A 56,271-nucleotide genomic window follows, 5' to 3' on the forward strand; every position below is an offset into this window, starting at 1 on the left:
CGGTCACCTCGGGCCCTGATCGCTCCCCGCAGCTGCGCACGGCGCTCGTTCGCCACCTCGGACGGTCGGCGACGGCGATCAGGGAGTCCTCGCTGGACAGCAGTATCCGCGGCCACCTGGCCTCCGTGGTGACCGAGGTCGAGGAGCTCCTCACCTGACGCCGGGGTCCGTCCCCCGAGACGGCCGGGCGCCCCGGGCGCGGGCGGTAGGACACAATGGTGGGATGGCCGATACAGCACAGGGCACAGACACGCCCTCATCCCACCCCGTCTCCGTCCCCGACAAGCCCGCCCTGGAGGGTCTGGAGGACAGGCTGTCCCGGCAGTGGCGCGAGGACGGCACCTACACCTTCGACCGCAATACCAAGCGCGAGGCGGTGTACTCGATCGACACGCCGCCACCCACGGCGTCCGGGTCTCTCCACGTGGGCCACATGTTCTCCTATACCCAGACCGACGTCATGGCGCGGTTCAAGCGGATGAACGGCGCCAACGTCTTCTACCCCATGGGGTGGGACGACAACGGCCTTCCGACGGAGCGGCGCGTCCAGAACTACTACGGCGTACGCTGCGACCCCTCGGTCCCCTACGACCCGGACTACCGACCGCCGGCGGAACCCGCGAAGAACCAGCGCGACTTCGACGCCGTCTCCCGCCGCACCTTCATCGCCCTCTGTGAGGAACTCGCCATCGAGGACGAACTGGTCTTCGAGAATCTCTTCAGCACGCTCGGGCTCTCCGTGGACTGGCAGCTGACCTACCGGACCATCGACGACACCTCCCGCGCCGTGTCCCAGCGCGCCTTCCTGCAGAACCTGGTCGACGGCGATGCCTATCTCGCCGAGGCACCCACCCTGTGGGACGTGAGCTTCCGCACCGCCGTGGCCCAGGCCGAACTCGAGGACCGCGAGCAGCCCGGCGCCTACCACCGCATCGGCTTCCACGCGGCGGACGGGACGCGCATCCGCATCGAGACCACGCGGCCGGAGCTGCTGCCCGCGTGCGTGGCCCTGGTGGCCCACCCGGACGACGAGCGTTACAAGCCCCTCTTCGGGACCACCGTGACCTCCCCGCTGTTCGGAGTGGAGGTGGAGATCAAGGCCCATCCCCTCGCCAAGCCGGACAAGGGCAGCGGGATCGCCATGGTCTGCACCTTCGGAGACCTGACGGATGTCACCTGGTGGCGTGAACTGCAGCTGCCCACCCGCGCCGTCGTCGGACGGGACGGGCGCCTGCGCTCCGAGACCCCGGAGTGGATCACCACGGCGGAGGGCGCCGCGCACTACGCCCAGCTCGCCGGCAAGACCATCTTCAGCGCCAAGGAGGCTGTGGTCGCCCTGCTGCGCGACAGCGGCGACCTCGAGGGTGAACCGACGAAGGTGGTGCACCCCGTCAACTTCTACGAGAAGGGCGACAAGCCCCTCGAGATCGTCACCAGCCGCCAGTGGTACATCCGCAACGGAGGACGCGACGCCGCCAGGCGGGACGCCCTGATCGAACGCGGCCGTGAGGTCGAGTTCCACCCCGCCTTCATGCGCTCGCGCTACGAGAACTGGATCGACGGCCTGAACGGCGACTGGTTGGTCTCCCGCCAGCGGTTCTTCGGCGTACCCGTGCCGGTCTGGTACCGGCTCGGCGCCGACGGCGAACCGGACTACGAGGATCCGATCCGTCCGGCACTCGAGGCCCTGCCCGTCGACCCGGTGGCCGAGCCGGCGCCAGGCTACGAGGAGTCGGCCCGGAACCAGCCGCATGGCTTCATCGGCGACAACGACGTCCTCGACACGTGGGCCACCTCGTCCCTCACCCCGCAGATCGTGGGCGGGTGGTCGCGCGACGAGGAGCTGTTCGCCACGGTGTTCCCCTTCGATCTGCGCCCGCAGGGCCACGACATCATCCGGACCTGGCTCTTCTCCACGGCCGTCCGGGCCGACGCGCTGCAGGACTCCATCCCCTGGAAGCATGCTGCGCTGTCCGGCTGGATCCTCGACCCGGACCGGAAGAAGATGTCGAAGTCCAAGGGGAACGTGGTGGTCCCCACCGACGTCCTCGAGCAGTTCGGGGCGGACGCCGTGCGCTACTGGGCGGCGTCGGCGAAGCTCGGTGCGGACACGGCGTACGAGGTGAACCAGATGAAGATCGGACGCCGCCTCGCCATCAAGCTGCTCAACGCCTCCAAGTTCGTGCTGAACCTGGGGGTCACCGATGCCTCGATCGGTGCTGGTTCGCTCGACCGGGTGACGAACGCCCTGGACCTGTCGCTCCTGGCCCAGCTGCGCTCGGTGACGGAGGAGGCCACGGCCGCCTTCGCGAAATACGATTACGCGCGGGCGCTGCAACTTACCGAATCGTTCTTCTGGACGTTCACGGACGACTACGTGGAGCTGGTCAAGGACCGCGCGTACGGTGCCACCGACGATCCCGGGACGCAGTCGGTGCAGACCGCCCTGGCGACCACGCTCGATGCCCTGCTGCGCCTCTTCGCACCGTTCCTGCCGTTCGCCACCGAGGAGGTCTGGAGCTGGTGGCGTGCAGGCTCGATCCACCGCGCGCCCTGGCCGGAGGCAGCCGGGCTCGCCGGGCTGCCGGACAGCGCCGACGCCGGTGTCCTGACGTCGGTCGCGCTGGCGCTCGGCGGCATCCGCAAGGCCAAGTCGGAGGCGAAGGTGAAGCAGCGGACGCAGGTGGACACCGCCGTCGTGACCGCCCCCGCCGGCCAGGTGGCCCAGCTGCGGCTCGGGCTGCCGGATCTGCTCGCCGCCGGCAACGCGAAGGACCTCAGGATCGAGGAGGGCGGTCCGCTCACCGTCAGCGACGTCGAGCTCGCAGCGGAGTCCGTGGACCAGCGCTCCTGACGCGAAAGGGGGAGGGACCCACGGGTCCCTCCCCCTCCTCCTCCGTCCGGCGGTCAGTCGAAGGTGGGGCTCTCGGTCCGTGAGCGCTTGAGCTCGAAGAACTCGGGGAACTCAGAGAGCAGGATCGCTCCGTCGAAGATCCGCCCCGCCTCTTCGCCGCGCGGGATCCTCGTCAGGACGGGCCCGAAGAAGGCAGTGCCGTTGAAGGCGACCACGGGCGTACCCACCTCGTTGCCGACGCGGTCGATGGCTCCCTGGTGGGAGGCCTCGAGGCGCTCGTCGTAGTCCGCGGTGTGGGCGAAGCGTGCCAGGTCCGCCGGGAGGCCCACCTCGTCGAGGGACTCGCGGATCACCGCGTCGAGGTCGTCGTTCCGGCGCTCATGGATACGGGTGCCCATCGCGTCGTACAGGCGCTTGATGTACTCGTCGCCATGGAGATCGGCCGCCGCAACGATCACGCGGACCGGTCCACGACCGCGTTGCATGTTCGCCTGGTGCTCCTCCGAGGAGTCCCGGCCCTCGTTGAGGATGGACAGGCTCATCACGTGCCAGTCGACGGAGATGTCACGGACCTGTTCCACCTCCCCGATCCAGCGCGAGGTCACCCAGGCGAAGGGGCACCGTGGGTCGAACCAGAAATCGGCCTGCTGGACGGGCGTGGACTCACTCATGCGGTACTCCTTCGATGACGGGCAGGCCCATGGCCTTTTCCGGTCCAACCGGTGCGCGCGGTCCTGTATTCCGCTCCGACCCCCCACGTCGGTTTGTGCGGCGCCCGGTGAGGCGGTGTAATGAAGGGATACGACCAATCGACGATGTTTGGCGCTACCCCTGCGTTGTCATCCGGTTGGGTGAGTCGGCACCGGCCTGACCGGTGCAGTGAGGGACCCAGTTGACGCAGCATGACCGCACCGAGAACCACGACACCTGGCTCGAACGCGAGGAACTCGCTGAGGCCATGATCCCGCTCATCGGGCACCTGTACCGGACCAACAACGTGGTGACGAGCATCCACGGGCGCAGCCTCATCAACAAGTCCACGATGAGCATCCTCAAGGCGCACCGCTTCGCCCGCCGCATCACCACGGAAGAGCTCCGGCTCGAGGACACCGCTCCCCTGCTGCGCATCCTCACCGACCTGGATCTCGGCGCCGCCGCGATCGACATCGGTCGGCTGCGCATGGCCTTCGACCGCTCCGGGGACGGCCGTAGCCTCGAGGACTTCCTGCGCACCGAACTCGCGGACATCGTCGGGCAGGGCGGCCGCGACGAGCGGACCAGCACCGACGTCGTGCTCTACGGCTTCGGGCGGATCGGCCGCCTCGTCGCGCGACTGCTCATCGAGAAGACCGGTGGTGGCCACGGCCTGCGCCTCCGAGCCGTCGTGGTGCGCCGCGGCTCCGACAACGACCTCGCGAAGAGGGCCAGCCTGCTCCGCCGGGACTCCGTGCACGGCTCCTTCGAGGGGACCATCCAGGTGGACGAGGCCTCGAACACCATCACCGCCAATGGGGTCAGGATCCAGGTCATCTACTCGGACGACCCCGCGTCGATCGACTACACCGCGTACGGCATCCAGGACGCCGTGGTGGTCGACAACACGGGTCGCTGGCGCGACGAGGAGGGCCTGTCCCAGCACCTGAAGAGCACCGGCGTGGCCAAGGTCCTCCTCACGGCTCCCGGCAAGGGATCGCTGAAGAACATCGTGCACGGCATCAACCACGGGTCCATCGACCCCGAGGACCGCATCATCACGGCTGCCTCCTGCACCACGAATGCGATCACCCCCGTGCTGAAGGCGGTCAACGACCGCTTCGGTGTGGTGCACGGGCACGTCGAGACGGTGCACTCGTTCACCAACGACCAGAATCTGATCGACAACTTCCACCGTGGGGACCGCCGCGGGCGCTCGGCCGCCCTCAACATGGTCCTGACGGAGACCGGCGCGGCCACGGCGGTCGCCAAGGCGCTGCCCGAGTTCGCCGGCAAGCTCACGGGCAGTTCCATCCGGGTGCCCACCCCTGATGTCTCCATCGCCATCCTGAATCTCACGCTCGAGGAGGGCACCACCAAGGAGGAGGTGAACACCCATCTGCGTGAGATCTCGCTCCACTCCACCATGCGCAAGCAGGTGGACTACATCGACAGTCCGGAGGTGGTCTCCACGGACTTCGTGGGGTCGAGGCGTGCCGGGATCGTGGACGGTCTGGCAACCATCGCCGACGACCGCTTCCTGGTGCTCTACGTCTGGTACGACAACGAGTTCGGCTACAGCTGCCAGGTGGTCCGCGTGCTCGAGGAGATGGCGGCGGTCCACCCACCGTCCTATCCGCTGACCGCGACGGACGCCGCGGTCTCGCCGGTGCGCTGACGGCCGGTTAACCGACAGCCGGTCAGGACGCCCCGCCCCGAGCACCCCGGCCGAGGCTCGCCGACGGCGTGGAACTCGGGTGCACAGGGCAGCACTGCAGAAGGGCCCGGCCTGTCGGCCGGGCCCTTCGGTCAGTTCGAAGATGTGTAGGCGGGAACGCTCCCCGGTTCCCGGTGCCCGATCAGGCGGACTTGGTGCGGCGCTTGGCCACCACTTCATGGGAGATGAGGGTGGGCTCGGCGCGCTTGCCCACGACATCGTCCGTGATCAGGACCGTGGCGACATCCTCCCGGCTCGGCAGGTCGAACATGACCGGCAGGAGCACCTCCTCCATGATGGCCCGGAGCCCGCGGGCCCCTGTGCCGCGCTCGAGTGCCAGATCCGCGATCGCCTCGAGTGCCTTGTGCTCGAAGGAGAGTTCCACGCCGTCGAGCAGGAACATCTTCTGGTACTGCTTGATGAGGGCGTTCTTCGGCTCGGTGAGGATCTGCATGAGCGCCGGCCGGTCGAGCTGCGTGACCGTGGTGATCACCGGCAGGCGCCCGATGAACTCGGGGATCAGACCGAACTTCAGCAGGTCCTCCGGCATGACGTCGCCGTAGCTCACCTCCTCGTTGGTGAGGGAGCTCAGCGGCGCCCCGAAACCGATGCCCTTGCGGCCCGCTCGCGATCCGATGATCTCCTCCAGGCCTGCGAAGGCCCCGGCCACGATGAAGAGCACGTTCGTGGTGTCGATCTGGATGAATTCCTGGTGGGGGTGCTTGCGCCCACCCTGCGGCGGCACAGAAGCGACCGTCCCCTCGAGGATCTTCAGCAGGGCCTGCTGGACGCCCTCACCGGAGACGTCACGCGTGATGGAGGGATTCTCGCTCTTGCGGGAGATCTTGTCGATCTCGTCGATGTAGATGATGCCCTGCTCGGCCTTCTTCACGTCGTAGTCGGCGGCCTGGATCAGCTTCAGGAGGATGTTCTCCACGTCCTCGCCCACATATCCCGCCTCGGTGAGGGCCGTGGCGTCGGCGACGGCGAAGGGGACGTTGAGCCGACGGGCCAGGGTCTGCGCGAGATAGGTCTTGCCACAGCCCGTGGGTCCGATGAGCAGGATGTTGGACTTGGCGATCTCCACGTCCTCGGTGTCGAGGGCGTCAGCGAGCGTCCCTGCGACGCGGGGACCACTGCCGGACTGGATGCGCTTGTAGTGGTTGTACACCGCCACCGCGAGGGAGCGCTTCGCGGGCTCCTGGCCCACCACGTACTCCTGCAGGAAATCGAAGATCTCCCTGGGCTTGGGCAACTCGAAGGTGCCGAGATCGGCCACCTCGGAGAGCTCCTCCTCGATGATCTCGTTGCACAGGTCGATGCACTCGTCGCAGATGTACACGCCTGGGCCGGCGATCAGCTTCCGGACCTGCTTCTGGCTCTTTCCGCAGAAAGAGCACTTGAGCAGATCTGTGCTCTCACCGATGCGAGCCATGTTGGATCCCCTTAGGTATGACGCGTTTGCTGGTTCCACTCTAGGCCACGGCAGCGCGGTAGCCGGTAACGAAATGCCCGTGGTGCCTTGCGGCACCACGGGCATTTGCGGACGGTCGGGCGTAGGCCCGACGGGGGCGGGTGAACCACCGGGCCCCCTTGCCGCTAGGGGGTGTTGATCTTCGGCGGCGTGATCTTGCGCGAGTTCAGAACCTCGTCGACCAGACCGTACTCCACGGCGTCGGCCGCAGTGAGGATCTTGTCACGCTCGATGTCGATGTTCACCTGCTCGGAGGTGCGGCCCGAGTGCAGGGCCAGCGTGTCCTCCAGCCAGGTCCTCATGCGCATGACCTCGTTGGCCTGGATCTCCAGGTCGGAGGCCTGTCCACCCTGTCCTCCGGAGAGAGCGGGCTGGTGGATCAGGACGCGGGCGTTGGGCAGGGCGAGTCGTTTGCCCGGAGCTCCGGCGGCGAGCAGCACCGCTGCGGCGCTCGCTGCCTGGCCGAGGCAGACGGTCTGCACCTCGGGCCGGATGAACTGCATGGTGTCGTAGATGGCCGTCATCGCCGTGAAGGATCCGCCGGGCGAGTTGATGTAGAGCGTGATGTCCCGCTCGGGGTCCGTGGATTCGAGCACCAGCAGCTGGGCCATGACGTCGTCCGCGGACGCGTCGTCGACCTGCGTGCCGAGGAAGATGATGCGGTCCTCGAACAGCTTGGTGTAGGGATCCTGGCGCTTGAAGCCGTAGGGCGTGCGCTCTTCGAACTGGGGAAGGATGTAGCGGCTGGTCGGAAGGTTCTGCGCCTTCGATCCCGCTGCTGCCTGGAACTGGTGGTTCATGGTGTCTCCTGTTGGCCGACTGGTCGTGGGGCTGTGGCTGACTACGCCGTCTGGTCGGTTCCGCCGCCGCCCGAGACCGAGCCCGAATGTGCCGAGATGTGGTCGAAGAAGCCGTAGTCGAGCGCCTCCTGGGCTGTGAACCACTTGTCGCGGTCGTTGTCCTTCAGGATCTTCTCCACCGTCTGACCCGTCTGCTCCGCCGTCAGTTCGGCCATGACCCGCTTCATGTGCAGAATCAGTTCGGCCTGGATCCGGATATCGGTGGCCGTGCCGCCGATGCCGCCCGAGGGCTGGTGCATGAGGATGCGTGCGTGGGGGGTCGCGTAGCGCTTGCCCTTCGTGCCCGACGAGAGCAGGAACTGTCCCATCGAGGCTGCCAGTCCGGTGGCTACGGTGACGACGTCGTTCGGGATGAACTGCATGGTGTCGTAGATCGCCATGCCGGCCGTGACCGAGCCACCCGGGGAGTTGATGTAGAGGAAGATGTCGCGCTCAGGGTCCTCGGCGGACAGCAGGAGCAGTTGCGAGCAAATGGCGTTCGCGTTGTCGTCGCGGACCTCGGAACCGAGCCAGATGATGCGCTCCTTGAGGAGCCTGTTGTAGATGTAATCGTCACGTCCGGCCATTTCGGGGCCGGCCATGCTCGGGGTGCTTGGTTCGGTTGCCATGGGCGTTGACCTTTCATTCTGGCGGATCACACCATCTCGGCGGAGCCGTCCGTTTGTCTCTCCTTGGACACTAACCCGCCACGCCGCGGAAGTACTCCCGCGTCACGGGCTGTTCGCTGACGGCGCACGGTCCATGGACCACCCCGCCGCAGCCACTGGCACGGTACTCGTTCAGCTCCCTGCCGTGCCCAGAGGGGGCCTTAACGAGACGGCGGCGCCGCTGCCCGAAGGCTGCGGCGCCGCCATCATGATGAAGCGGACGGAGGCTACTCCGCGGCCTTCTTCTTGGCGGGCTTCTTCTTGGGCTTCTCGGCGGCAGGCTTCTCGGCGGCCTCTTCCGTCTGCTCCGTGGCGGCGGGCTCCTGGGCAGCTGCCGCGGACTCCTCCGTGGCCTCCTCGGTCTGCTCCGTGGACTCCGCGGTGTCGGCAGCGGTTGCGTCAGCAGTAGCCGTGTCGCCGGCATCCGTGGCGCTTGCTTCCATGTCGTCGGCCTCGTCCGACGCGTCGGCGGCGTCCACGATGCTCGTCGCGTCCTCGTCGTCCTCGCCGCGGACGAACTCGCTGAGGTCGACGGCGGCACCGGTGGTGTCCGTGACGGTTGCGTACTCCAGGACCTTGGCGAGTGCCTTCCGGCGACGCACCTCGCCGACGATCATCTGCACCTGCCCGCTCTGGTCGAGCATCTGCGCGAACTGGTTGGGCTCCATCCCGTACTGGCCGGCCGTGGAGACGATGTAGTCGATCAGCTCGCTCTGGCTGACACCGACCTCTTCCTTCTCCGCGACGGAGTCGAGAATGACCTCGTTCTGGAAGGCACGCTCCGTGTTGGTGCGGATCTCCGCGCGGTGCTCCTCGGTGTCGTGGTCCTCGCCGGCGCTGTGGGCGTTCTCGCCGTTGAAGTGCTGCTCGAGCTGCTCCTCCACCACGCTCTGGGGCACCGGCACCTGGATGAGCTCGACCAGCTTGTCGAGCACCAGGTCGCGGGCCTCGACGCCCTGATCCATGAGCTTCGACTCGGAGGCCTGCTTGGCCAGATCGGCACGCAGCTCGTCCGCCGTGTCGAACTCGGAGGCCAGCTGGGCGAACTCGTCGTCGACCTCGGGGAGCTCGCGCTCCTTCACGGCCTTCACCAGGATCTTCACCTGGGCATCGACGCCGGCGTACTCGCCGCCGGCGAGCTTCGTCTCGAAGACGGCGCTCTCGTCGTCGGAGAGACCGGTGACGGCCTCGTCCATGCCTTCGAGCATCGTGCCGGAGCCGATCTGATAGGACAGGTCCTGGGCAGAGTCGACCTCCTCGCCCTCCACGGACGCGGTCAGGTCGATCGTGAGGAAATCGCCGTCCTTGGCCGGGCGGTCCACGGGGCTGAGCGTGCCGAAGCGGCCACGCAGCTCGTCCATGGCCTTCTCGATGTCCTCGTCGGACGCCTCCACGGGCTGAACAGTGACCTCGATGCCCCTGTACTCCGGGAGATCGATCTCGGGGCGGATGTCGAGCTCGACGGTGAACGCGAGCTGCCCTTCCTTCTTCGCCGGGTCCGGGACCTCGGTGATCTCCACCTCGGGGCGGCTCAACGGGCGGATGCCCATCTCCTGCACCGCGGCCTGGTAGAAACCGTTCAGGCCGTCGTTGACGGCCGTCTCGATGACGTAACCGCGCCCGACGCGCTGGTCGATGAGCTGCTGCGGAACCTTGCCCTTGCGGAATCCTGGAACCTGGACCTGGGTCGCGATGGTCTTGTAGGCCTCGTCGATGTTCGGCTTCAGTTCCTCGAGGGGAACCTCGACGGCCAGCTTCACCCGGGTGGGGGAAAGGGTTTCAACAGCGCTCTTCACAGCGTAGGACTCCTGAAATGATTGGGAATGGTTCTGCAGCGCACGGCATGATCCTCGTCGCGCGGCAGAGTCGGGGTGACAGGAGTTGAACCTGCGACTTCCTGCTCCCAAAGCAGGCGCTCTACCAAGCTGAGCTACACCCCGTCAGTGCGAGTGTTAGTCTACGCATCTTTGCAGGCGCCACGCACATTTGGCGTTAGCAGAACAGCTGTGGTGTAGTTATAGGCGTTCCTGGGCCCCGTGTTCTGCCCACTCGGGGATGTAGCTTAGTGGTAAAGCCTCAGTCTTCCAAACTGATGATGCGGGTTCGATTCCCGTCATCCCCTCTCGACACTCCCCCGCACCCGGTCAGTCCGGCTGGCACTGCGGGCACCAGAACACCGTGCGGGCCGCCATCTCCGAGACGAGGATGGGTGTGCCGCACCTCCGGCACGGCGCGCCCGTTCGTTTGTACACCCAGGTCGGCGCTGCGCGCTTGGGACGCCCGTTGCGGGCTTCCGCCGTCGTGGTCACGATCCGCCCCTCCCGCACGCCGTCCCGCATGAGCCGGACGGTGTCCGCCCAGATGCCGGCAGCCTCGTCCTCTCGAATCTGCTTCCCCGGCCTCCAGGGATTGATGCCCTGGAGGAAGAGGACCTCGGCGCGGTAGATGTTGCCGATCCCGGCAATGACCGCCTGGTTCATCAGCTGGATCCCCACGGGCGTGATGCTCGACATGAGTTTCCGCCCGAAGACCGTTCCGTCCGAGTCAGCCTGCAACGGGTCAGGACCGAGCCTGGAACGGGCTGCCCGCTCCTCGTCCGGGGTGATCACCTCGCAGGCGGTGGGGCCACGGAGATCGGCCCAGCCGTGCTCCGAGACGAGCCGGACCCGCACGGCACCGACGGGCTCAGGCGGACCCGCGTACGTATTGTGCCGGGCGGTCGCCGCGTCGTCGCGGAGCTCCGACTCCCCCACCCTGCGCGGCGCCCCGATGCTGGAGGCCCCCCGGAACGTCGTATCGCCGCCGAAGCTCCACGCCCCGTAGAGGCCGAGGTGCACCCGGAGTACCAGGTCGTTGTCGAACCGGAGGAACATCTGCTTGCCGTGGGCGAGCGCGGAGAGCATGGTGGCGCCGTCGATGCGCGCGGCACCGTCGCTGAAGCGACCCTGCGGGCTGGAGGCGCGGAGGCGTGCGCCTCCGAAGACGGAGGAGAACTGCCGTGCGAGCCGGTGGACCGAATGACCCTCAGGCAACGCTTCCCGTTTCCTCGAAGCGCTTGATCTGGGCGATGCGGCGGCTGTGGCGCTCGGCGCCGCTGAATGCCTCGGCGAGGAAGACCTCGATGATCCTCGTGGCCTCCTCCACCGAGTGCTGACGTCCGCCGACTGCTACGACATTGGCGTCGTTGTGCTGGCGTGCCAGTCGCGCCGTGTCCAGGTTCCACGCCAGTGCCGCCCGCACACCGTGTACCTTGTTCGCCGCGATCTGCTCCCCGTTCCCCGATCCGCCCAGCACGATACCCAGGGCCTCGACACCCGTGTCCTGGTCGGCGACGACCGCCTGCGCGGCGCGGATGCAGAACGAGGGATAGTCGTCCTCCGGATCGTAGGACGCCGGACCGTGGTCGACGACGTCGTACCCGGCCCGGCTGAGATGCGACACCAGGTGGGCGCTCAGTTCCATGCCGGCGTGGTCGGTGGCGAGGTGGACGCGCATTGGGTGACTTCCTTCGGGTCTCGCCGGCATCGCCCGCGGTGGCTGATCGGTGGGTCGGCCGGTGGGACCGGACATTCCCAGCGTAGGCGTCGGGAGTTCGAGGTGCGACCGCAGCATGCACGGTGGCAGAATACGAGACGCCGCGTAAGCCCCATCACACGCGCGGCCCACCCTGCCGACCCTGGAGGCGCTCCTTGCCCGGTTTGAACCTGACGCGCGACGAAGCTCGCACGCGCGCCGCTCTCCTCACTGTCCAGTCCTACGACATCTCGCTCGATCTGACACGCGGCGACCGCGTGTTCGGTTCGCGCACCGTGGTCACCTTCGACGCGGAGCAGGGCGCCTCGACGTTCATCGACGCCGTCACGGACAAGGTGCACCGGGTCGAACTGAACGGGGTACCGCTCGAGCCCCGCGAGGTCAGTGACGGCGTCAGGATCCAGCTGCCGGTGCTGGCCGCGACCAACACCCTCGTTGTGGATGCGGACATGCCGTACATGAATACGGGCGAGGGTCTGCACCGGTTCGTCGACCCCGTGGACGGGGAGGTGTACCTCTACACGCAGTTCGAGGTTCCCGATTCCCGCCGGGTCTTCGCGGTCTTCGAACAGCCCGACCTCAAGGCCACGTTCCGCTTCCTCGTGACCGCCCCCGCCTCGTGGGACGTGATCTCCAACAGCCCCACACCCGAACCGGTCCCGGCCGGTGAGGGCGCCGACGGCGTGGCCGGTGCCACGTGGTCCTTCGAGCCGACGCCGGTTCTCTCCTCCTACGTCACGGCGCTCATCGCCGGGCCGTACCAGAGCGTCCGCAGCGAACTGACGAGTTCGTCGGGCCGCACCATCCCGCTCGGCGTCTTCGCCCGCAAGTCCCTCATGCAGTACCTGGACGCCGAGAACATCTTCGACCTCACCCGCCAGGGCTTCGCGTTCTACGAGGAACAGTTCGGCACGCCGTACCCCTTCGAGAAGTACGACCAGCTGTTCGTCCCCGAGTTCAACGCAGGCGCCATGGAGAATGCCGGTGCGGTCACCTTCGTGGAGACCTACGTCTTCCGCTCGCGGGTCCCGGACGCGACCGTGGAACGCCGTGCCATCACAGTCCTCCACGAGCTGGCCCACATGTGGTTCGGTGATCTCGTCACCATGCGCTGGTGGAACGATCTGTGGCTGAACGAGTCCTTCGCGGAGTACATGTCGACCCTCGCCGCAGCAGAGGCGACCGAGTTCCGGCAGGCGTGGACCACCTTCGCCATCCTCGAGAAGGGGTGGGCCTACCGGCAGGACCAGCTCCCGTCCACCCACCCCATCGTGGCGCGCATCGACGACCTCGATGACGTCCAGGTCAATTTCGACGGCATCACCTACGCCAAGGGCGCGTCGGTGCTGAAGCAGCTGGTCGCCTGGGTGGGCCAGGGGGAGTTCATGGCGGGTGTCCGCGAGTACTTCGTGAAGCACGCCGGGAAGAACACCGAGCTCGTCGATCTGCTGACCGAGCTGGAGGCAGCCAGTGGGCGCGACCTCAGGGCATGGTCGGCGCTCTGGCTCGAGACGGCCGGGGTCAACACGCTGCGCCCCGAGTTCGCGATCGACGAGGACGGAGTGATCACCTCGTTCACGATCCTGCAGAGTGCCATCGACGCCTTCCCGACCCTGCGCCCGCACCGCCTCGCCGTCGGGTTCTACGACCTCGACGACGACGGCGCGCTGGTCCGGGTGCACCGCGTGGAGCTCGACGTCGACGGCGAGCGCACCGAGGTGCCGCAGCTGATCGGCCGACCACGGCCGGCCCTGGTGCTCCTCAACGACGACGACCTCGCCTACGCCAAGATCCGGCTCGACCCCGCCAGTCTGCGCACCTCCGTGCAGCACGTGAAGGACTTCCGGGACTCGCTCCCCCGCACGCTCGTCCTCGCCTCCGCCTGGGATGCGACCCGCGACGGCGAGTCACCGGCGCGGGAGTACCTGGAGCTGGTCCTGCAGAACGTCGGCGCGGAATCCGACTCCTCGGTGGTGCTCGTGCTGCTGCGCCAGCTCGCCTCGACCCTGGCGTTCTACGTGGCCCCGCAGGACCGGGACAGGCTCGGCGACGAGGCGGCGGACCGGCTCCTGGAACTGGCCCTCGCCGCACCCGCGGGCTCCGACGCTCAGCTCCAGCTGATGAAGGCCTTCGCGGGCCATGCGCGCACCCCCGCGCAACTCGGGACGCTCGAGGCGATACTCAGCGGGCAGGATGTTCCTCCGGGGCTGGAGGTGGACCAGGATCTGCGCTGGGAGCTGCTCACCGGCCTCGTCGTCGGTGGTCGCTGCGGCGAGAACGAGATCGCCGCCGAACTGGAGCGGGACGCCACCGCGACGGGACAGCTCGCGGCGGCCGAGGCCCGGGCCGCCGTGCCCACGGCCGCGGCGAAGGAGGCTGCCTGGACAGCCCTCGTCGACTCGGCGGAGCTCCCGAACGCCGTCCAGCGGTCCATGATCTCCGGCTTCACCCGGGTGCACGACCGCTCCCTGCTCGAGCCGTTCGTTGAGCGGTACTTCTCGTCCATCGAGGACGTGTGGTCGTCACGGACCTACGAGATCGCCCAGCAGATCGTCGTCGGCCTCTATCCGTCCCTGCTGACCACGCAGGCGACGCTGGATCGCACGGACTCCTTCATCGCCGGCCTCGGGGAGGACTCCCCGTCGCTGCGCCGCCTCGTCCTGGAGAGCCGCGACGGGGTGGAACGGGCCATGCGGGCGCAGGCCGCCGACCGGTAGGAAGGGTGCGGGAGGACAACCCGGTCCTCCCTCCAGGGCCCCTACTCCCCCGCCGCGCGTACTAGGGTCGCATCATGAGACTCTCGGAACACCACTACGCGGCGCAGCTCAGGTGGACGGGGAATCTGGGGTCCGGGACGTCCGGGTACCGGACCTACAGCCGGGACCACGAGGTGGAGGTGGAGGGCGCCGGAATGCTCCGGGGTACCGCCGATCCGAGCTTCCACGGCTCGCGGGACCGGTGGAATCCGGAACAGCTGCTGCTGGCCGCCCTCGCGCAGTGCCACTTGCTGTCCTACCTGCACGTCGCCGTGACGGCGGGTCTGGTGGTCACGGGCTACCGGGACACGGCCACCGGTACCCTGCGCCTGAACAGGGACGGCAGTGGCGAGTTCACCGGTGTGGTGCTGCGCCCGCAGGTGGAGCTCGCGGATCCGGCACAGGCCCCACTGGCGAACTCCCTGCACGCGGAGGCCAACGCCCTGTGCTTCATCGCGCGATCGGTGAACTTCCCCGTGGACCACGAGCCGGCCGCGACCGGGATCCGCTGACCCGGCCGGGAGCCGGCCCCGCTGTAGCCTTGGGGGACACCCCCGCACCTCCGGCCCGGTCGACGGTGCGCGGAGCCACCCGAGTATCCGGCCGAAAGTGACGCTGATGACCTTCCTCCCCTCTCTCGGCTACGGCGGACGGATCATCGGCGCGCTGATCATCCTGGTCTGCGCCGTGCTGCTGTGGCTGATCGTCCGCGCGCTGATTGCGCGCTCGGTCAAGCGCGTCCGCGACGGGCACAGCGTGTTCAAGAAACCGCGCCTCGCCTGGGCCCAGTCGGCCCTCCGACCGTTCGACAGCGCCCCGCGCGTGCAGCGGGCACAGACGATCGGCGGACTGCTCTCGAGCATCGCTGCCGGGACCATCGCGATCGTGGCCGTCCTCATGGCCCTCGAGACCCTGGGCTTCTCGATCGGGCCAATCCTGGCGAGCGTGGGCATCGTGGGCATCGCGATCGGATTCGGCGCCCGGGAGGTCATCCGCGACGCCTTCCTCGGCTTCTTCATCACCATCGAGGACCAGTACGGCATCGGCGACACCATCGAGGTCGGCGACACCGTCGGCGTCGTCGAATCGCTCGGCCTGCGCATCACGCGGCTGGTGGATGCCGACGGAGCCATCTGGTACGTCCGCAACGGCGACATCACTAAGGTGGGGAACCGATCGCAGGGTACCTATCTGGCACCCTCGCCCGACCTCACCGACCCATCCACGGCCACCACGGAGGACCACGCATGACCACCCAGGATCCGGCAGGAGCCCAGCCGCCCGCGGCCAGGACCGCGCTGCCCGTCGAAGGCCTCACGGCGGCCGGTCGGGACTTCGTCCAGCCCCAGTACACCGACAACTTCTACGCCGCGGTCGGCGGGCACGAGGTCTTCGTGGCGCTCGTGGATGCCTTCTACGACGGCGTGGCCCAGGACGAGGTACTCCGGCCCATGTACCCGGAGGAAGACCTGGGCCCGGCGAAGGAACGCCTGCTGCTGTTCCTCGAGCAGTACTGGGGTGGTCCCAGGACCTACGGCGAGCAGCGCGGCCATCCGAGGCTGCGCATGCGGCACATGCCGTTCCGCGTGGGCCCGACGGCGAGGGACCGCTGGCTGCAGCACATGCGCGCCGCCGTCGACGGCCTCCACCTCGCTCCGCTGCACGAGACGACACTGTGGGACTACCTGGAACGTGCCGCGCACTCGATGGTGAACACCGCAGACTGACACCCGCAGCTCGGCCCCTCCGACTGCAGCTCAGCCCGCGGGCGTCAGAACACCGCGGCGGAGCGGACCAGGACATGCCCGCGGACAGTACTGACCCGTGACCAGCGGCCGTTGCTGTGGACGGTCGCCTCCGTCCCGGCTTCCAGGAAGCCGAGGGTGAAGCCCCCGAACGCAGCCCCGGCGGGAACCCGGCCCGGAACGCCCGATAGCTCGCGCCCCCACACGGCAGTCCTAGCACTGCTCACCAGCGGGGCACCGGCGCGATCGGGCAGCAACCCGGCCACCTCCGCGATGCCGGCCCTGGCCGCGTCCACCAGCGCAGCGCAGGAGACCGCGCCCTCGCGCAGCCAGCCGGAACGTGGTGGCAGCACTCCGGCCCACGGCTCCGTCACGGTGACAGTGGGCACCGGGAAGACCACGTCGTCCTCCGGCATGCGCGCGAGCCTGTCGAGGACCGAGCCGAGCGAGGCCGTGACGTCGACACGCGCATCGTCCTGGAGCGCCATCGTCCGCAGACCGAGCACTGTGGGCACCGCCTCGCCGAGCATGGTGGGGCCGAGAGCGCGGACATAGGCGGCGAGGATCTGCCCTCCGGCCACCAGTCGCATGCCGCCGGCATCGTCGCCCGCGCGAGCACGCGCGGTCAGGGTACGAAAATCACTGACCGTCTCCACATCGGCGAAACGGATCTCGGCGGCACTCACGCATCCTGCCTGGCACGGGCCCGACGGAAGGGCACGGCGGGTCCCAGCCAGGACTCGAGGACTGCACGCTGATCCGCGGAGATCCTCACCGGGCGGCCCGAACTGCGGCTGACCAGCACCAGACTGGTACTCGCGATCGCGCTGGTGACGCTGCCTTCCCCGGCGATCCGGTCCCGCACCGTGTAACCCATCTCGAAGCTGGACGCCCCGACGCCGGTCACCCATACGTCGACGGCGGCCGGGACAACGCTGAAGTTCAGTGGCGCGAGATACTCGATCTCCTGCCGCGCCACGAGGGTGTAATGGTCTGCATGGACGAGCCCCATGAAGGAACCGCTCTCGAGCGGCTCACTCATCAGCAGTACGCGGGCGTCCTCGAGGAACTGCAGGAAGCGCACGTTGTTGACGTGGCCGTAGGAATCCTCGTCGCCGAAACGCAGGGGCATGGGAATGGTGCGTACGAAAGACATGGTCCCATCCTCTCAAACAGCCCTGCCGGCCGACACAGAAGCGCGGCGCACCATCCCGGCCCGCCGTTCCACCCTTCCGTGTTGAGCGTCGCCGGGGGTACGTCTAGTGTCGGTGGAGGCCACGGAGCATCGGTTCCGTCCAACCGTTCCCGAGGAGACCCCGCCCATGGCAGACCACGCGCCGGCAGCAGACCACGACGCTGCCGGAAGGCCACGGAAGGACCCCACCGCCGATCTCCTCGCCCTCCTCGACCTGACCAGCGCCGACGGGGCACAGACCGACGAGGAGATCTTCGTCGGATCATCCTCCCGCCAGCCCGGCCGCCGCGTCTTCGGCGGCCAGGTCCTCGCGCAGTCCCTCGTCGCCGCCATGCGCACGGTCGAGCCCTCCCGTGACGTCCACTCCATGCACGGATACTTCCTGCGCGCGGGCGATGCCGAGAAGCCGATCACCTTCGGGGTGCAGCGGCTCCGCGACGGGCGCTCCTTCTCCGCGCGGCGCACGCACGCCTATCAGAACGGGGTGCCCATCCTGTCGATGATCGCCTCCTTCCAGGAGCCGGACGACGGCATCACCCACCAGGACGCGATGCCGCAGGGTGTCCCCGATCCCGAGAGCCTCCCGACGACGGCGGAACTCCTCGGCGCCTTCGACCACCCGGTGGCACGAGCCTGGGCCTTCGAGCGACCGTTCGACATCCGGCACGTGGACAGTCCGCTCTACACCTCGAACACCGGTTCTCGTGAGCCGCGGAATGCCGTGTGGATGCGCAGCATCGGACCCATGCCGGACGATCCCCGGCTGCACCGCGCAGCCCTCGCCTACGCGAGTGACTACACGCTGCTCGAATCGATCCTGCGCCCCCACGGGTTGAGCTGGATCCAGCCGGGCATGAGCGTCGCGAGCCTCGACCACGCCATGTGGTGGCACCGTCCGGTCCGCGTGGACCAGTGGCTCCTCTACGTCCAGAGCTCACCCAGCGCCTCCGGGGCCCGGGGCCTGGCCGCGGGCCGTATCTACACCCGGGACGGGGAGCTCGTGGCCAGCGTGGCGCAGGAGGGCATGGTCAGGGTTCCGCGGTCCTGAGTGTGCGCTCCCACGGATGGGCCGGAACGTCCCGGAAACCCGGCCAACAGCAGAGGACACGGACCCAGGGCCGTGTCCTCTGCTGTTGGTCGCTGCGCCGACCGGAGTTGTGCTTCTGTCCTAGTCGCGCGTGAGGCGGCGGTGCGTCACACGATGCGGCTTGGCCGCATCGGCGCCGAGCCGCTCCACCTTGTTCTGCTCATAGGCGTCGAAGTTCCCCTCGAACCAGTACCAGTTCGCCGGATTCTCGTCGGTGCCCTCCCAGGACAGGATGTGCGTCGCAACACGGTCCAGGAACCAGCGGTCGTGCGAGACGACGACGGCGCAGCCGGGGAACTCGAGCAGTGCGTTCTCGAGGCTGGACAGCGTCTCCACGTCGAGGTCGTTGGTCGGTTCGTCGAGCAGCAGCAGATTTCCGCCCTGCTTGAGGGTCATGGCCAGATTGAGCCGATTGCGCTCGCCACCGGAGAGCACGCCCGCCTTCTTCTGCTGGTCCGGTCCCTTGAAGCCGAAGGCCGAGACGTAGGCCCTGGAGGGCATCTCGACCTGGCCCACCTGGATGTAATCGTGACCTTCGGACACGACCTCCCACAGCGACTTGTCGGGGTCGATGCCGCCACGGGACTGGTCCACGTAGGAGATCTTCACGGAATCGCCGATGCGCAGCTCCCCGCCGTCGAGGGGTTCGAGCCCCACGATGGTCTTGAACAGCGTGGTCTTGCCCACGCCGTTCGGTCCGATGACGCCCACGATGCCGTTGCGCGGGAGGGAGAAGGACAGCCCGTCGATGAGGACGCGGTCGTCGTAGCCCTTCTGCAGGTTGCGCGCCTCGATGACCTGGCTCCCGAGACGGGGTCCCGGCGGGATCTGGATTTCCTCGAAGTCGAGCTTGCGGGTGCGATCGGCCTCCGCCGCCATCTCCTCGTAGCGGTTCAGGCGCGCCTTCGACTTGGTCTGGCGTCCCTTGGCGTTGGAGCGCACCCACTCGAGTTCCTCGGTGAGGCGGCGTGAGAGCTTCTGGTCCTTCTTGCCCTGGACCTCGAGGCGTGCGCGCTTCTTCTCCAGGTAGGTGGAGTAGTTGCCCTCGTAGGGATACAGGTGGCCGCGGTCCACCTCCGCGATCCACTCGGCCACGTGGTCGAGGAAGTACCGGTCGTGGGTGACGGCGAGGACGGCGCCCGCGTAGGACTTCAGATGCTGCTCCAGCCACAGCACGCTCTCGGCGTCGAGGTGGTTGGTGGGCTCGTCGAGGAGGAGCAGATCGGGCTTCTGCAGCAGCAGCTTGCACAGCGCCACGCGGCGCCGCTCACCACCGGAGAGGATGCTCACATCGGCGTCCGGCGGCGGGCAGCGGAGCGCGTCCATGGCCTGTTCGAGCTGGGAGTCGATGTCCCAGGCGTCGGCGGCGTCGATGGCTTCCTGGAGCTTGCCCATCTCGTCGAGCAGCGTGTCGTAGTCCGCGTCGGGGTTGGCCATCTCCTCGGAGATCTCGTTGAAGCGCTGGATCTTGCCGTAGATCTCGCCGACGCCCTCCTGCACATTGCCGAGGACGGTCTTGTCCTCGTTGAGCGGAGGTTCCTGCAGCAGGATCCCCACCGTGTAACCGGGGCTCAGCCGGGCTTCTCCGTTGGACGGGGTGTCGATGCCCGCCATGATCTTCAGGATGGTGGACTTGCCTGCGCCGTTCGGGCCGACCACGCCGATCTTCGCACCGGGATAGAACGACATGCTGACGTCGTCGAGGATGACTTTGTCGCCAACGGCCTTGCGGGCCTTGGTCATTGTGTAGATAAATTCCGCCATGCACTCAAGGCTAGTGGCTCAGGGCCCTGTTCTCCCATTCACCGCGGGCCCGGACCCGGGCCCGCCAGGGGATCAGAAGGGGACGGACTCCGGTTGCGCGGCGACGGCGCGGTCCTCGCCCCCGCGCTGCCTTTCGTCGGCCTCACGATCACTCGTGCCCTCGTGGTCGGGATCGTGGCGGTCGGGACCGTCCTCGGGCGTGCTGTCCGGATCGAAGACCCCCTCGAAGAGTTCCCCGGTCGCCGGGTCGACGCCATCCGGCACGGCACCGTGCTCCGGGCTGCCGGTCGCGGTGGCATCCGCAGGACCGGCCTGCGGCTCCGACCGGTCGGACGAATTCCTCCTGAAGTTCGCGGTCCCCCACATGAGGTCGTGGCCCGCGGTGTCGGCGTCGATCTCCACAGAGGTCCCGGTGCGGCCGTCGGGGCTGCTCCATGGCCGGATCCGCAGCCGGCCCGTGACGATCACGCGATCGCCCTTCTTGATGCTGGCGCCCGCGTTCGTGGCGAGCTGCCGGAACATGGATACCGAGTACCAGTTGGTGGTCCCGTCCACCCACCCGTTGGCCTCCTTGTCGAAGCGGCGCTCGGTGGAACACATGCGGAAGCCGGAGATGGGCAGTCCGCTGTGCGCGAGGGTCAGGCGCACCTCGGTCGCCACGTAGCCCCGTACGGTGATGATGTCGGTCATGATCTTCCCTTCCCTCGGCGAGGGGCACGGCGCGTGCCGGCCCGTACCAAGCGTCGGTCGGATCGCCCCGGCATGGACCCGGGCTCCGTCCTATGTGGACAACGGATATGCGAAAGGTCCCCCGGACCGCGGAGTCGCGATCCGGGGAACCTTTCTGCTGTGCCCCCGGCAGGATTCGAACCTGCGACCAGAGGATTAGAAGGCCCCTGCTCTATCCCCTGAGCTACGGAGGCAGTCCGCCCAGTTTACTATGGGCGCTCTGTGGGAGGCGTCGGGCGGTCGGCGGGAAGCCCTACGCGTAGGAATCGGTAGCGGTCTCGGCGAAGGTCACGCGGAGTTCGAGTCGGTGCTGGCCGTCCGGGTCCTGGGTGTAGATGGCCCGGCCCGCGATGCCGCTGAGCCCCTCGGTGCCCGAGCCGGGGATGATGTGTCCCGAACTCGCCGCGTCGACGCCCTCGGCCACCCCCCAGTGCTGCACCGTCATGGACCCCTCGCGCTCTCCTACGGTGCCGACGAACTGCTCGGACGCCACATAGCCCGCCCCCACCGCATTGCCCGCCATGAGCAGCTGGGCCGTGCTGGTCCCGCTGATCTCCCCCTCGAAGAACTTGGTGGCCCTGACCCGGGACAGCTCGCCGTTGCTCCCGGCCTCCGAGTAGGCCTCCGCGTCCCACTCCGTGATCTCGAATTCACCGTGATACGTGATCGTTCCTGGTTCGGTCATGTCCCCAGTATCGCCGGTTTGCGCGCATCCCGCACGGCGCGGGGGTCCATGAGGGACGGCACGGGGCGGATGTCAGGGGCTCTCAGTGCAGTTGTCCTGGAGCCAGCGGCGTGTAGCGCTTACGGAACAGAACCTTGGTACTGCGGTCCAGGAAGACGAGATAGAGCGCGAACGCGAGGGCGACGACGGCGGCCACCTGACGTGCCATCATCAGGCTGAACTCGAAGTAGGGGAAGATGTCGAGCTGGTCGGTGATTGCGTAGACCATGAAGAACGCCACCGTGAAATACAGGGACTTCACCTGCCAGTCGTCGCGGATTCCGGTGACGGCGAACAGCGGTATGAGCCAGACCACGTACCAGGACTGGATCATGGGAGCCAGCAGCACGATCGCCGCGAACGCGATCGCCAGTCGGCGCACCAGGTGGCTGTGCTCACCGCGCAGCACCTGGTACGCGATGATGACCAGCGAACCCACCCGGGCGATGGTGTGGAAGACGCTCGCCATGTCCCACCCGGGAAGTCCCACCGCGTTTCCCAGCGTCGCGATCACCAGGCCGATGAAGCCGACGGGCGCGTACCAGATCCACACGCTGCCCGGAGTGCTGAGCGCCCCTACCCAACCGAATCCGAACGTGTTGATCAGCCCCATGATCCACAGGAGCCCCAGGCTCAGTCCGGCGGTCAGGAACCAGTAGAGGAAGCGCCGCGGCCACGACGCTCCCTTTCCTGCCCACAGTAGGCCGACGAACGGCAGGAAGATGAGAGTGATCGGTTTGATGCCCACGGACAGCGTGATCAGGAGGATCCCGAGCACGGGGCGCCCGGTGGCCGCGAGATACAGACCTGCGAGCGCGAGCCCGATCATGAGCGAGTCGTTGTGGATGGCGGCGACGAAGTTGATCAGCAGTAGCGGGTTCGCGGCCGTCAGCCACAGGGCACGCGTGGGATTGACGGCGTGGAGTTCGGCGAGCTTCGGCACCATCCAGACGCACAAAGCGACGCCGATGAGCGCGATGACCCGGAAGAGGATGATCGAGGTGTCCGGGTCGCCGCCGGTCACGCGGACGATCCCCTCCTCGATCCACAGGAACACCGGACCGTACGGGGTGGGGCTCTGCGCCCAGAGGTCATCGGCGCCGATCTGCAGGTAGTTGGAGATCTGGGAGTAGCCGTCAACGTACGGGTTCAGGCCCGCCACCATGACCTGGCCCTGCACGATATAGGCGAACACGTCCCGGCTGAACAGTGGGAGGGCCGCCGCGAGCGGAATGGTCCAGGCGATGATCGCGCGCAGCACATAGGGGCGCGTGTCCTCCGACCAGCCGTTGAGTCGCTGCCCGAGCCGCAGCCAGGACCTGATGAGGAGCATGCCTCCCAGAGCAAGGAGCAGGACCGACAGGAACGCCCCGGGGGGTTCGAAGCGGAGCCAGATGATGATCGGGTTGCGCCTGAGCCCGGCGGAGGCCATCGACAGCCAGCCGACCCCGAGGGAGCCCATCCACATCATCAGCGAGCCGACGAATCCCTGCACGATGGCGATGTTCGGCCGATTCCGCCCCACCGGGGCCTCGACGTCGACGCGCGGGACATGGGCGGGCATAGGGAGGATCCAATCGTCGGCAGGCTCGGGGCGGCACTGGGCGGCCATGTCCGGCAGTGAAGGCCGACATGGAGAGCCTCCGACCGCCGGCGTCTCGCGGTATCGAAGGCAGCATCGCGCACCCGGATCTCCGCGCAGCCTGAGTGAACTGATGGAATATTAGCATCGGAGTCCGGCCCCGACCTGGCGCATGCGACCGGGAGTGGATCGTGGTCGTCGCCGCAGCACCGGGCGGTACATTGGTCGAATGCCGATATCGAATGAACGCATCGTCTGGATCGACTGCGAGATGACGGGCCTGGACCTCGTCCACGATGCGCTGATCGAGGTCGCCGTCGTGGTGACCGACGCCGAACTCACCGTCGTGGGAGAGGGCCTCGACGTCGTGATCAAGCCGCCCGCGGAGGCGCTCGCACAGATGGGTGACTTCGTGCGCGAGATGCACACGTCCTCGGGCCTGCTCGAGGAGCTCGACGGCGGCATGACCATGGAGGAGGCGCAGGACCGGGTGCTCGATCACATCCAGGCCCTCGTCCCCGAGCCCCGCAAGGCGCAGCTCGCCGGGAACTCGATCGGGACGGACCGCAACTTCCTCGCCCGCGACATGCCGCTCGTGATCGACCACCTCCACTACCGCGTGATCGACGTGTCGACCATCAAGGAACTCGCGCGCCGCTGGTACGTCCGCGCCTACTTCCAGTCCCCCGCCAAGACTGGTGGGCACCGCGCACTCGGAGATATCGAGGATTCGATCAGGGAGCTGCGCTACTACCGCTCCGCCGTCTTCGTCCCCGCTCCGGGGCCGGATTCCGCCTCGAGCAAGGCCATCGCGGACTCCCTCGCGCCCTGAGGTGGGCCTGCGGAGGTCCTGAGCACGCGCCGAAGTGTGTAAACTTGTGTCCGCTGCCTTTCGCCGGCAGCCCGGCCGGAGACCTCTCCACCCGGACACCGGCGAAGACACGCGGTGGGTATAGCTCAGTTGGCAGAGCGCCTGGTTGTGGTCCAGGAGGTCGCGGGTTCAAGCCCCGTTACTCACCCTCGGAGGTCAGGAGAACCCCTGACGCCGTATGCCGTCCCGGATCCGTCCGGGACGGCATACGTCTTTCCGGCCCCAGCAGTCCCCAGTCACCACGACGGCGACGCCGGTACGTCGCCCGCCCTCAGCAGCGAAGGACCATTGCCATGGAACGCACAGTGTTCGACGAGGATCACGAACTCTTCCGCGATGTCGCCCGGGAGTTCAACGAGCGTGCCGTCGCCCCGCACTACGCGGACTGGGACCGCCGGCACATGATGGACCGGTCCGTCTGGACCGCCGCCGGGGAGCAGGGCCTGCTCGGTCTCGCCGTCCCCGAGGAGTTCGGTGGGGCAGGGATGCCGGACTACCGCTTCCGCACGGTCCTCGACGAGGAGTTCGCACGGAGCAATCATCTCGCCGTGGGACTGGCCTTCCACCTGCACGACGATCTCGTGCTGCCGCACCTGCTGGCCCACGGCTCGCAGGACCTCAAGGAACGCTGGCTTCCGGGCATGGTCTCCGGGGACATCGTGACCTCCTGCGCCTGGACCGAGCCCGGGGCCGGCAGCGATCTGCGCGGAGTCCGCACCAAGGCGGTGCGCGACGGCGACGACTGGCTCATCACGGGTCAGAAGGTCTTCATCGGCAACGGGATCAGCGGCGACGCCTCACTCGTGCTCGCGCGCACCGACGGAAGTTCCGGGCGCGGGTCCAGCGACGCCTTCTCCCTGTTCATGGTCACCAAGGGTGAGGGCTACATGCCCGGCCGGCAGCTGGACAAGATGGGCCTGCGCGCCTCCGACACCGCCGAGCTGTTCTTCGACAGTGTCCGCGTTCCCGGTGCCGATCTGGTGGGCGAGGTGGGCCAGGGCCTGCGCTACTGCCTCGAGCAGATCCCTCAGGGCAGGCTCGGCATCGCCGTGGCCGCCGCAGCGCTCGCGAGGGCCACGTACGCGCAGACCGTACGCTATGTCACCGACCGGAACGCTTTCGGCGAGCGGGTGCTGGACTTCCAGAACACCCGGCACGTCCTGGCGGACATCCTCACGGAGATCGAGGTCACCGAGACTTTCGTGGACCAATCGGTGCTCGCGTTCAACGCGGGCTCCCTCACCCCGGAGGCTGCGGCGCAGGCGAAACTCTGGGCGAGTGAGCGGGCGAAGTCCATCACGGACCGCTGTCTCCAGTTGCACGGCGGTTACGGCTACATCCTGGAGTACCCGGTCTCCCAGGCGTTCCTCGCCGCGCGCCTGCTGACCATCTTCGGCGGCACGAGCGAGATCATGCGCGAGTCCATCGGACGGTCGATCGCGGACCGCTCCGCGCAGCAGAGGTAGAGCACGTGACAGTCCACCCCATCACCATCACCGGCGAGCCCGTGCTCCACAGGCGCGCCCAGCCCGTCGAGGCCTTCGATGCCGCACTGCGTACCCTCATCGCGGACATGTTCGAGACGATGGACGTGGCCAACGGCGTCGGTCTCGCTGCGCCCCAGATCGGGGTGGGACTGCGTCTCTTCGTGTACGGGATGGAGAACGACGACGGCGTCCCGCCGCGAGGAGTCCTCGTGAACCCGACCATCGTGACCACGAAAGTGCCCGGTTCCGACCCCGATCCCGAGGACGACGCGGAGGGCTGCCTGTCGGTGCCGGGAGAATCCTTTCCCCTCGCCCGCGCCGGGTGGGCGAGGGTCACGGGTTTCGACGGCGACGGCGCACCGGTGGACTTCGAGGCCACGGACTGGTTCGCGCGCTGCATGCAGCACGAGTACGACCACCTGGACGGCAAGCTCTTCGTCGATCGGCTCAACGACCGGTACCTTCGCAAAGCCCGCAGGAGCATTAGGAACAACGCGTGGGGAGTCCCGGGTCTGACGTGGATGCCCGGGGTGGACCCCGACCCGTTCGGCCACTAGGCCGAGCGGGTCAGGTCCTCGCGGGGCTGTCGAGACCGGCGCCCTCCGGGGCCTCCACGAGGTCCTCGAGTCTCCTGGTACCGCGCAGGGGGCCCAGGAGCGCAACGAGGGGCGCCAGGCAGGCGATGACGACGCCGACCAGTATGGCCTCGCGGATACCGATCGTCTCGGCAAGGATGCCCGCGAGGAAGCTCGCCAGCGCAAGCATCCCCCAACTCACCATTCTCGACGCAGCTCCCAGCCGGCCCATCATGTCCGGTGGGCAGACGCGCTGGCGGAAACTCGTGCCAACCACGATGTTCCAGGCCACGGAGGCCCCCATGACGAACAGGCCGGCCACGCCCCAGAGCATCCCCCAGCCCGGTGTCAGGACCAGCAGCGATGCGTACCCCAAGACACCCGGCACCATGGACCAGCGCCACAGCGGCCCGGAGCCGAATCTCTCGCCCATCGCCTGGGCGGTGATGCCACCGACAGCGCCCCCGACCGATGCTGCCGCCAGGAGCATCCCGAGCCAGATCTCCGACTCGTGGAGCGTGCGGAGCACCAGGAGGACCAGCAGGGAGGCCGCGATGTTGCCTCCGAAATTCCACAGTGCGGCGTTGAACAGGAGCGCGCGGAGAGGAGCCGTGCTGAACGTATAGCGGAGACCATCGAGCATCTCCCGCCAGATGTGCTGCTCACTGCGTGGCCGGATCACCTCCTTCACGTCCAGACGCCCTACGGCCGCGAGGGAGACGACCGACGTCGCCAACTGCAGGATCAGCGTGTTGGACGCCCCTGCCAGGCTGGTCAGCCATCCCGCGGCGGAGCGGCCGGCAGCGTCGGCCGCGGCGCCGGAGCCTGTGATCAGGCCGTTGCCCTCCATGAGTTCGTCCGGGGTCACCGCCTGCTGCACCAGGGCTGCGTCCGCCAGCTGGAAGAAGGCCGAGGCCACCCCGGCGGTGAAGGCTGCCGCGAAGAGCAGGGGCGTACTGAGGAAGCCCAGCCAGTAGCCCACCGGCAGGAGGGCGAGAACGAGTACTCGCACCGTGAGTGCCGTGAGCATCACCGGCCGGCGGGGCAGTCGGTCCACCCAGACCCCGATGAGCAGACCGAACAGCAGCCAGGGCAGGAAGGTCATGCCGGCGAGGGCGGCGACGGCGAAGTTGCTTGCCTCGAGTTCCACTGCAGCGATCACCGGCAGCGCCACTGCAGCGATCGCGTTGCCCAGCACGCCGGATGTGCTCGAGACCAGCAGGGCCCGGAAATTACTGTTGCGCCTGAACAGCGTCTTCTTTTCGGTGCCCCCAGCAATCATCGAATCAACCTAACGGAAGGAGCAGTGGATACCGGAGCGGATCCGGGAGAACTGCGGGACAACTTCGACGGCTCTTGACGATCGGATTCCTCCCGCAGATAATCGGGCCGCCGGAGCACTCGTGCTGTCGCCGAAGGGTCTCGGCACTCCCCGATGGCTCGTGACCGTGTACGCGGCGAACGCGGCCCGTGGCGAACGGGCCAGCCCCAGTGGCCCCAGCAGCAGACCGGCCCGTTCCTACCGTCGCGCTTGCGTATGAGACCCACGACGGTCCTCACAGCGTAGGCATCCGCTCGGCCCCGATGGCGGCACGACGCGCCGTGGAGCGGCCTGAAAGACGTGGGATGGGCCGACCGATACGCCGGGTTCTGTCATCGCACGTCGTTGCCGTCGTGCGAGTAGCGGCCATCCATCTACGGACGCCGTTGCCGACGCCCTCCAGCGGCCTACCCGTGCACTCGGGCGGGCAGCCCTCGATCGCGCACTGTCTGGCCTTGCTCCGGGTGGGGTTTACCGAGCCACGCCGGTCACCCGGCATGCTGGTGGTCTCTTACACCGCCGTTTCACCCTTACCCGTCACGGCGCCTCGGCTCCCCGACGGGCGGTCTCTTCTCTGTGGCACTGGCCTGCGGGTTACCCCGAGTGGGCGTTACCCACCACCCTGCCCTGCGGAGCCCGGACGTTCCTCGGTGGATCCGGTGCGTCTCGCACCCGTCCAACGCGGCCGCCTGGTCGACCCATCCATCGTCCATTCTAGGGGGCTCACGGGCCGTGACCACCCAGCCCGTGGAAGCCCGCCCGGTTGGGTAGGGTTGACCGGTGCTGATCCTGCTTCCTCCCTCCGAAGGCAAGTCCCCCGCCCGTACCGGCCACCCGTTCGAGTGGGAGGAGCTCCTGTTCCCCGAACTGAACCCGGCGCGGCGGGCCGTCCTCAGCGGCCTGCAGCGGGTCAGCGCCGCCTCCGACGCCCATGCGATCCTCGGCGTAGGAGCGTCACTCGCCCGGGACGTGCAACAGAATCTCCTGCTCGACGCTGCGCCCGCGGCAGCCGCCCACGGCATCTATTCCGGTGTCCTCTACGAGGCGCTCGATTACGCGGGGATGACGCCTGTCCAGAAGCGCAGAGCCCGCGAGCAGTGCGTCGTCTTCTCGGGTTTGTGGGGAGCCATCGGCTTCGGTGACCGGATCCCGGCGTACCGCCTGTCCATGGCCGTCGATCTTCCCGGCACCGGGCGCCTAGCGACCTACTGGAAGCAGCACCTCACCGCCCCGCTCACGCGGCTCGCCGGCCACGGGCTCGTCGTCGACTGCCGCTCCAGCACCTACGCCGCAGCGTGGGCCCCACCGCCGCAGCAGAGCGCCGCGGTCAACGTCTTCCAGCTCCGTGAGGGCAGGCGCACCGTCGTCTCGCACTTCGCCAAACACACCCGCGGCGAACTCGCGCGCCATCTGCTGACGAGGCGCGGAACTCCTCCGGCCGACCCGGAAGCCCTGCTTCGGGCCGCTCAGGAGAAATGGACCGCCGAGCTGGTGCCGGCAGGCGCCCGGAAACCGGCGCAGCTGAACCTCCTGCTCGACTGACCTCCCTCCTCGACCGACCTCCCACGGATTCCGTTCGGGACCGGAGGACGACGGTCAGTCCGCGACCAGTTCCACCTCGAAGCCCTCCGCGTTCTCCAGGTATGCGGCATAGTGCTCCGCACCGCCGGCGAAGGGATGCCGGTCCGCGAACAGGAGGGACCAGCCGTGACTGGCTGCGCGGCGAGCCAGCAGATCGACGTCGTCGCGGGAGCCGGCGCGGAAAGCGAGGTGGTTCACCCCCGGGCGGCGGCGCTCGTGGCCCCCACCGGCGAGGTCCGGGCCGCTCTCGAGGACGATGTAGAATGCAGCGGTGCCGTAGCTCGACCCGCCCGTCCAGGAACGCTGAAGCGGGAAACCGAGGCGTTCGAGCAGCCACCCGAGGCTCGCCTGCGCAGCGGTCGGATCCGCGGTCCATACCTCCACGTGATGGAGCATGCCCGCGGGCCGCGGCGGCTCGGCTGCCCGATCCGGCTCGGTGACTCGATCCGCTTCCGCCCGCCCGGACGCGGTGGTCGGTGCGGCGGCACGGGCACCCGGTTCGTGGTCCAGGGTGGCGTCGGGCCCGGATACCGCTGTGGTCCTCGGCGTCCAGTCGACGCCCGCCATCCCCGCATCCATCGCCTCGTTGGACAGCCGGTCCGCGTCCTTGTTGCGCTCGCGCGGAATCCACTCGTAGCTCACCTGGCGGGGATTCAGGACCCTGCGCGCCCGGTCAGCGAGCACGCGCATGTCCGCGTGCTTGATCTTCCACCGGCCCGACATCTGCTCCACGACGAGCTTCGAATCCATCTTCACGTGGATCGTTGCATGCGGATCGATGGAGCGGGCCAGCTCCAGCCCGGCCACGAGTCCCGAGTACTCCGCGACGTTGTTGGAGGCCTTGCCGATGTAGGCCGCCTTCTCCAGCAGGATCCGGCCCGACTCCGGGTCGCGGACCAGGGCGCCGTACCCCGCGTGCCCGGGATTGCCGCGGGAGCCTCCGTCGGCCTCGACGGTGAGGCGCCGGGTGGACCCGGGCTTCCCGTCGGAGTCATGCGGCTCGGCCGGGTCGAACAGCTGCTGGTCGGTCACGGCTACTGGTTCCCCCAGTCGGCGGAGCGGACCAGGATGCACCCGGAGTCCGGGCACAGGACGACGTCGTCGGGCGCAGCCCCCGAGATGTCCCGGAGATCTCCGGGGCTCAGCTCCATGCCGGAGCCCTCCGATTTCCCGTGGAAGAGCCGGGCCGCGCCGACGCCGCGCCGGGCGAGGATGCGCTCGTAGAGGCCGAGGAGTCCGGCGTCGAAGGTCGAGGCGAGCTCCTCGCGCTGCGCCTGTACCCCGGTGCGTCGTGCCTCGATGTCGGCCAGCTCCGCGTCGCGGGCCTCCTCCAGGCCGCGGAGCTCGGTCCGCACGGCATTGGTGCGCTCCTGGACCTGGGCCCGGTTCGAACGCGCCGTCTCGACCCGCTCCATGACATCGAGCTCCACGTCCTCGAGATCGGACCGCCGCCTGGTCAGCGAGGCCACCTCGTGCTGCAGGGCCGTGAGGTCCTTCGAGGTTCCGGTACCGCTGCCCAGCCGCTTCTCGTCGCGCTCCAGGCGATTCACGACCGACTGGACCTCGTCCTCCGCCCGCGTCAGTTCGCGTTCGAGGTCTCCCAGCTCGGTCTCGACCTGGACGAGCTCGCCGTCGACCTCCGCAACCCGGGCCGCGACGCTGCCGAGGGCCGGATTGCTCCGCGCGGACGCAGCCTGCCGCAGGAGCAGGTTGAGGGTGGAATCGAGTGCCTGCAGATCGAGCAGGCGGAGTTGTTCCTCAGGTGCAGCCTTGGCCACGGTGAACCTCCCGGATCGGAACGGATGGGGACGATGATGGGGCATGGACGCCGCTTCCAGCCTAGGCCACGTCATCCGTCGGCCTCGGCGTCTGCCCGCACCGGAGCGTCAGGGACCGGGTGTGAGGACGAAGTCCCAGGGATCGGTGGTGATCCCGCTCACCCGGATGTCGGCACTGAGACCCTGCTCCCCGAGCAGGGCGCCCAAGGCGGCGGCCGCGGGAGTGAGCCAGAGCCACTCGCTGCCGAAGTGGGAGACGTCGATCAGGTAGGGGGCCCCTCCCCCCGCGGCTTCCCTGACCTCGGAGGCCGGGTGATGGCGCAGATCTGCCGTGACGTAGACGTCGGCACCACTCGCGCGGACCGCGTCGAGGAGGGAGTCGCCGGCTCCCCCACAGACGGCGACCCGACGGATGAGGGCCTCGCCGTCGCCCGCCACGCGAACACCTCCGGCGACGGCCGGGAGGACCGAGAAGACCACGGCGGCGAAATCCGCCAGGCGCAGAGGCTCCACGAGGTCCCCGACACGCCCGAGGCCCTCCTGCGGTGTCCCCCGTTCGGCCCGGGCGAGGGGTACCACGTCGCGCAGCCCGAGCGCATCGGCGAAGGCGTCGGACACCCCGCCCACGGCGCTGTCGCCGTTCGTGTGGACCGTCACGAGGGCGCATCCCGACTCGATGAGCCGATGAATCGCCTCACCCTTGAAACCCGCTGCGGCGACACTCGAGACGGGCTTCAGGAGGAGCGGATGATGCGACACGATCATCGAGGCCCCCCACGCCAGTGCCTCGTCGAGCACAGCTGCTGTCGGATCCACCGCGAACAGGATCCTCTCCGCTGAACTGTCGCCGCGGCCGGTGACGGGGCCGACGGCGTCCCAGCCCTCCGCCAGGCTCTCCGGCCACAGCTGCTCGACGGCGGCGAGCACCTCCGCGACCGTCGGGGTGGTTCCCGGCTCCGTACCGGCGTCGTCCTGATTCCGTGTCATGCCCCAGTCATACCCGCAGCGGGCGGATGCCACCAAGCCCGATCTGTTCACCGCAGGCTGAGCCCAGCCGGGAATCATCGGGACGGGTGACGCATTGAGAAGGATATGAAGACTTTTGTACTTGGAGGAGGCTGCTTCTGGTGCCTCGATGCTCTCTACCAGAAGACCCGCGGAGTGACCGAGGTCGTATCGGGCTACACCGGCGGGCACACCAGGCACCCCGACTACGATTCCGTCTGCTCCGGCATGACGGGGCACGCGGAAGTGGTGGCCGTCAGTTTCGACGAGACCGTCATTCCCGAGGACGTGGTCCTCGACCTGTACTTCGTCTCCCATGACCCCACCACCCTGAACCGTCAGGGGTACGACGTCGGCACCCAGTACCGCAGCGTCATGTACTACCAGGACGCCGCCCAGCAGGAGGCATTCGAGGAAGCCATCCGCAGGAACCAGGCCAACTGGAAGAACCCGATCGTCACCGAGGTGACCCGTCTCCCGGAGTTCCACGTGGCCGAGGACGTGCACCAGAACTTCTACGCGAAGCATCCCGAACAGGGGTACTGCCAGGTCATCATCGACCCCAAACTCTCCAAGGCGCGCAAGCAGCACGCGCAGTGGCTCGCCGCCTAGTCCGAAGCACCATCGGGCCCGCGTCGAGAGTCCTCGAGCCGCACGGGCCGCGCACCACCTCCTCGTCCACCTCCCCTTGCGAACAGGCAGGTACACCCATGGCAAAGATCTACGACGACGTCACCCAGCTGGTCGGCAGGACGCCCCTCGTCCGACTGAATCGACTGACCGAGGGCCTGGACGCCCAGGTGGCCGTGAAGCTCGAGTTCTACAACCCGGCGAACAGCGTGAAGGACCGCATCGGGGTGGCCATCGTCGATGCCGCCGAGAAGGCGGGCGCGCTGCAGCCCGGCGGGACGATCGTCGAGGGCACCTCAGGCAACACGGGGATCGCCCTGGCCATGGTCGGAGCGGCACGGGGCTACAGGGTGATCCTCACCATGCCGGAGACCATGTCGACGGAACGGCGGGTCATGTTGCGCGCATACGGTGCCGAGATCGTCCTCACACCCGGCTCGGAGGGCATGCGCGGCGCCGTCGACCGGGCCAAGGAGATCGTCGCGACGACCGAGAACGCCATCTGGGCGGAGCAGTTCGCCAATGCCGCCAACCCCGCAATCCACCGCACCACGACGGCGGAAGAGGTCTGGGAGGATACCGACGGCGAGGTGGACATCTTCGTGGCCGGTGTCGGCACCGGCGGAACGATCACCGGCGTGGGCCAGGTCCTGAAGGAGCGCAAGCCCGCTGTGCAGATCGTCGCCGTGGAGCCCTCCGACTCCCCCATCCTCAACGGCGGCGCACCCGGCCCGCACAAGATCCAGGGCCTCGGGGCCAATTTCGTCCCGGACAACCTGGACCGTGAGGCCTACGACGAGGTCCTCGACGCGACAGTGGAGGACTCCGTGCGCGTAGCGCGCGCGCTGGGGACCCAGGAGGGCATCCTGGGAGGGATCTCTTCGGGAGCCATCGTCTGGGCTGCCCTCGAGCTCGCCAAGCGCCCGGAGAACGCCGGTAAGCTCATCGTGGCCATCGTCTGCGACTTCGGCGAGCGCTACATCTCCACGGTGCTCTTCGACGACATCCGAGGCTGACCCACCGGGTGGAACCCCGGCGGCAGTACTGATCACGACCCCCTGAGAGGACGGCCCGTGGGCTTTCTGGACCGATTGCGCGAGGATCTCGCGACCGCTCGCACGCACGACCCGGCCTCCCGCGGACCTGTCGAGACCACCGCGGTGTACTCGGGACTGCACGCCATCTGGGTGCATCGGCTCACGCATCGGATGTGGCGCAGCGAGAGTCTGCGTTTCCCGGCGCGCGCCCTGTCGCAGCTCGCGCGCACGCTCACGGGGGTGGAGATCCACCCCGCTGCAACGATCGGTCGGCGCTTCTTCATCGACCACGGCATGGGGATCGTGATCGGCAGCACCGCGGAGATCGGCGACGACGTCATGCTGTACCAGGGCGTGACGCTCGGCGGAAGATCCCTCGAGCGCGTGAAGCGCCACCCCACCATCGGCGATCGCGTCACCATCGGCGCGGGAGCCAAGGTGCTCGGCCCCATCACCATCGGCGCGGGAAGCGCCGTGGGGGCCAACGCCGTCGTCGTGAAGGACACCCCGCCGGACTCGATCGTGACGGGCATCCCTGCCACGTTCAGGCACCGGGACTCGCGGCGCGAGACGCAGCCCGCGGTGGATCCGGCGGAGTACGTGGATCCCGCCATCTACATCTGAGCACGCACTCCGCACCCGGCACGACAATGCCCCGACCGGGTCCGGTCGGGGCATCGTCGTGTCCGTGCCTGCTCGGTGTCCACCGACCCGAGCGTGTGTGACATCAGTGCGTGTCGACGCCCTCGACCTCGGCGCGATCGGCTCCCCACATCGTGTGGAACGTCCCCTCGGTATCCACTCGGTTGTAGGTGTGGGCGCCGAAGAGGTCGCGCAGCCCCTGGGTCAGCGCGGCGGGCAGACGCTCGCGGCGCAACCCGTCGTAGTACGCGAGCGAGGCGGAGAAGACCGGGACGGGGATGCCGAGCTGCACGGCGGTGGCGACGACCCGGCGCCATGCCGGCACGGCGCCGGCGATCGCCTCGGTGAAGGCAGGGGCGAGCAGGAGATTCGCCGGACGGTCCTGGCCCGCGTAGGCCTTCATGATGTCGTCGAGCAGTTCGGCACGGATGATGCAGCCTGCACGCCACAGGGAGGCGATCTCGTCGAGCTTGAGGTCCCACCCGTACTCGGCGGCCGCAGCGGTCAGCATGTCGATGCCCTGCGCGTAGCTCACCAGCTTCGAGGCGTACAGCGCCAGCCGCACGTCCTCCACGAAGTCCTCCGGGAGCTCCACCGACGCCTCGTGGCCGGGCAACGCCTCCTGCGCCAGCAGGCGCTGATCCTGCTGGGAGGACAGGGCGCGGGCGAACACGGACTCCGCGATGCCCGACGTCGGACTGCCCAGCTCCAGCGCTGAGACGACCGTCCAGCGCCCGGTGCCCTTCTGGCCCGCGGCATCGACGACGACGTCCACGAACGGCTTGCCCGTCTTCTCATCCGTGTGGCCGAGCACTTCGGCGGTGATCTCGATCAGGTAGGAGGACAGCGTGCCGGTGTTCCAGTTTGCGAAGATCTTCGCCTGGTCGGCCGGCTCGATCCCGGCACCGGAGCGCAACAGGTCGAAGGCCTCGCCGATGACCTGCATGTCGGCGTACTCGATGCCGTTGTGCACCATCTTCACGAAGTGACCGGCCCCGTCGGTACCGATCCAGCGGCAGCAGGGCTCCCCGTTGTACTTGGCGGAGATCTTCTCGAGCATCGGACCGACGGAGTCGTAGGACTCACGTGACCCGCCGGGCATGATGGAGGGGCCGAGCAGCGCTCCCTCCTCACCACCGGAGACACCAACACCCACGAAGTGGAGGTCCTGCTGGGACAGTGCTGCCTCGCGGCGCCGGGTGTGCTCGAAGTGCGAGTTACCGCCGTCGATCACGATGTCGCCCGGTTCCAGCAGCGGCGTCAGCTGATCGATCACCGAATCCACCGGCGCCCCGGCCTTGACCATGATCAGGACGCGGCGGGGCTTCTCGAGCGAATCCACGAGCTCCTGGAGCGTCTCGGTCCGGACGAAGTCGCCCTCGTCGCCGTGGTCGGCCAGCAGGGCATCCGTCTTCTCGGTGGACCTGTTGTGCAGGGCCACGGTGTACCCGTTGCGGGCGAGGTTGCGGGCAAGATTCGCCCCCATGACTGCCAGGCCTGTGACACCGATCTGTGCGCTCACTGTGTTCTCCGTCGTTTGTCAGCTGGGTGCATCGCGCTGCGTGCGCCGGAGCTCCCGTGCGGTACTGCGCGGGAAGTCCGGATGTCCTCAGACTATTACCGTCCTGACGGCGTTGCCACACGGACCACCGCCCCACGCCACCGCTATGCAGCAGGCGGGGGAGACCCGCTGAGGACCGCCGGCCGATGCCGGGCTGCGGGCATCACGCCCGACTGGGACGCTGGTGTCATCCGTGAAACAATGGTATTGATGACCGACGTTACCGTTACCCCCGCTGCCCCTGACCGCCCACAGGTCCGTCCCGAAGTGGAGGGCGCACAGCCGATCGTCGCGAGCGACGGCCGTCCGCTGCTGCAGTTCAAGTCGCCCCGCGTCAGCCAGCCTCCGGTCCACCTCGCCGACCTCACGCTCGCCGAGCGGCAGGAGCGACTCAAGGAACTCGGGTACCCGGGCTTCCGCGCGAAGCAGTTGTCAACGCACTACTTCTCCCACTCCACCACCGACCCCGCGCAGATGAGCGATCTGCCCAGGACGGGCCGTGAGGATCTGGTCGGAGCGATGTTCCCGAAGCTACTCACCGAGGTGAAGCGCCTGACCACAGACAATGGGGACACCATCAAGTTCCTATGGCGGTTGTTCGACGGTGCGCTCGTCGAATCGGTGCTGATGCGCTATCCGGGCCGTGTGACCCTGTGCGTCTCGTCGCAGTGCGGTTGCGGCATGAACTGTCCGTTCTGCGCCACAGGCCAGGCCGGGCTGACCCGCAATATGTCGACCGCCGAGATCGTGGACCAGGTCATCGCCGCCAATCGAGCGCTGTCCGAGAACGCTCTGGGCGGCCTGCGGACGGACGGCGGGCACGACGCCCCGCGCGTGACGAACATCGTGTTCATGGGGATGGGGGAACCTCTCGCGAACTACAAGCGGGTGATGGCCGCCCTGCATCGTTTCATCGACGACTCCCCCGAAGGCCTGGGGATGTCAGCACGCAACATCACCGTCTCGACGGTCGGGTTGGTGCCGGCGATCGACAAGCTCGCAGCCGAGTCACTGCCGGTGACCTTCGCCCTGTCCCTCCACGCGCCGGACGACGAGCTCCGCGACGAGTTGATCCCGGTCAACACACGGTGGAAGGTCGACGAGGCGCTCGACGCCGCCTACAACTACTACCGCACCACCGGGCGTCGCGTCAGCATCGAGTACGCCCTCATCAAGGACATGAACGACCACGGCTGGCGCGCAGATCTCCTGGCGAAGAAGCTCAACCAGCGGGGCAGGGGCTGGGTGCACGTCAACCCGATTCCCCTGAACCCGACGCCTGGCTCCATCTGGACGGCGTCGGAGAAGAGTGTCTCCACCGAGTTCATCAACCGGCTGCGCGCGGCCGGCATCCCGACCACGCTGCGCGACACGCGGGGCAAGGAGATCGACGGCGCGTGCGGCCAGCTCGCCGCGGAGGAGTGAGACCCCACCGAGTGGCACGAGCAGGAACCCAGCCGGTATAGTCGGTGCTCGTGGGACAGGCCGGTGGTATCCGGCCGAGACGTCCACGCGGGTCTTTAGCTCAGCTGGTAGAGCGCCACGTTTACACCGTGGATGTCATCGGTTCGATCCCGGTAGGACCCACCACAGAAGAACCCCGCCCTGCCGGGTCAGCGATTCGGGTCGGCGGGGTTCGCTGCATCGGCGCCGGCCTGTTGCCTGTCACCGGTTCCGCCTGATTCCGAGGAGCTTCTCCAAGAGCAGGATCGCGAGCAGTGACACGCCGAGCAGGAACATGGAGGCCAGCCACCACGCCGGTCCGTCCGCGTCCGTCGCGGTCCCGAGTCCCAGCCGGCGTGCCGCGACACACAGGGCTATCAGCGAAGCGCCGACCACGAACATGATGGCCCTGCGGTCCCGCCGTCGCTCGCCTGACATGATCCCAGCATAGGCTCCGCGGTATCAGCGAGCCGCGGCCACGGCCACCGGCTCCCCGTCGACGAAGTCCACCACGTACACCTGGTCCATGATCGTCACGGTGCACTGCATCGCTCCGGTGACACGGCAGTCGTCCGGAGTCAGCGCCTCCGCCGGGTCCCCGAAGATCGGCTGGGACAGCTCCGGCGGCATCCCCGGAGGGGTCGGCTCATGGAACGGACGCGACACCGGCGGTTCCCCGAAGATCGGCTGGGACAGCTCCGGCGGCATCCCCGGAGGGGTCGGCTCATGGAACGGACGCGACACCGGCGGTTCCCCGAAGATCGGCTGGGACAGCTCCGGCGGCATCCCCGGAGGCGTCGGCTCATGGAACGGACGCGACACCGGCGGCAGACAGGTGTAGGGGTCGGCAGGATCGGTCCACCAGGTCCCGGCGCCATCGACGGCGCAGGAGGGGTAGCCGGGAGCTGGCAGCGATTCGACGGGCAGATCACCACCCATGCCGCTCCCGGGGGGTACGGGGCTTCCGGGCGGACCGTCGACCCCCTCGGAGGGCTCCGCCGTGATTGGCTCGCTCCCTGCCGCGCCGGCACCGCCGGGAAGATTCTCTCCCGGTGGGAGCTGTGTCGGCGCGACGCCCATCGTCGAGGGGGCGTCGGCGGGCTCCTGACCTCCGGAGCCGACCATCAGGGGGACGAGGAGAACGGTGGCCGTTCCGACACCCACGAGCAGAGACCTTGTTGTATGACGCATATTCCACCCCAGTTGAGAGACCCAGGGGATGACTGTAAGCCGCGCGCGATCGGCTGCGACACGGTATCCGTTACCCGACATGGGAGGTGGACTACCTGCGTTCTTTCTGTAGTGCTACCTGCTGGGCTGCACATCCGGTAGCCGCTCCGCGAGATAGGTCAGGGCCTCCGAGACTCCGACCTCGATCTTCAGCGTGGCGAACTCGTCGCCACGCGTCCACCCGCGATTGATGATCACCACCGGTTTGCCCTGCTTGAAGGCGCCGCGGACGAAGCGCAGTCCGCTCATCACCGTCAGTGATGACCCTGCCACCAGGAGCGCACCCGCCGTATCGACCAGGGCGTAGGCCGCTGCCACCCGGTCCTTCGGGACGTTCTCACCGAAGTAGACGAAGTCCGGCTTGAGCATGCCCCCGCACACCGGACACGGAGCCATGGAGAAGTCACCCGTGTCGTCGACGTCGGCATCGGCGTCCGGGGCAACATCACCGGCGTCCGATTCCCGTTCGAGATAACCGGGATTGAGTTCCTCGAGGATCTCCGCCACCCGGCTCCTGGGGAAGACCGAGGCGCACTGGAGGCAGATCACTCGATCGAAGGTGCCATGCAGATCGATGACGTTCGAGCTACCGGCCGAGGAATGAAGTTTGTCGACATTCTGCGTGATCAGCCCGGTGAGCAGACCACGCTCCTCCATCCTGGCCACCGCGGCGTGGCCGGCGTTGGGATCGGCCCGGCGCAGGTGCCGCCAGCCCACATGGTTGCGCGCCCAGTAGCGTCGCCTCAGCGACTCGTCCCCGACGAACTGCTGATAGGTCATGGGGTTCCGCTTGACGGACTGCGGACCTCGGTAATCCGGGATCCCGGAGTCCGTGCTCAGACCCGCGCCGGTCAAAACCGCCAGTGGTAGTCCTCCGAGCACCGCGACGGCGTCGTCCAGTCGCGCCCGCTCCTCCGGTGCGAGCACCGCCAGCATCGACGCCGGGGCTTCGCTCACGAATCCCGTGAGACCGAGGCGTGGATGGGACTCCGGCCCCGGCAGCGGGTCACCCCCGCCCCCCGGGGTGGTCACAGGGCGTCTTCGACCGAACTCAGGGCCTGCGAGTACTCGGCGATCGGTCGGCCCTGCCCATGGGGGGAAGTGATGACGGAGCGCACCGAGCCACGTCCGTCGAGGACATAGCTGATCCGCTCGGCGTAGCCGTGCGTCTCGTCGAAAGCGTCGAAGGCCCGTGTCACCGACCCGTGCGGCCAGAAGTCGGCCAGCAGGTCGAATGAGATGTCATTCGTCTCCGCGAACGCCCGCAGCGTGTATTTGTGGTCGACGGCGATCGCCACCAGTGTGACGCCCGCCGCATCGAACAGACCCAGATTGTCCCGGAGCTCGCCGAGTTCGTCCGTGCAGATGCGCGAGAAGGCGAACGGGAAGAAGACCACCACGGAGCCGCCGCTCAGGGACGTACTGTCCACGGTCTCGCCGAACTGGTTGGCGAGGGAGAAGTCGGGTGAAAGCGCGCCGATGTCGAGGGCCACGGACTATTGCTTCCGGCTGACGAGTCGGGTCGCTGCCCATTCGCCGGACACGCCTGCGGAGGAGGTGGAGTGCAGGCCTGCCGTCGGGGCTGATTCCTGGATGTCCGCCGGAGCCACATAGCCCGGACGGCCCGACTTGGGCGTCAGGAGCCAGATCACGCCTCCCGCATCGAGCGAGAGGAGGGAGTCGACGAGTGCATCCACGAGATCGCCGTCGCCGCTGCGCCACCACAGGATCACCCCGTCGACGACCTCCTGGTCATCCTCCGTCAGCAATTCACCGCCGAGGCCGCCCTCCAGCTGTTCGCGGAGGTCGAAGTCGACGTCGTCGTCGTAGCCGAGTTCCTGGACGAGGTCTCCGTCCTTGAAACCCAACTTGCCTGCCACGTCGACCGCAGTGGCGGCTTCAGCCTCGCTCACTTAGCTCCTCCTGAAAAGACGGGCCGTCGCGTGACGCGCCCTCGGGTCCATGCTCGTTGCTACCAGTCGATCGCTTCACACGCTACGCATCTATACGCCGGGCATCAAGCCAGTACGGGGTTTTCGCCGTCGCGGCAGTGTGTGGTGCGCGGCCGTCAGCTACGGACACGCCCTCGGCGTAATCCGGCCGGGACCCTCTCGTCGCTACGCACCGCACCGGCGGCGGCGATAGAGTGAGGAACTATATGGCCGCGGCGCTGTCGCCCGGCGGCCCGGCATGCATTTCGGCACCCGCCGACGAGGTGGGTCCAGGTATAAAGCGACACGGACGCAGGTCCGTGGAAGTGGAGAGATATCGCGTGGCTGCAGAACAAGGTACAGCGGACATCCTGAGCGGTCTGACGGTGGGTAAGTCGGACGGGGATCCGGAGGAGACCGCCGAATGGATCGAGTCCCTCGATCAGTTGATCCGTTCCCAGGGGACCGAACGCGCGCAGTACATCATGCGGTCGCTGCTGCAGCGGGCCGGCGCCCAGTCGGTGGGCGTGCCGATGGTCACGACCACGGACTACGTGAACACGATCCCGCCCGACCAGGAGCCGGACTTCCCCGGGGACGAGGAGATCGAGCGGAAGTACCGTGCGTGGTTGCGGTGGAACGCCGCGGTGATGGTGCACCGCGCCCAGCGCCCGGAGATCGGTGTGGGCGGGCACATCTCCACCTATGCGGGGGCGGCGACGCTGTACGAGGTGGGCTTCAACCACTTCTTCAAGGGCCGGAACCACCCCGATGGTGGCGATCAGGTGTTCTTCCAGGGTCACGCCTCCCCGGGCATGTATGCCAGGGCGTATCTCGAGGGTCGGCTGTCGGAGGAGGATCTGGACGGCTTCCGCCAGGAGAAGTCCAAGGAGGGCCACGCCCTGTCCTCCTACCCGCACCCGCGGCTGATGCCGGAGTTCTGGGAGTTCCCGACCGTGTCCATGGGAATCGGGCCGATGAACGCGATCTACCAGGCGCAGTCCAACCGGTATCTGCACAACCGCGGGGTGAAGGACACCTCGGGGCAGCAGGTATGGGCATTCCTCGGTGACGGCGAGATGGACGAGCCGGAGTCGCGTGGTCTGCTGCAGTTGGCGGCGAACGAGAATCTGGACAACCTGAATTTCGTGATCAACTGCAACCTGCAGCGCCTGGACGGTCCGGTACGCGGTAACGGGAAGATCATGCAGGAACTCGAGGCCTTCTTCCGCGGCGCCGGCTGGAACGTCATCAAGGTCGTGTGGGGCCGGGAGTGGGACGGCCTGCTGGCCAAGGACGACGACGGCGCGCTGGTGGACATCATGAACCAGACCCCGGACGGGGACTACCAGACGTACAAGGCCGAGTCCGGTGGATTCGTCCGGGATCATTTCTTCGGCAAGTCCCCGCAGACCAAGGCCATGGTCGAGGATCTGTCCGACGCGGAGATCTGGAACCTCAAGCGCGGCGGGCACGACTACCGCAAGGTCTACGCCGCGTACAAGGCGGCTACCGAGTTCAAGGGCAAGCCGACGGTGATCCTGGCCAAGACGGTCAAGGGCTACGGTCTGGGTTCGCACTTCGAGGGCCGCAACGCGACCCACCAGATGAAGAAGCTCACCAACGCCGATCTGAAGGCATTCCGCGATCACCTGCGGATCCCGGTCACCGACGAGCAGATCGACGACGACCTCTACAACGCCCCGTACTACCGCCCGGATGCCGACTCCCCGGAGATCGCGTACCTGCTCGAGCGGCGTCGGGAGCTCGGCGGTTTCGTGCCCGAGCGGCGAACCGAGCACTCCGACATCGTCCTGCCCGGGGACAAGGCCTACGAGGGGGCCAAGCGCGGGTCGGGGAAGCAGATGGCTGCCACGACCATGGCATTCGTGCGGGTCCTCAAGGACATGATGCGGGACAAGGAGTTCGGTGAGCGGATCGTGCCGATCATCCCGGACGAGGCCCGGACCTTCGGCATGGACTCGTTCTTCCCGACCGCGAAGATCTACAACCCCAAGGGCCAGAACTACCTGTCCGTGGACCGGGACCTGATCCTCGCCTACAAGGAATCGATCGAGGGTCAGATCCTGCACGCGGGCATCAACGAGGCCGGATCGGTCGCGGCGTTCACCGCCGCCGGGTCGGCCTATGCCACTCACGGTGAGCCGTTGATCCCCATCTACGTCTTCTACTCGATGTTCGGTTTCCAGCGCACCGGGGACGGCATCTGGGCGGCGGCGGACCAGATGACGCGCGGCTTCATCATCGGAGCCACAGCCGGGCGGACCACCCTCACCGGAGAAGGGCTGCAGCACGCCGACGGCCACTCGCCCCTGCTGGCATCCACGAATCCTGCCGTGGTGTCCTACGATCCGGCCTTCGGGTACGAGATCGGGCGCATCATGCAGGACGGACTCAATCGGATGTACGGGGACATCGGCGACAAGCCCGAGTCCTTCCGCAACGTCATGTACTACCTCACCGTGTACAACGAGCCCATCCTGCAGCCGGCCGAGCCCGAGGACCTCGACGTAGAAGGCCTGCTCAGGGGCATCTACCACCTTCGGTCCGCGACCGTGCAGGGACCTGTAGCGCAGCTGCTCGCTTCCGGTGTGGCCGTGCCCTGGGCCCTCGAAGCCCAGGCAATCCTCGCCGAGGAATGGGGTGTGGCAGCCCACGTGTGGTCCGTGACGTCCTGGAACGAACTGCGCCGCGACGGTCTCGACGCCGAGGAGCAGGCGTTCCTGCACCCCGACGCCGAACCCCGCACCCCCTTCGTCACCGAGCAGCTCAAGGACGCCGCCGGGCCGATCGTCGCGGTCACAGACTTCATGAAGGCCGTCCCCGACCAGATCCGCCAGTTCCTGCCCAACGACTTCGCGACCCTCGGCGCCGACGGCTTCGGCTTCTCGGACACCCGCCAGGCCGCACGTCGGTACTTCAAGATCGACACCCACTCCATCGTCGTCCGGGCCCTGGAGATGCTCGTGCGCAGCGGCGACCTCGACGCCGGCATCCCGCAGCAGGCCATCGAGAAGTACAGCCTGCACGACATCAACGCGGGCACCACCGGCACCACCGGCGGAGACGCCTGACCGGAGGGACAGCGGACGCGACGGCGTGATCAGGCAGGTGACTGCCCGATCACGCCGTCGTTCCTTTTTGTAGCCTTCACACAAATGGGTCCTGCGGATCGCACGCCGTATGCTCTGAACATGCCGCAGTCCGCACCTGGCCCCGGGAGTGCCCGCAGTGGCCCCGGAGCGACGAACGCAGGAACTACTCCCCCGGATCCGGCGACCGTGGAGAAACTCCGCGCCACCATCGGCTCCCTGTCCACGGCGACCCTCCGACAGCTCGACGCGGATCTTCCGTGGTACCGCGGCCTGCGTCCCGACGAGCGCTCCGCCCTCGGCATGGTGGCCCAGAAAGGTATCGCGTCGTTCGTCAACTGGTACCAGAAGCCTGTCTCGCCCGCGTGGGTCCTCAGCGACGTCTTCGGCACCGCGCCGACAGAACTGACGCGGTCCATCAGCCTGCAGAAAGCACTGCAGCTGATCCGTGTGGTGGTACAGGTCGTCGAGGACCACGTACCGTTCCTCGCCCCCGAGCCCGACCAGGGGCCGCTGCGCGAAGCGGTCCTGCGCTACTCACGGGAGGTCGCCTTCGCGGCGGCCGACGTCTACGCGCGGGCCGCCGAGACCCGGGGTTCCTGGGACACCCGGCTGGAGGCGCTGGTCGTGGACGCCATCCTGCGGGGCGAGAGCTCGGACGCACTGCGCTCCCGCATCGCCGCCGTCGGCTGGACCTCCCAGGCGCCCATCACGGTGATGGTCGGCAGCGCGCCGGAGGACCCCAACGCGAGTCTGCTGCATGAACTGCGTCGCATCACAGGTCGCCTGGCCGAGGACGTGCTCGTGGGGATCCAGGGCGAGCGCCTCATCCTGGTCCTGGGCGGCGTCCGCGATCCGGCGAAGGCGTACCCGCGCATCAGCGAGCTCTTCGGTCCCGGAGCAGTGGTTTTCGGACCGGAGGCCGCCTCCCTGGTGAGCGCCAGCAGTTCGGCGCAGGCGGCGTTCGCAGGTCTCACCGCTGCGAGGGCCTGGCCCGACGCGCCGCGGCCCGTCTCATCCGAGGACCTGTGGCCGGAGCGGGTCGTCTCGGGCGATGCCACAGCCCGCAGCGAGCTCGTCCACACCATCTACCGACCACTGCTCGCGGCTTCGAACGGCCTGGAGCAGACCCTGTCCTCCTACCTCGAGCTCGGCCACTCCCTGGAAGCCACCTCGAGATCGCTCTTCGTCCACGCGAACACCGTGCGCTACCGGCTGCGGCGCGTGTGCGATGTGACGGGCTGGGATCCGCTGCTTCCGCGCGAGGCCTACGTCCTCCACACCGCGCTCGTGGTGGGGCGTCTCGCCCAGGAGTCCCGTCCGCCGGACGCCGGTCATCCCGGAGCGGGCGCGACCCCGGGACGCACCCCGCGCGCGACCCCGGGAGCGAAGACGAGACCGACGACAGCCGGCCGTCCCCGCTCGTTGTAGAGTTCCTACAAAAGGGTTGAACCAGCTTGGTTCTGCCGGACACCCGGGAATGCTTCCCCGGTTTGGAAAGCTGGAACAGTGCTTGCAATCGCCTGCCCCGGACAGGGCTCCCAGACCCCGGGCTTCCTGAGCCCCTGGCTCGATCTTCCCGGAGTTCGTGACCAGCTCGAACACCTCAGCGACCGTGCGGGCCTGGACCTCGTCCGCCATGGCACTGTTTCCGACGAGGAGACGATCAAGGACACAGCTGTTGCCCAACCGCTCATCGTCGCCGCGGGTCTCGTCACCGCGCGTCTGCTCCTCGAGGATCACGTCCTCACCGCGTCCACCGTGCTCGCGGGACACTCCGTGGGAGAGCTGACGGCCTCGGCCGTCGCCGGGGCGCTGACCGAGGAGGACGCCATCGCTTTCGTGCGCGTCCGGGCGAATGCCATGGCGGAGGCGGCCGCGGCGACGCCGACCGGGATGAGTGCGGTGCTCGGGGGCGATCCCGACGAGGTCGCGGACCGGCTGTCGCACATCGGACTCACGGCGGCGAACGCCAATGGCGGTGGGCAGGTCGTCGCGGCAGGGACGCTCGAGCAGCTGAGGGCGCTCGGGGAGGACCCTCCGGCCAGAGCCCGCGTCATTCCGCTGAAAGTCGCCGGGGCATTCCACACCCACCACATGTCGCCCGCGGTCACAGCCCTCGAAGAACTCCGGAGCGCACTCTCACCGGCCGACCCCACCGCCACCCTCATCTCCAACCACGACGGCAAGCCCGTGATCAGGGGCGACGGCAACCTGGACAGCCTCATCGCACAGGTGTCCCGGCCGGTCCGCTGGGATCTCTGCATGGAGTCGATGCAGCACATGGGCATCACCGGCCTGATCGAATTGTCACCGGCAGGCACCCTGACCGGCTTGGCGAAGCGCGGAATGCGCGGAACAGCAGCGCTGGCCGTAAAATCTCCCGGGGACCTGGAAGCCGCCCGTGCTTTCATCGAAGAACACTCGCGAACCACGGACCCCGATCCGTCCATCACAGCCGAAGGACCCCAGTGAGCATCACCGCAATCAAGCAGGCACCCCTCCGCGAGCACACGCGCATCCTCGGAGTCGGCGCCTATCGCCCTGAGCTCATCGTGACGAACGACGACGTCTGCCAGTGGATCGATTCCTCCGATGAGTGGATCCGACAGCGGACGGGGATCGTTACTCGTCACCGCGCACCGCGCGACGTTAGCGTCATCGACATGGCCGAGGCAGCTGCACGGGAGGCCCTCGCGTCCGCAGGCGTCGATGCCTCACAGCTCGGCGCCGTACTCGTCTCTACCGTGACCCACCCCTACGCCACACCCTCGGCCGCGGCTCAGCTGACGGACCGCCTCGGCGCCTCCCCCGCGCCCGCCTACGACATCTCTGCCGCCTGCGCCGGCTACTGCTACGGGATCGCGCAGGGGGATGCCCTCGTCCACGCCGGTACCGCGGAGTACGTCCTCGTGGTCGGCGTCGAGAAGCTCTCCGACTTCATCGACAACTCGGACCGCACCATCTCCTTCCTCCTCGGCGACGGTGCAGGCGCCGTCGTGATCGGTCCTGCGGACTCCGCCGGGATCGGCCCTACCGTGTGGGGTTCGGACGGCAGCAAGCACGAGGCGATCCGCATGGACCGCTCCCTGCTGGACGTCCGGGACTATGCTCTGGGTGCGGTCGCTTCCGACGTCGAACGGGACCAGGACGAGGGCACGGCGCGCGAAGGCCTCTGGCCCACGATGCGCCAGGACGGCCCTGCCGTGTTCCGCTGGGCCGTATGGGAGATGGCGAAGGTTGCGCAGCGGGCCCTGGACGCTGCCGGTATCTCCGCCGACGAACTCTCCGTCTTCCTGCCGCATCAGGCCAATATCCGTATCATCGATGAGATGGTGAAGCAGCTGAAACTTCCGGAGCACGTCCACGTGGCGCGCGACATCGTCGATGCCGGAAACACCTCTGCGGCCTCCATCCCGTTGGCCATGCACCGCACCCTCCTGGAGCAGCCCTCCCTCAGCGGCACGCTCGCTCTGCAGATCGGCTTCGGTGCCGGACTGGTCTTCGGGGCGCAGGTCGTCGTCCTGCCCTAGATCCCAAGCCCGGATCGCGCCCGCGCGATCTGTCCATCCCCCGCCGGTTCGCCGGCAAGAACAGAAAAGGAGCCATCATGGCTAGCAACGAAGAAATCCTGGCCGGTCTGGCAGAGATCGTCAACGAGGAGACCGGCCTCGCGCCTGAGTCCGTCGAGATGGACAAGTCCTTCACCGACGATCTCGATATCGACTCCATCTCGATGATGACCATCGTCGTCAATGCGGAGGAGAAGTTCGGCGTCCGCATCCCCGACGAGGAAGTCAAGAACCTCAAGACCGTGGGCGACGCCGTGAATTTCATCTCGGGCGCACAGGCCTAGCACCTCCCGTCCCGGCTCTGCGGCCGCTCCCGGTATCACCGCCGTGGGCGGCCGCAGTCGTATTCCCGCCCCGGTGCAACCGGAGCGCACCCCAGCGTCGAAAGAGTGACCATGCCACGGAAAGTCGTCATCACCGGACTCGGTGCAACCACCCCGATCGGCGGGGATGTCCCCACCATGTGGGCCAACTCGCTCAAGGGAGTCTCGGGCGCCCGTGCCATCGAGGCCGACTGGGTGGAGAAGTACGAACTGCCGGTGACATTCGCCGCCCAGATCACCACACCGGCGTCCGAGGTGCTCTCCCGCGTGGAGGCCAAGCGCATGGACCCATCCACCCAGTTCGCGGTGGTCGCCGCTCGGGAGGCCTGGCGTGACTCCGGCATCGAGGACGTCGACAAGGATCGCCTCGCCGTGGCCTTCGCGACCGGCATCGGCGGTGTCTGGACCCTCCTCGACGCCTGGGACACGCTGCGTGAGAAGGGACCGCGCCGCGTCCTACCGATGACCGTGCCGATGCTCATGCCGAACGGGCCTGCTGCAGCCGTCAGCCTGGACCTCGGCGCGAGGGCCGGCGCGCACACGCCGGTGTCGGCGTGTGCCTCGGGCACGGAGGCACTCCATCAGGGCCTCGAGCTCATCCGGTCCGGCAAGGCCGACGTCGTCATGTGTGGTGGAGCCGAAGCGGCCATTCATCCGATGCCGATCGCTGCCTTCGCGGCGATGCAGGCCCTGTCGCGGCGCAACAGCGAACCGGAGCTCGCCTCCCGCCCGTACGACACCGGCCGCGACGGCTTCGTCATGGGTGAGGGCGCTGGCGCCCTCGTCATCGAGGCCGAGGAGCATGCCCTGGCGCGCGGCGCCCGAATCTATGCCGAGCTCGCCGGAACCTCCGTCACGGCCGACGCGTACCACATCACCGCCCCAGACCCGCAGGGACTCGGTGCAACCCGCGCGCTCAAGGCCGCGCTGTTCGATGCCCGGGCACAGGCGGAGGACGTGGTGCACGTCAATGCCCATGCCACTTCCACGCCCGTGGGCGACAAGCCGGAGTACACGGCCCTGAGGGCAGCCCTCGGTCACCACCTCGACCAGGTGGCCGTGTCGGCGACCAAGTCGCAGACCGGTCACCTCCTCGGAGCGTCCGGGGCGGTGGAAGCCATCATGACCGTACTGGCACTGCACGAGCGCACGATGCCCGTGACCATCAACCTCGACAATCAGGATCCGGAGATCCCCCTCGACGTGGTCACAGCTCCTCGCGATCTGCCCGCGGGAGACCTGGTGGCCCTGAGCAATTCCTTCGGCTTCGGTGGGCACAATGCCGTGATCGTGCTGCGTAGCATCTGAGCACGGCCCCGTGCGACTGACGGCACACCATGTGGATTGAGCGGTCTAACCCACCTGGTGGAGCCAGCGCACGGGCGCGCCCTCAGCAGCGTGGCGGAACGATTCCAGCTCCTCGTCCCAGGATTCCCCCAGCGCGAGGGAGAGCTCGTGGTAGACCGCCGCTGGATCTCCCGCCCCTGCCTCGTAGGCGTAGCGGATGCGATCCTCGGTGATCATGATGTTGCCGTGCACATCTGTCGTGGCGTGGAAGATTCCCAGCTCGGGGGTGTAGGACCAGCGTCCTCCATCGGCGCCGGCGCTCTGCTCCTCCGTGACCTCGAAGCGAAGGTGGGCCCAGCCGCGCAGCGCGGACGCAAGGCGCGAGCCCGAACCCTGCGATCCTGTCCAGGACAGCTCGGCGCGCAGCATCGCGGGAGCAGCCGGTTGCGCCGTCCACTCGAGATCTATGCGCTTGTCTAGCACCGAGCCGATGGCCCACTCCACATGAGGGCACAGGGCGGTAGGGGCTGAGTGCACGTACAACACGCCACGGGCCATCACACCAGACATTCCATCCTCCATAACTGTAGGTACGTCTTCCCCAACGACCCTCAGTGATGCGTGGAACAGGTGTGCTGACCGGCTATGCGCCGGCTGACCTACGCCGACTATCGCTCATTGTGCCCGAGAAGCATCGATTCCGCCAGCACGGACCACGCACGGGCGCGTGGGGGCCGGAAGGGCCGTTCCGGTGCGGGAATTCCTGCGCATTTCCTCAGGCTCTGGGATGGGCCTGTTCATAGCTGCTCCGGAGACGGTCCACGGACACGTGCGTGTACAGCTGCGTGGTCGCCAGACTCGAATGACCGAGAAGCTCCTGGACGGAGCGGAGATCTGCACCGCCGTCGAGCAGATGCGTCGCAGCGCTGTGCCGAAGGGCGTGCGGACCGCGTGCAGCGGTATCACCGAGTGCCTCCAGTGATTCACGGACCTGCAGCCGGACGGTCCGCTGGTCGATCCGCCCGCCCCGGGCGCCCAGGAAGAGCGCGGGGCCACTCTTCCCGGTCACCCGCGTCGCTCGTCCCCGTCGGAGCCAGTCGTCGATGGCGTGGGCGGCCGGCACACCGTAGGGGACGGTGCGCTCCTTCCCGCCCTTGCCCAGCACCACGAGCGTGCGGCGCTCCGGAGCGAGGTCGTCGATGTCGAGGCCCACGAGCTCACCGACGCGGATGCCTGTCCCGTAGAGCAGTTCGAGCATGGCCCGGCGTTGCAGCTCGCGCGGTTCTCCCCCCTGCGCGCGCTCGCCGAGCGTCTCGAAGAGGGCCGTGGCCTGCGGCTGGCTCAGGACCGTGGGCAGGTGGCCGGCGCGTTTCGGGGCTCGCAACCTCAGGGCCGGATTCGCGGGCACCAGGTCCTCGCGCACTGCCCAGTCCATGAAGGTCCGCACGGAGGCGGCCCGCCGCGCGATCGTGGAGCGTGAGAGCCCTGCGGCGTCCAGAGCTCCGAGCCAGGTTCGGAAGTGGCGCAGTTCCAGCTCTGCGAGACGCGAGGCTCCGGCGGAGGAGGCGTGCGTGAGGAACAGATCGATGTCCAGTCGGTAGGCCCGTCCGGTGTGGGCGGATCTGTTGCGTTCCCTCGTCAGGTACGCGGAGAAGCGGTCGAGAGCACCGGCGAACTCGTCGCCACCTGCTGCCCCGGCACCAGCCACGACGTCCTCCGATCCTGACGGAAGCCACTACGGGATGCGGCTGCCCGCCCCCAGCGTACCCAGGGTGGCCCGGACGGCGGATTCGAGGTCGAGCAGAGCGATCTTCGTCCCGGCACCGGACGCATAACCCGCGACGCCCCCGGTGCTGCTGACCACCCGGTGTCCTGGAACGAGGATCGACACGGGATTGGCCCTGACCGCTGCTCCGATCGCGCGTCCCATCGACGGGTTTCCCTGCCGGGAAGCGAGGTCGCGGTAGCTGCGGCGCTCCCCGTACGGGATCGTCAGCAGATCGGCCCAGACCCGCAGCTGGAACTCCGTACCGTACAGCTCGACGGGCAGATCGAACGCCTGGCGGGACCCTGCGAAGTACTCCGCCAGCTCCTCGGCCGCTCGCGTCAACAGGTCAGCTGTCACGGGTGGGACCGCCACCGGCACCCCTGGCGCACACCCTGGTGCTGATTCCTCCGCCGTCGGCCCCTGCACGCGCTGACCGAGCAATTCCGGACCGGGAGCCGGGTCGTGGATCGAGTGGTACAGGCCGACGATCGCCGCGGCGTCGGCCACGACCCGAAGACCGCCCACAGGAGTATCGATCTCATGATGCCACCGTCCGCCCCCGCTGATGGGGCCGCTGGTTCCGCTCATGGTGTCCTCCTGATCATCGGATGAATACGAAGCGTCAGCGCTGCCGACGCCGCCAGCCCTCGCCGGTGCGGCACGCGAGGCCGGCAAGTTCGAGGCGCGCCAGTCCGCCGATCACCTCGCGGACGGAGAGACCGGCAACGGAGGTGAGCTTGTCCACGGTCGTCGCCGCACGCACCGGGAGCCCATCGAGGACGAGCAGGTCCGGCACCGACAGACCGTCCTGGTCCCTCACGGGTTCGGCATTCTCCCTCGCCCTGTCCCCCAGCGGCTCCCCGCCCAGCGGGCCGGCGAGCTCCGCGACGTCGGCTGCGTCGGCCACGCACACGGCGGTTCCATCTCTCAGGAGGCGGTGGCATCCGGCCGAGTTGGCGGAGTACACCGATCCCGGGACGGCTCCGACGGGGCGACCGAGGGCCGCCGCGTGATGGGCGGTGTTCAGGGCGCCGGAGCGCCAGCGGGCCTCGACGATGACGGTGACCGCACTGAGCGCTGCGATCAGGCGGTTGCGCTGCAGGAAGCGCCACCGGGTGGGCGAGCTGCCGGGTGGGACCTCCGCGAGCAGCAGGCCCCGCTGGGCGATGGTGCGCAGCAACTCCTCGTTCCCTGCCGGATAGTACCTGTCGATCCCGCCGGCGAGGACGGCGATGGTCGGCGAGCCGTGATCGCTCGCCGAGGCGAGAGCAGCCCGGTGGGCCTGCGCATCGATACCGTAGGCGCCGCCCGAGACCACTCCGTAGCCCCGCGTCACGAGTCCGGCGGACAGCTCCGTCGTCACCGAGGACCCGTACGGGGTGCTGTCCCGGGAGCCGACCACCGACGCCAGACGGGCCTGCGGTGGTATTGCCTGGGTGCCCCGCACCCAGAGACAGATGGGGGTTCCGCCCTGGAGATCGTCGAGGGCCACGGGCCACTCGTCGGTCTCGGGTGTGACCAGGCGTCCGGCAAGGCGTCGCAGTGTCGCCAGGTCACGCTCGGGTGCTAGCTCGGGCACGCGTGGAGCCCAGCGCGCCAGGGAGTCCTGGAGCGGATCGCGTGGACCGTCCGCGCTGCCCAGCAGCTCCCGCAGGGAACGCCGGATCTCACCTCCCACCGCGAGCTCGCTCCGGGCGATCCGCAGGGCGTCAACGGGACCCACGGTTGCCACGAGACCCAGCCCTACGGTGTCGGAGGGTTCGAAGAGCCTCGAGAGCGCTGCCCTGGCCAGTGTGGCGCTGCTGTCGGTACCCATCAGGCAGCACGTTCCTGGAGGCGGAACCCGAGGGCGGTCACGACGTCGTCCGCGTCCGGCCGGGCGCGACCTGCCAGATCGGCGATGGTCCAGGCGACGCGGGTCACCCTGTCCCAGCCGCGGGCACTGACGAGGCCGAGCTCGAGGGCCCTGTCCAGTGCCGCTGTGACACCGCGCGGCAGGGCGAGCTCGCTGCGGAGGATCCGGCCCTGGATCTCGGAGTTCGTCACGACGTCCCACGGGCGGAGCCGCTCGCGCTGCGCCCCGCGCGCAGCGGCGACCCGCGCGGCGACCACGGCGGAGGACTCGGCCACCCGGGTGTCCGCGTAGTCCGCGAGACCCACCCGTCGCACGGCCAGTTGCAGATCCACGCGATCCAGCAGCGGACCGGACAGGCGGTTGAAGTACCGCCGACGCTGCTGGGCCGTGCACACGCAGTCGGTCCCCTTGCCGGTGGCGAGTCCGCACGGGCAGGGATTCAGTGCCAGGACGAGCTGGAACCGTGCGGGATAGGACGCGGTACCGGAGGCCCGATGCAACACGAGTCTCCCGCTCTCGAGTGGCTCACGCAGTGCCTCCAGCACCCGGCGCTCGTACTCCGGCGCCTCGTCGAGGAACAGGACACCCCGGTGGGCACGTGACGCCGCACCGGGACGCGGGATGCCGCTGCCTCCGCCGATGATGGAGGCCGGGGTAGCCGTGTGGTGCGGACTCTCGAAGGGCGGGGTGCGCTGCAGCTCCGTACAGTGCCGATCGCCGCTCAGGCTGTGGATGGCCGTCACCTCCATGGCGTGGGCGTCCTCGAGATCCGGGAGGATTCCCGGCAGACGCTCGGCGAGCATGGTCTTGCCCGCACCGGGAGGCCCGACCATCAGCAGGTGGTGGGCGCCTGCAGCGGCGACCTCCAGCGCGAAGCGGGCCTCCTGCTGGCCCGCGACGTCAGAGAGGTCCCTCGGCTGCGCGATCGACACGGTCTCCACCGACGGGTCCTGGTGGACCACGGGCTCGGGCAGCTTCACCTGCGCGGCGTCCGCCCCGAAAGCCAGGGCCACCTCCGCAAGCGTCCGGAAGGAGGTGACATCGGCAGCGGGGACGAGCGCCGCCTCCGCCTCGTTCTCCAGGGCGACGACGATGCGGTGATGGCCGGCCCCCACCGCGGCCATCACCGCCGGTAGTACTCCGCGAACAGGTCTCAACTGACCGTCCAGACCGAGTTCGGCGATGAAGACCGTGGTTCCGCACGCCCTGACATCACCCGCTGCAGCGAGTGCCGACATGACGATCGCCAGGTCGAAGGCCGATCCGCGCTTGGGGAGCGAGGCGGGGATGAGGTTGACGGTGATCTTCCGTCGGCTGAGCGGCACGCCCGCGTTCCGGGCCGCGGCCCGGATGCGGTCCTTCGCCTCGTTGAGGGAGGCGTCGGGCAGGCCGAGGAGAACGAAGGCCGGCAGGGTCTGCCCGATGTCCGCTTCCACCTCCACGACGTGACCGTTCATGCCCACCAGGCAGACGGCATAGGTCCGTCCGAGCGCCATCAGAGCACCGCCCGGACATGCTCGATCCGCGGGGACCCGGAGCCGTCGTCGAGCACGCCCACCGCATCGATCCGGAAACCGCTGAACCGCTGCTCGTGCGACCGCGCCCACTTCGAGGCCAGCAGATACAGCCTCGCGAGCTTGCCCGCGCTGATCGCCTCCAGCGGCTGCCCGAAATCGTCCGAGGTCCGCGTCTTGACCTCGACGATCACGAGAGTGGAGCCCTCTACCGCGACGAGGTCGATCTCACCCGCCGGACACCGCCAATTGCGGTCCACGATGCGCAGACCCGCGCGTTCGAGGAACGCAGCGGCCGTCTCCTCGCCACGGCGTCCCAGCCGATCCTTCGCCAACATGGTCATCACCTCCTCCCCCAGCCTCGGGCAGAGGGAGGAAGGACCGCAGCGGAGCAGCTGCTATGTGGACAAGGCCGCGATCACACCGGAGCAGTCGCTCAGTTGCCCAGTGTGCCGTCCTTCGCCAGGGTGATGTCGTCGGACTTCGTCAGCTCCTCGACATTGACGTCCTTGAACGTGATGACCCGGACGTTCTTGACGAAGCGCGCGGACCGGTACACGTCCCAGACCCAGGCGTCCTGCAGTGTCAGGTCGAAGTAGACCTCCCCGTCCGCCGAGCGGGCCTGCAGATCAACGTTGTTCGCCAGGTAGAACCGGCGCTCCGTCTCCACGACGTAACTGAAGAGGCCCACGACGTCGCGGTACTCGCGATAGAGCTGCAACTCCATGTCCGTTTCGTAGTTCTCGAGATCCTCGGCACTCATTCGGTCATCATCCTCTTTCCAGAATTGGTCCGGCAGGCCTGTCGCGGCTCCCCAGACGCCAGGTCCTCCGGTGATACTCATTGGGTCCGGCGGCATCGATGGCTGCACGGTGCCCCGCGGTGGCGTACCCCTTGTTGACGTCCCACCCGAAGGACGGATGGTTCGCGGCGAGCGAGACCATCAGCCCGTCGCGCTCCACCTTCGCGAGCACGCTCGCTGCGGCCACGCTCAGGCAGGTCAGATCGGCCTTGACCAGGGTATGCACGGGAGCCATGAAGTCCTCCGCGTCGCGTCCGACGGCACAGTCGCCGCCGGTCCCCGCTGGGCCCGAGGGACGTGGTGAGAGCCAGTCGTGGTTCCCGTCGAGCACGACGACGTCGGGCGAGACGCTCGCCCGGACCGTAGCCATTGCCCGGCTTCCGGCACTCTGCAGGGCGCTCATGAGACCGAGGGCATCGATCTCGGCGGCGGATGCGTGCCCCACCCCGGAGGCGACGCACCAGCGTCGGATCAGTGGTACCAGCGTCTCACGCTCCGCGGCAGTCAGCAGCTTGCTGTCGCGGACCCCGCGCAACCCGCGCACCGCCTCGAGATCCAGCACGACGATGCCGACCGACACCGGGCCGGCCAGTGCTCCCCTGCCCACTTCGTCGCACCCGGCGACGAATCGGTGGCCCTGCGCCGAGAACGCCTTCTCCAGCCGGAGCGTGGGCGCGGCGGACCGCGTGCGGCGCAGCGCCGTCACGATCCCGCGGCGTCCGGCACGCCGTCGAACACGTCGGGGTGATTACCGAGGAAGCCGATGCGATTCAGCGGCCACGCGATGACGGCGGCCCTGCCCTCGATGTCGTCGATGTCCACGAAACCCTCTCCGGGCTTGTCCTGGTTGGCGCGCGAGTCCGCCGAGGCGTTCCGGTGATCACCCATGACCCAGACGCTGCCCTCGGGGACGACGACATCGAAGGGTAGATCCGAGGGGTTGGCCCCGGGGAACAGATAGGGCTCGTCGAGCGGTTCGCCGTTGACGGTGATGCGGCCCTCGGCGTCGCAGCAGGTCACGGCGTCCCCGGGCAACCCGATGACCCTCTTCACGAGGTGCTGCTGGGACTGGTCCGGTGCGAGGCCGATGAAGATCAGGGCTTCCTTCAGCCAGCTGAGCTGGAGCTCCTCCTGGGGAGGCAGCCATCCGGCCGCGTCCTGGAAGACGACGATGTCCCCGCGCTGGAGGTCGAAAGGCTGGGGCACGAGCTGATTGACGAAGATGCGGTCATCGATCTCGAGGGTCTCCTCCATCGATCCCGAGGGGATGAAGAAGGCCCGGAAGAGGAAGGTCTTGATGAGGAAGGAAAGAACCAGGGCGATCACGACGATGGTCGCAATCTCCTTCAGCCAGGCACCGGGGCCACGCTCCGGGGCTTTCTCGGGTTTACGCCGGGAAGCCCGCGAGCCGCTTTCGACGGACCCCTCGGCGTCACCGGCCGGGTCGACGCCGTGCGCTTCGGAGGCGTCGTCCCCCGAGCTCGACTTCCTGCGGAAGCTCCGTGCCATGTACTGATCCCTCTGTGGTCGTGGTGGTGCCCGGCGTCAGATCCGCCGGGCGGATGGTACCGGCGCGGAGGCCTG

Annotated in this window: 54 protein-coding genes, 5 tRNA genes and 1 other RNA gene (1 of these 60 running past the window's edge); 25 read left to right on the forward strand and 35 right to left on the reverse strand. The window is 68.1% G+C overall.

The genetic code is table 11. From position 1 onward, the window contains the following. Both FQ377_RS05685 and valS read left to right on the forward strand, forming a co-directional pair. A protein-coding gene (locus FQ377_RS05685) for a DUF2254 domain-containing protein (protein ID WP_262364300.1) crosses the window boundary here: on the forward strand, window positions 1-158 show its 3' end. 1,174 nt of this gene lie to the left of the window's left edge; 158 of the gene's 1,332 nt are visible here — the last part of the coding sequence; its start codon lies beyond the left edge, outside the window; the stop codon is at window positions 156-158. 65 nt (window positions 159-223) lie between these two features. Then, window positions 224-2,854, forward strand: a complete 2,631-nt coding sequence (gene valS, locus FQ377_RS05690) for a valine--tRNA ligase (protein ID WP_148600283.1) — start codon at window positions 224-226, stop codon at window positions 2,852-2,854. A gap of 53 nt (window positions 2,855-2,907) precedes the next feature. On the opposite strand, the gene FQ377_RS05695 is transcribed toward valS, so the two are convergent. After that, entirely contained in the window at window positions 2,908-3,525 is a 618-nt protein-coding gene (locus tag FQ377_RS05695; protein WP_148600284.1) for a mycothiol-dependent nitroreductase Rv2466c family protein, read from the reverse strand. 221 nt (window positions 3,526-3,746) lie between these two features. On the opposite strand from FQ377_RS05695, the gene FQ377_RS05700 reads away from it, so the two are divergent. Then, entirely contained in the window at window positions 3,747-5,225 is a 1,479-nt protein-coding gene (locus FQ377_RS05700; RefSeq protein WP_148600285.1) for a glyceraldehyde-3-phosphate dehydrogenase, read from the forward strand. 181 nt (window positions 5,226-5,406) lie between these two features. Here the strand turns inward: FQ377_RS05700 and clpX are convergent, their stop codons facing one another. The 5 genes from clpX to FQ377_RS05725 form a co-directional block, all read right to left on the reverse strand. Then, window positions 5,407-6,699, reverse strand: a complete 1,293-nt coding sequence (clpX, locus tag FQ377_RS05705; protein WP_148600286.1) for an ATP-dependent Clp protease ATP-binding subunit ClpX — start codon at window positions 6,697-6,699, stop codon at window positions 5,407-5,409. Between the two features lie 164 nt (window positions 6,700-6,863). Next, complete coding sequence (locus FQ377_RS05710; protein ID WP_148600287.1) at window positions 6,864-7,538, reverse strand: ATP-dependent Clp protease proteolytic subunit; 675 nt, start codon at window positions 7,536-7,538, stop codon at window positions 6,864-6,866. Window positions 7,539-7,579: 41 nt separating this feature from the next. Then, window positions 7,580-8,206: an ATP-dependent Clp protease proteolytic subunit gene (locus FQ377_RS05715; RefSeq protein ID WP_395858468.1), complete on the reverse strand. Its 627-nt coding sequence runs from the start codon at window positions 8,204-8,206 to the stop codon at window positions 7,580-7,582. A 266-nt stretch (window positions 8,207-8,472) separates the two neighbouring features. Next, the gene (tig, locus tag FQ377_RS05720; RefSeq protein ID WP_187393264.1) at window positions 8,473-10,041 is read right to left on the reverse strand and encodes a trigger factor; all 1,569 of its coding nucleotides are present in this window, start codon (window positions 10,039-10,041) and stop codon (window positions 8,473-8,475) included. Window positions 10,042-10,111: 70 nt separating this feature from the next. Then, window positions 10,112-10,185: transfer RNA gene (locus tag FQ377_RS05725), tRNA-Pro, on the reverse strand. A 111-nt stretch (window positions 10,186-10,296) separates the two neighbouring features. Between FQ377_RS05725 and FQ377_RS05730 the strand changes: the two genes are divergently transcribed. Beyond that, a tRNA-Gly gene (locus FQ377_RS05730) sits at window positions 10,297-10,367 on the forward strand. Window positions 10,368-10,389: 22 nt separating this feature from the next. Here FQ377_RS05730 and FQ377_RS05735 read toward each other — a convergent pair. Further along, entirely contained in the window at window positions 10,390-11,277 is an 888-nt protein-coding gene (locus tag FQ377_RS05735) for an Fpg/Nei family DNA glycosylase (RefSeq protein ID WP_148600288.1), read from the reverse strand. Beyond that, entirely contained in the window at window positions 11,270-11,740 is a 471-nt protein-coding gene (locus tag FQ377_RS05740; RefSeq protein ID WP_148600289.1) for a ribose-5-phosphate isomerase, read from the reverse strand. Before FQ377_RS05740 ends, FQ377_RS05735 begins: the two co-directional genes overlap by 8 nt. Before the next feature lie 194 nt (window positions 11,741-11,934). On the opposite strand from FQ377_RS05740, the gene pepN reads away from it, so the two are divergent. The 4 genes from pepN to FQ377_RS05760 all read left to right on the forward strand — a co-directional run bounded on the left by pepN (window position 11,935) and on the right by FQ377_RS05760 (window position 16,262). Continuing rightward, window positions 11,935-14,496, forward strand: a complete 2,562-nt coding sequence (gene pepN, locus FQ377_RS05745; RefSeq protein ID WP_262364301.1) for an aminopeptidase N — start codon at window positions 11,935-11,937, stop codon at window positions 14,494-14,496. Between the two features lie 74 nt (window positions 14,497-14,570). Further along, window positions 14,571-15,047, forward strand: coding sequence for an OsmC family protein (locus FQ377_RS05750; protein ID WP_148600290.1), 477 nt, complete (start codon window positions 14,571-14,573; stop codon window positions 15,045-15,047). A gap of 106 nt (window positions 15,048-15,153) precedes the next feature. After that, complete coding sequence (locus FQ377_RS05755; protein WP_148600291.1) at window positions 15,154-15,786, forward strand: mechanosensitive ion channel family protein; 633 nt, start codon at window positions 15,154-15,156, stop codon at window positions 15,784-15,786. Then, entirely contained in the window at window positions 15,783-16,262 is a 480-nt protein-coding gene (locus FQ377_RS05760; protein ID WP_148600292.1) for a globin, read from the forward strand. Before FQ377_RS05755 ends, FQ377_RS05760 begins: the two co-directional genes overlap by 4 nt. Window positions 16,263-16,306: 44 nt before the next feature. Here the strand turns inward: FQ377_RS05760 and FQ377_RS05765 are convergent, their stop codons facing one another. Further along, window positions 16,307-16,966 carry a DUF8185 domain-containing protein gene (locus FQ377_RS05765; protein WP_148600293.1) on the reverse strand — a complete coding sequence of 220 codons (660 nt, stop codon included), beginning with the start codon at window positions 16,964-16,966 and terminating at the stop codon, window positions 16,307-16,309. Then, window positions 16,963-17,436, reverse strand: a complete 474-nt coding sequence (locus tag FQ377_RS05770) for an acyl-CoA thioesterase (RefSeq protein WP_148600294.1) — start codon at window positions 17,434-17,436, stop codon at window positions 16,963-16,965. Before FQ377_RS05770 ends, FQ377_RS05765 begins: the two co-directional genes overlap by 4 nt. A 166-nt stretch (window positions 17,437-17,602) precedes the next feature. On the opposite strand from FQ377_RS05770, the gene tesB reads away from it, so the two are divergent. After that, the gene (gene tesB / locus FQ377_RS05775; protein WP_148600295.1) at window positions 17,603-18,523 is read left to right on the forward strand and encodes an acyl-CoA thioesterase II; all 921 of its coding nucleotides are present in this window, start codon (window positions 17,603-17,605) and stop codon (window positions 18,521-18,523) included. Between the two features lie 120 nt (window positions 18,524-18,643). On the opposite strand, the gene ettA is transcribed toward tesB, so the two are convergent. From ettA to mptB, 5 genes are all read right to left on the reverse strand, one after another. Beyond that, on the reverse strand, window positions 18,644-20,326 hold the full coding sequence (ettA, locus tag FQ377_RS05780) for an energy-dependent translational throttle protein EttA (RefSeq protein WP_148600296.1): 1,683 nt from the start codon (window positions 20,324-20,326) through the stop codon (window positions 18,644-18,646). A gap of 72 nt (window positions 20,327-20,398) precedes the next feature. Then, a complete protein-coding gene (locus FQ377_RS05785) occupies window positions 20,399-21,016 on the reverse strand; it encodes a single-stranded DNA-binding protein (protein WP_148600297.1) in 618 nt (205 codons plus the stop codon). 160 nt (window positions 21,017-21,176) lie between these two features. Continuing rightward, a tRNA-Arg gene (locus tag FQ377_RS05790) sits at window positions 21,177-21,249 on the reverse strand. A 59-nt stretch (window positions 21,250-21,308) separates the two neighbouring features. Beyond that, complete coding sequence (locus FQ377_RS05795; RefSeq protein ID WP_148600298.1) at window positions 21,309-21,740, reverse strand: DUF3224 domain-containing protein; 432 nt, start codon at window positions 21,738-21,740, stop codon at window positions 21,309-21,311. Window positions 21,741-21,822: 82 nt separating this feature from the next. After that, window positions 21,823-23,343: a polyprenol phosphomannose-dependent alpha 1,6 mannosyltransferase MptB gene (gene mptB, locus FQ377_RS05800; RefSeq protein WP_187393265.1), complete on the reverse strand. Its 1,521-nt coding sequence runs from the start codon at window positions 23,341-23,343 to the stop codon at window positions 21,823-21,825. Window positions 23,344-23,590: 247 nt separating this feature from the next. On the opposite strand from mptB, the gene orn reads away from it, so the two are divergent. From orn to def, 4 genes are all read left to right on the forward strand, one after another. Next, on the forward strand, window positions 23,591-24,193 hold the full coding sequence (orn, locus tag FQ377_RS05805) for an oligoribonuclease (protein WP_148600299.1): 603 nt from the start codon (window positions 23,591-23,593) through the stop codon (window positions 24,191-24,193). A gap of 114 nt (window positions 24,194-24,307) precedes the next feature. Then, window positions 24,308-24,380 (forward strand) — tRNA-His (locus FQ377_RS05810). A 145-nt stretch (window positions 24,381-24,525) separates the two neighbouring features. Beyond that, window positions 24,526-25,698 carry an acyl-CoA dehydrogenase family protein gene (locus FQ377_RS05815; protein WP_148600300.1) on the forward strand — a complete coding sequence of 391 codons (1,173 nt, stop codon included), beginning with the start codon at window positions 24,526-24,528 and terminating at the stop codon, window positions 25,696-25,698. Between the two features lie 5 nt (window positions 25,699-25,703). Further along, on the forward strand, window positions 25,704-26,276 hold the full coding sequence (gene def / locus FQ377_RS05820) for a peptide deformylase (RefSeq protein ID WP_148600301.1): 573 nt from the start codon (window positions 25,704-25,706) through the stop codon (window positions 26,274-26,276). A 10-nt stretch (window positions 26,277-26,286) separates the two neighbouring features. On the opposite strand, the gene FQ377_RS05825 is transcribed toward def, so the two are convergent. After that, the gene (locus tag FQ377_RS05825) at window positions 26,287-27,576 is read right to left on the reverse strand and encodes an MFS transporter (protein WP_148600302.1); all 1,290 of its coding nucleotides are present in this window, start codon (window positions 27,574-27,576) and stop codon (window positions 26,287-26,289) included. 341 nt (window positions 27,577-27,917) lie between these two features. Then, window positions 27,918-28,316: RNase P RNA component class A (gene rnpB, locus FQ377_RS05830), an RNA gene on the reverse strand. A 79-nt stretch (window positions 28,317-28,395) separates the two neighbouring features. On the opposite strand from rnpB, the gene FQ377_RS05835 reads away from it, so the two are divergent. Beyond that, a complete protein-coding gene (locus FQ377_RS05835) occupies window positions 28,396-29,157 on the forward strand; it encodes a YaaA family protein (protein WP_148600303.1) in 762 nt (253 codons plus the stop codon). Between the two features lie 54 nt (window positions 29,158-29,211). On the opposite strand, the gene FQ377_RS05840 is transcribed toward FQ377_RS05835, so the two are convergent. The 3 genes from FQ377_RS05840 to FQ377_RS05850 form a co-directional block, all read right to left on the reverse strand. Continuing rightward, window positions 29,212-30,228: a reverse transcriptase-like protein gene (locus FQ377_RS05840; RefSeq protein WP_262364302.1), complete on the reverse strand. Its 1,017-nt coding sequence runs from the start codon at window positions 30,226-30,228 to the stop codon at window positions 29,212-29,214. 2 nt (window positions 30,229-30,230) lie between these two features. Continuing rightward, window positions 30,231-30,974: a zinc ribbon domain-containing protein gene (locus tag FQ377_RS05845; RefSeq protein WP_148600304.1), complete on the reverse strand. Its 744-nt coding sequence runs from the start codon at window positions 30,972-30,974 to the stop codon at window positions 30,231-30,233. 108 nt (window positions 30,975-31,082) lie between these two features. Continuing rightward, a complete protein-coding gene (locus FQ377_RS05850) occupies window positions 31,083-31,961 on the reverse strand; it encodes a Nif3-like dinuclear metal center hexameric protein (RefSeq protein ID WP_148600305.1) in 879 nt (292 codons plus the stop codon). Between the two features lie 105 nt (window positions 31,962-32,066). Here FQ377_RS05850 and msrA point away from each other — a divergent pair, with 105 nt between their 5' ends. The 3 genes from msrA (at window position 32,067) to epsC (ending at window position 34,270) form a co-directional block, all read left to right on the forward strand. Further along, window positions 32,067-32,591, forward strand: a complete 525-nt coding sequence (gene msrA, locus FQ377_RS05855; RefSeq protein WP_148600306.1) for a peptide-methionine (S)-S-oxide reductase MsrA — start codon at window positions 32,067-32,069, stop codon at window positions 32,589-32,591. 98 nt (window positions 32,592-32,689) lie between these two features. Further along, window positions 32,690-33,625, forward strand: coding sequence for a cysteine synthase A (gene cysK, locus FQ377_RS05860; protein ID WP_148600307.1), 936 nt, complete (start codon window positions 32,690-32,692; stop codon window positions 33,623-33,625). A gap of 57 nt (window positions 33,626-33,682) precedes the next feature. Further along, window positions 33,683-34,270, forward strand: coding sequence for a serine O-acetyltransferase EpsC (gene epsC / locus FQ377_RS05865; protein WP_148600308.1), 588 nt, complete (start codon window positions 33,683-33,685; stop codon window positions 34,268-34,270). Window positions 34,271-34,373: 103 nt separating this feature from the next. Here epsC and gndA read toward each other — a convergent pair whose 3' ends face one another. After that, a complete protein-coding gene (gndA, locus tag FQ377_RS05870) occupies window positions 34,374-35,810 on the reverse strand; it encodes an NADP-dependent phosphogluconate dehydrogenase (protein ID WP_148600309.1) in 1,437 nt (478 codons plus the stop codon). 249 nt (window positions 35,811-36,059) lie between these two features. Here gndA and rlmN point away from each other — a divergent pair, with 249 nt between their 5' ends. After that, window positions 36,060-37,274, forward strand: a complete 1,215-nt coding sequence (gene rlmN / locus FQ377_RS05875) for a dual-specificity RNA methyltransferase RlmN (RefSeq protein WP_262364303.1) — start codon at window positions 36,060-36,062, stop codon at window positions 37,272-37,274. A gap of 89 nt (window positions 37,275-37,363) precedes the next feature. Further along, window positions 37,364-37,439 (forward strand) — tRNA-Val (locus tag FQ377_RS05880). A gap of 75 nt (window positions 37,440-37,514) precedes the next feature. Here the strand turns inward: FQ377_RS05880 and FQ377_RS05885 are convergent. The 5 genes from FQ377_RS05885 to FQ377_RS05905 form a co-directional block, all read right to left on the reverse strand. Continuing rightward, entirely contained in the window at window positions 37,515-37,730 is a 216-nt protein-coding gene (locus FQ377_RS05885; protein WP_148600310.1) for a hypothetical protein, read from the reverse strand. 24 nt (window positions 37,731-37,754) lie between these two features. Next, entirely contained in the window at window positions 37,755-38,456 is a 702-nt protein-coding gene (locus tag FQ377_RS05890; protein WP_148600311.1) for a hypothetical protein, read from the reverse strand. A 141-nt stretch (window positions 38,457-38,597) separates the two neighbouring features. Then, a complete protein-coding gene (locus FQ377_RS05895) occupies window positions 38,598-39,458 on the reverse strand; it encodes an NAD-dependent protein deacetylase (RefSeq protein WP_148600546.1) in 861 nt (286 codons plus the stop codon). A 92-nt stretch (window positions 39,459-39,550) separates the two neighbouring features. Continuing rightward, the gene (locus tag FQ377_RS05900) at window positions 39,551-40,015 is read right to left on the reverse strand and encodes a redoxin domain-containing protein (RefSeq protein WP_148600312.1); all 465 of its coding nucleotides are present in this window, start codon (window positions 40,013-40,015) and stop codon (window positions 39,551-39,553) included. A 3-nt stretch (window positions 40,016-40,018) separates the two neighbouring features. Next, window positions 40,019-40,435 (reverse strand): DUF3052 domain-containing protein, encoded by a 417-nt coding sequence (locus FQ377_RS05905; RefSeq protein WP_148600313.1) that lies wholly within the window; start codon window positions 40,433-40,435, stop codon window positions 40,019-40,021. A gap of 359 nt (window positions 40,436-40,794) precedes the next feature. Between FQ377_RS05905 and aceE the strand changes: the two genes are divergently transcribed. From aceE to fabF, 6 genes are all read left to right on the forward strand, one after another. Continuing rightward, on the forward strand, window positions 40,795-43,548 hold the full coding sequence (aceE, locus tag FQ377_RS05910) for a pyruvate dehydrogenase (acetyl-transferring), homodimeric type (RefSeq protein ID WP_148600314.1): 2,754 nt from the start codon (window positions 40,795-40,797) through the stop codon (window positions 43,546-43,548). Between the two features lie 120 nt (window positions 43,549-43,668). Next, window positions 43,669-44,997 (forward strand): PucR family transcriptional regulator, encoded by a 1,329-nt coding sequence (locus FQ377_RS05915; protein ID WP_148600315.1) that lies wholly within the window; start codon window positions 43,669-43,671, stop codon window positions 44,995-44,997. 78 nt (window positions 44,998-45,075) lie between these two features. Continuing rightward, window positions 45,076-46,041 (forward strand): ACP S-malonyltransferase, encoded by a 966-nt coding sequence (locus FQ377_RS05920; protein WP_148600316.1) that lies wholly within the window; start codon window positions 45,076-45,078, stop codon window positions 46,039-46,041. Then, window positions 46,038-47,099: a beta-ketoacyl-ACP synthase III gene (locus FQ377_RS05925; RefSeq protein WP_148600317.1), complete on the forward strand. Its 1,062-nt coding sequence runs from the start codon at window positions 46,038-46,040 to the stop codon at window positions 47,097-47,099. Before FQ377_RS05920 ends, FQ377_RS05925 begins: the two co-directional genes overlap by 4 nt. Window positions 47,100-47,176: 77 nt before the next feature. After that, entirely contained in the window at window positions 47,177-47,422 is a 246-nt protein-coding gene (locus tag FQ377_RS05930; RefSeq protein WP_019482900.1) for an acyl carrier protein, read from the forward strand. A gap of 111 nt (window positions 47,423-47,533) precedes the next feature. Then, entirely contained in the window at window positions 47,534-48,769 is a 1,236-nt protein-coding gene (fabF, locus tag FQ377_RS05935; protein ID WP_148600318.1) for a beta-ketoacyl-ACP synthase II, read from the forward strand. Between the two features lie 45 nt (window positions 48,770-48,814). Here fabF and FQ377_RS05940 read toward each other — a convergent pair whose 3' ends face one another. The 9 genes from FQ377_RS05940 to lepB all read right to left on the reverse strand — a co-directional run bounded on the left by FQ377_RS05940 (window position 48,815) and on the right by lepB (window position 56,196). Further along, window positions 48,815-49,318, reverse strand: coding sequence for a DUF3145 domain-containing protein (locus tag FQ377_RS05940; protein WP_148600319.1), 504 nt, complete (start codon window positions 49,316-49,318; stop codon window positions 48,815-48,817). 205 nt (window positions 49,319-49,523) lie between these two features. Continuing rightward, a complete protein-coding gene (locus tag FQ377_RS05945) occupies window positions 49,524-50,456 on the reverse strand; it encodes a tyrosine recombinase XerC (RefSeq protein ID WP_148600320.1) in 933 nt (310 codons plus the stop codon). Window positions 50,457-50,483: 27 nt separating this feature from the next. Then, the gene (locus FQ377_RS05950; RefSeq protein WP_148600321.1) at window positions 50,484-51,104 is read right to left on the reverse strand and encodes a methylated-DNA--[protein]-cysteine S-methyltransferase; all 621 of its coding nucleotides are present in this window, start codon (window positions 51,102-51,104) and stop codon (window positions 50,484-50,486) included. Window positions 51,105-51,138: 34 nt separating this feature from the next. Beyond that, window positions 51,139-52,332: a DNA-processing protein DprA gene (gene dprA, locus FQ377_RS05955; protein ID WP_148600322.1), complete on the reverse strand. Its 1,194-nt coding sequence runs from the start codon at window positions 52,330-52,332 to the stop codon at window positions 51,139-51,141. After that, window positions 52,332-53,867 (reverse strand): YifB family Mg chelatase-like AAA ATPase, encoded by a 1,536-nt coding sequence (locus FQ377_RS05960; RefSeq protein ID WP_148600323.1) that lies wholly within the window; start codon window positions 53,865-53,867, stop codon window positions 52,332-52,334. The genes dprA and FQ377_RS05960 overlap by 1 nt, the downstream gene beginning before the upstream one ends. After that, window positions 53,867-54,232 (reverse strand): YraN family protein, encoded by a 366-nt coding sequence (locus FQ377_RS05965; protein ID WP_187393267.1) that lies wholly within the window; start codon window positions 54,230-54,232, stop codon window positions 53,867-53,869. Before FQ377_RS05965 ends, FQ377_RS05960 begins: the two co-directional genes overlap by 1 nt. 89 nt (window positions 54,233-54,321) lie before the next feature. Then, the gene (locus tag FQ377_RS05970) at window positions 54,322-54,648 is read right to left on the reverse strand and encodes a DUF2469 domain-containing protein (protein WP_148600324.1); all 327 of its coding nucleotides are present in this window, start codon (window positions 54,646-54,648) and stop codon (window positions 54,322-54,324) included. A 7-nt stretch (window positions 54,649-54,655) separates the two neighbouring features. Then, complete coding sequence (locus FQ377_RS05975) at window positions 54,656-55,393, reverse strand: ribonuclease HII (protein WP_395858469.1); 738 nt, start codon at window positions 55,391-55,393, stop codon at window positions 54,656-54,658. Next, window positions 55,390-56,196: a signal peptidase I gene (gene lepB, locus FQ377_RS05980; RefSeq protein ID WP_148600325.1), complete on the reverse strand. Its 807-nt coding sequence runs from the start codon at window positions 56,194-56,196 to the stop codon at window positions 55,390-55,392. Before lepB ends, FQ377_RS05975 begins: the two co-directional genes overlap by 4 nt. Window positions 56,197-56,271 lie beyond the last annotated feature (75 nt).

The sequence above is a fragment of the Arthrobacter echini genome (assembly GCF_008107445.1).
Lineage (GTDB): Bacteria > Actinomycetota > Actinomycetes > Actinomycetales > Micrococcaceae > Arthrobacter_D > Arthrobacter_D echini_A.

What these genes read in the sequence shown, in the direction of transcription:
- valS (WP_148600283.1), top strand. Translation starts at nt 224, where the DNA reads ATGGCCGATACAGCACAGGGCACAGACACGCCCTCATCCCACCCCGTC.
- FQ377_RS05695 (WP_148600284.1), bottom strand. Translation starts at nt 3,525, where the DNA reads ATGAGTGAGTCCACGCCCGTCCAGCAGGCCGATTTCTGGTTCGACCCA.
- clpX (WP_148600286.1), bottom strand. Translation starts at nt 6,699, where the DNA reads ATGGCTCGCATCGGTGAGAGCACAGATCTGCTCAAGTGCTCTTTCTGC.
- FQ377_RS05710 (WP_148600287.1), bottom strand. Translation starts at nt 7,538, where the DNA reads ATGAACCACCAGTTCCAGGCAGCAGCGGGATCGAAGGCGCAGAACCTT.
- FQ377_RS05715 (WP_395858468.1), bottom strand. Translation starts at nt 8,206, where the DNA reads ATGGCAACCGAACCAAGCACCCCGAGCATGGCCGGCCCCGAAATGGCC.
- FQ377_RS05740 (WP_148600289.1), bottom strand. Translation starts at nt 11,740, where the DNA reads ATGCGCGTCCACCTCGCCACCGACCACGCCGGCATGGAACTGAGCGCC.
- FQ377_RS05750 (WP_148600290.1), top strand. Translation starts at nt 14,571, where the DNA reads ATGAGACTCTCGGAACACCACTACGCGGCGCAGCTCAGGTGGACGGGG.
- FQ377_RS05755 (WP_148600291.1), top strand. Translation starts at nt 15,154, where the DNA reads ATGACCTTCCTCCCCTCTCTCGGCTACGGCGGACGGATCATCGGCGCG.
- FQ377_RS05760 (WP_148600292.1), top strand. Translation starts at nt 15,783, where the DNA reads ATGACCACCCAGGATCCGGCAGGAGCCCAGCCGCCCGCGGCCAGGACC.
- FQ377_RS05770 (WP_148600294.1), bottom strand. Translation starts at nt 17,436, where the DNA reads ATGTCTTTCGTACGCACCATTCCCATGCCCCTGCGTTTCGGCGACGAG.
- tesB (WP_148600295.1), top strand. Translation starts at nt 17,603, where the DNA reads ATGGCAGACCACGCGCCGGCAGCAGACCACGACGCTGCCGGAAGGCCA.
- ettA (WP_148600296.1), bottom strand. Translation starts at nt 20,326, where the DNA reads ATGGCGGAATTTATCTACACAATGACCAAGGCCCGCAAGGCCGTTGGC.
- FQ377_RS05785 (WP_148600297.1), bottom strand. Translation starts at nt 21,016, where the DNA reads ATGACCGACATCATCACCGTACGGGGCTACGTGGCGACCGAGGTGCGC.
- FQ377_RS05795 (WP_148600298.1), bottom strand. Translation starts at nt 21,740, where the DNA reads ATGACCGAACCAGGAACGATCACGTATCACGGTGAATTCGAGATCACG.
- mptB (WP_187393265.1), bottom strand. Translation starts at nt 23,343, where the DNA reads ATGCCCGCCCATGTCCCGCGCGTCGACGTCGAGGCCCCGGTGGGGCGG.
- orn (WP_148600299.1), top strand. Translation starts at nt 23,591, where the DNA reads ATGCCGATATCGAATGAACGCATCGTCTGGATCGACTGCGAGATGACG.
- FQ377_RS05815 (WP_148600300.1), top strand. Translation starts at nt 24,526, where the DNA reads ATGGAACGCACAGTGTTCGACGAGGATCACGAACTCTTCCGCGATGTC.
- FQ377_RS05825 (WP_148600302.1), bottom strand. Translation starts at nt 27,576, where the DNA reads ATGATTGCTGGGGGCACCGAAAAGAAGACGCTGTTCAGGCGCAACAGT.
- FQ377_RS05850 (WP_148600305.1), bottom strand. Translation starts at nt 31,961, where the DNA reads ATGACACGGAATCAGGACGACGCCGGTACGGAGCCGGGAACCACCCCG.
- msrA (WP_148600306.1), top strand. Translation starts at nt 32,067, where the DNA reads ATGAAGACTTTTGTACTTGGAGGAGGCTGCTTCTGGTGCCTCGATGCT.
- cysK (WP_148600307.1), top strand. Translation starts at nt 32,690, where the DNA reads ATGGCAAAGATCTACGACGACGTCACCCAGCTGGTCGGCAGGACGCCC.
- rlmN (WP_262364303.1), top strand. Translation starts at nt 36,060, where the DNA reads ATGACCGACGTTACCGTTACCCCCGCTGCCCCTGACCGCCCACAGGTC.
- FQ377_RS05885 (WP_148600310.1), bottom strand. Translation starts at nt 37,730, where the DNA reads ATGTCAGGCGAGCGACGGCGGGACCGCAGGGCCATCATGTTCGTGGTC.
- FQ377_RS05895 (WP_148600546.1), bottom strand. Translation starts at nt 39,458, where the DNA reads ATGCTGGCGGTGCTCGCACCGGAGGAGCGGGCGCGACTGGACGACGCC.
- FQ377_RS05915 (WP_148600315.1), top strand. Translation starts at nt 43,669, where the DNA reads ATGCCGCAGTCCGCACCTGGCCCCGGGAGTGCCCGCAGTGGCCCCGGA.
- FQ377_RS05930 (WP_019482900.1), top strand. Translation starts at nt 47,177, where the DNA reads ATGGCTAGCAACGAAGAAATCCTGGCCGGTCTGGCAGAGATCGTCAAC.
- fabF (WP_148600318.1), top strand. Translation starts at nt 47,534, where the DNA reads ATGCCACGGAAAGTCGTCATCACCGGACTCGGTGCAACCACCCCGATC.
- FQ377_RS05940 (WP_148600319.1), bottom strand. Translation starts at nt 49,318, where the DNA reads ATGTCTGGTGTGATGGCCCGTGGCGTGTTGTACGTGCACTCAGCCCCT.
- FQ377_RS05950 (WP_148600321.1), bottom strand. Translation starts at nt 51,104, where the DNA reads ATGAGCGGAACCAGCGGCCCCATCAGCGGGGGCGGACGGTGGCATCAT.
- dprA (WP_148600322.1), bottom strand. Translation starts at nt 52,332, where the DNA reads ATGGGTACCGACAGCAGCGCCACACTGGCCAGGGCAGCGCTCTCGAGG.
- FQ377_RS05960 (WP_148600323.1), bottom strand. Translation starts at nt 53,867, where the DNA reads ATGGCGCTCGGACGGACCTATGCCGTCTGCCTGGTGGGCATGAACGGT.
- FQ377_RS05970 (WP_148600324.1), bottom strand. Translation starts at nt 54,648, where the DNA reads ATGAGTGCCGAGGATCTCGAGAACTACGAAACGGACATGGAGTTGCAG.
- lepB (WP_148600325.1), bottom strand. Translation starts at nt 56,196, where the DNA reads ATGGCACGGAGCTTCCGCAGGAAGTCGAGCTCGGGGGACGACGCCTCC.